The sequence below is a fragment of the Streptomyces thermocarboxydus genome (assembly GCF_024760485.1).
Lineage (GTDB): Bacteria > Actinomycetota > Actinomycetes > Streptomycetales > Streptomycetaceae > Streptomyces > Streptomyces cellulosae.
Window position 1 is genome coordinate 1,740,747 of the sequence record NZ_CP058273.1, and the last position, 56,257, is coordinate 1,797,003.

At 73.0% G+C, this 56,257-nt stretch carries 50 protein-coding genes and 2 pseudogenes (1 of these 52 running past the window's edge); 22 read left to right on the forward strand and 30 right to left on the reverse strand.

The window, feature by feature from the left end:
- Positions 1 to 869 carry the 3' portion of a rhomboid family intramembrane serine protease gene (locus tag AY578_RS08155; RefSeq protein WP_019525481.1) on the forward strand. It extends 58 nt beyond the left edge of the window, so only the last 869 of its 927 coding nucleotides appear in the window; its start codon lies beyond the left edge, outside the window; the stop codon is at positions 867 to 869.
- Positions 866 to 1,780 (forward strand): chitosanase, encoded by a 915-nt coding sequence (locus AY578_RS08160; RefSeq protein WP_215048992.1) that lies wholly within the window; start codon positions 866 to 868, stop codon positions 1,778 to 1,780. The genes AY578_RS08155 and AY578_RS08160 overlap by 4 nt, the downstream gene beginning before the upstream one ends.
- 96 nt (positions 1,781 to 1,876) lie before the next feature.
- Here the strand turns inward: AY578_RS08160 and AY578_RS08165 are convergent, their stop codons facing one another.
- The 3 genes from AY578_RS08165 to AY578_RS08175 form a co-directional block, all read right to left on the reverse strand.
- Positions 1,877 to 3,340: a glutamate synthase subunit beta gene (locus AY578_RS08165; RefSeq protein WP_019525479.1), complete on the reverse strand. Its 1,464-nt coding sequence runs from the start codon at positions 3,338 to 3,340 to the stop codon at positions 1,877 to 1,879.
- Entirely contained in the window at positions 3,333 to 7,931 is a 4,599-nt protein-coding gene (gene gltB / locus AY578_RS08170) for a glutamate synthase large subunit (RefSeq protein WP_078504607.1), read from the reverse strand. The genes AY578_RS08165 and gltB overlap by 8 nt, the downstream gene beginning before the upstream one ends.
- 369 nt (positions 7,932 to 8,300) lie before the next feature.
- A complete protein-coding gene (locus AY578_RS08175) occupies positions 8,301 to 9,032 on the reverse strand; it encodes a VIT1/CCC1 transporter family protein (RefSeq protein WP_019525477.1) in 732 nt (243 codons plus the stop codon).
- A gap of 295 nt (positions 9,033 to 9,327) precedes the next feature.
- On the opposite strand from AY578_RS08175, the gene AY578_RS08180 reads away from it, so the two are divergent.
- Genes AY578_RS08180 through AY578_RS08205 form a run of 6 tightly spaced genes read left to right on the forward strand, consistent with a single transcriptional unit; the run spans position 9,328 to position 16,164 of the window.
- Positions 9,328 to 10,332, forward strand: a complete 1,005-nt coding sequence (locus AY578_RS08180) for an ADP-ribosylglycohydrolase family protein (RefSeq protein WP_019525476.1) — start codon at positions 9,328 to 9,330, stop codon at positions 10,330 to 10,332.
- Positions 10,329 to 11,546, forward strand: coding sequence for an ADP-ribosylglycohydrolase family protein (locus AY578_RS08185; protein WP_028960759.1), 1,218 nt, complete (start codon positions 10,329 to 10,331; stop codon positions 11,544 to 11,546). The genes AY578_RS08180 and AY578_RS08185 overlap by 4 nt, the downstream gene beginning before the upstream one ends.
- 7 nt (positions 11,547 to 11,553) lie before the next feature.
- The gene (locus AY578_RS08190) at positions 11,554 to 12,744 is read left to right on the forward strand and encodes an ADP-ribosylglycohydrolase family protein (protein ID WP_258902215.1); all 1,191 of its coding nucleotides are present in this window, start codon (positions 11,554 to 11,556) and stop codon (positions 12,742 to 12,744) included.
- Positions 12,732 to 14,108 carry an ADP-ribosylglycohydrolase family protein gene (locus AY578_RS08195; protein ID WP_136237749.1) on the forward strand — a complete coding sequence of 459 codons (1,377 nt, stop codon included), beginning with the start codon at positions 12,732 to 12,734 and terminating at the stop codon, positions 14,106 to 14,108. Before AY578_RS08190 ends, AY578_RS08195 begins: the two co-directional genes overlap by 13 nt.
- The gene (locus AY578_RS08200; protein WP_161107328.1) at positions 14,105 to 15,337 is read left to right on the forward strand and encodes a CaiB/BaiF CoA transferase family protein; all 1,233 of its coding nucleotides are present in this window, start codon (positions 14,105 to 14,107) and stop codon (positions 15,335 to 15,337) included. Before AY578_RS08195 ends, AY578_RS08200 begins: the two co-directional genes overlap by 4 nt.
- Positions 15,334 to 16,164 carry an HpcH/HpaI aldolase/citrate lyase family protein gene (locus AY578_RS08205; protein ID WP_136237751.1) on the forward strand — a complete coding sequence of 277 codons (831 nt, stop codon included), beginning with the start codon at positions 15,334 to 15,336 and terminating at the stop codon, positions 16,162 to 16,164. The genes AY578_RS08200 and AY578_RS08205 overlap by 4 nt, the downstream gene beginning before the upstream one ends.
- Before the next feature lie 64 nt (positions 16,165 to 16,228).
- Here the strand turns inward: AY578_RS08205 and lgt are convergent, their stop codons facing one another.
- The 11 genes from lgt to hisI form a co-directional block, all read right to left on the reverse strand.
- Positions 16,229 to 17,284 (reverse strand): prolipoprotein diacylglyceryl transferase, encoded by a 1,056-nt coding sequence (lgt, locus tag AY578_RS08210; RefSeq protein ID WP_136237752.1) that lies wholly within the window; start codon positions 17,282 to 17,284, stop codon positions 16,229 to 16,231.
- Between the two features lie 85 nt (positions 17,285 to 17,369).
- Positions 17,370 to 18,146 (reverse strand): DsbA family protein, encoded by a 777-nt coding sequence (locus AY578_RS08215; protein WP_161232051.1) that lies wholly within the window; start codon positions 18,144 to 18,146, stop codon positions 17,370 to 17,372.
- A gap of 102 nt (positions 18,147 to 18,248) precedes the next feature.
- Positions 18,249 to 19,064, reverse strand: a complete 816-nt coding sequence (gene trpA / locus AY578_RS08220; RefSeq protein ID WP_019525468.1) for a tryptophan synthase subunit alpha — start codon at positions 19,062 to 19,064, stop codon at positions 18,249 to 18,251.
- Positions 19,061 to 20,344 carry a tryptophan synthase subunit beta gene (gene trpB, locus AY578_RS08225; protein WP_136237754.1) on the reverse strand — a complete coding sequence of 428 codons (1,284 nt, stop codon included), beginning with the start codon at positions 20,342 to 20,344 and terminating at the stop codon, positions 19,061 to 19,063. The genes trpA and trpB overlap by 4 nt, the downstream gene beginning before the upstream one ends.
- Before the next feature lie 148 nt (positions 20,345 to 20,492).
- Positions 20,493 to 20,684, reverse strand: coding sequence for a tryptophan biosynthesis modulator TrpM (gene trpM, locus AY578_RS08230; protein ID WP_078504606.1), 192 nt, complete (start codon positions 20,682 to 20,684; stop codon positions 20,493 to 20,495).
- 22 nt (positions 20,685 to 20,706) lie between these two features.
- Positions 20,707 to 21,513: an indole-3-glycerol phosphate synthase TrpC gene (gene trpC, locus AY578_RS08235; RefSeq protein ID WP_019525466.1), complete on the reverse strand. Its 807-nt coding sequence runs from the start codon at positions 21,511 to 21,513 to the stop codon at positions 20,707 to 20,709.
- Positions 21,514 to 21,631: 118 nt separating this feature from the next.
- Complete coding sequence (locus AY578_RS08240) at positions 21,632 to 22,066, reverse strand: DUF2752 domain-containing protein (protein ID WP_026243922.1); 435 nt, start codon at positions 22,064 to 22,066, stop codon at positions 21,632 to 21,634.
- A 75-nt stretch (positions 22,067 to 22,141) separates the two neighbouring features.
- Complete coding sequence (locus tag AY578_RS08245) at positions 22,142 to 22,393, reverse strand: HGxxPAAW family protein (RefSeq protein ID WP_019525464.1); 252 nt, start codon at positions 22,391 to 22,393, stop codon at positions 22,142 to 22,144.
- A gap of 109 nt (positions 22,394 to 22,502) precedes the next feature.
- Positions 22,503 to 23,144 carry a TIGR02234 family membrane protein gene (locus AY578_RS08250; protein WP_026243921.1) on the reverse strand — a complete coding sequence of 214 codons (642 nt, stop codon included), beginning with the start codon at positions 23,142 to 23,144 and terminating at the stop codon, positions 22,503 to 22,505.
- A 42-nt stretch (positions 23,145 to 23,186) separates the two neighbouring features.
- The gene (locus AY578_RS08255; RefSeq protein WP_136237755.1) at positions 23,187 to 24,680 is read right to left on the reverse strand and encodes an anthranilate synthase component I; all 1,494 of its coding nucleotides are present in this window, start codon (positions 24,678 to 24,680) and stop codon (positions 23,187 to 23,189) included.
- Positions 24,681 to 24,691: 11 nt separating this feature from the next.
- Entirely contained in the window at positions 24,692 to 25,093 is a 402-nt protein-coding gene (gene hisI / locus AY578_RS08260) for a phosphoribosyl-AMP cyclohydrolase (protein WP_026243920.1), read from the reverse strand.
- Between the two features lie 75 nt (positions 25,094 to 25,168).
- Between hisI and AY578_RS08265 the strand changes: the two genes are divergently transcribed.
- Positions 25,169 to 25,804 (forward strand): TIGR03085 family metal-binding protein, encoded by a 636-nt coding sequence (locus tag AY578_RS08265; RefSeq protein ID WP_019525460.1) that lies wholly within the window; start codon positions 25,169 to 25,171, stop codon positions 25,802 to 25,804.
- Positions 25,805 to 25,827: 23 nt separating this feature from the next.
- Entirely contained in the window at positions 25,828 to 26,226 is a 399-nt protein-coding gene (locus AY578_RS08270) for a VOC family protein (protein WP_019525459.1), read from the forward strand.
- A gap of 3 nt (positions 26,227 to 26,229) precedes the next feature.
- Here the strand turns inward: AY578_RS08270 and hisF are convergent, their stop codons facing one another.
- The 8 genes from hisF to hisD are packed head-to-tail and all read right to left on the reverse strand — an operon-like array spanning position 26,230 to position 31,945.
- Positions 26,230 to 26,985 carry an imidazole glycerol phosphate synthase subunit HisF gene (hisF, locus tag AY578_RS08275; protein ID WP_136237756.1) on the reverse strand — a complete coding sequence of 252 codons (756 nt, stop codon included), beginning with the start codon at positions 26,983 to 26,985 and terminating at the stop codon, positions 26,230 to 26,232.
- A complete protein-coding gene (locus tag AY578_RS08280) occupies positions 26,982 to 27,386 on the reverse strand; it encodes a Rid family hydrolase (RefSeq protein WP_019525457.1) in 405 nt (134 codons plus the stop codon). Before AY578_RS08280 ends, hisF begins: the two co-directional genes overlap by 4 nt.
- On the reverse strand, positions 27,383 to 28,108 hold the full coding sequence (gene priA / locus AY578_RS08285) for a bifunctional 1-(5-phosphoribosyl)-5-((5-phosphoribosylamino)methylideneamino)imidazole-4-carboxamide isomerase/phosphoribosylanthranilate isomerase PriA (RefSeq protein ID WP_019525456.1): 726 nt from the start codon (positions 28,106 to 28,108) through the stop codon (positions 27,383 to 27,385). The genes AY578_RS08280 and priA overlap by 4 nt, the downstream gene beginning before the upstream one ends.
- Positions 28,109 to 28,112: 4 nt before the next feature.
- Positions 28,113 to 28,754 (reverse strand): imidazole glycerol phosphate synthase subunit HisH, encoded by a 642-nt coding sequence (gene hisH / locus AY578_RS08290; protein WP_258902218.1) that lies wholly within the window; start codon positions 28,752 to 28,754, stop codon positions 28,113 to 28,115.
- 4 nt (positions 28,755 to 28,758) lie between these two features.
- Positions 28,759 to 28,917 (reverse strand): CG2302 family histidine operon protein, encoded by a 159-nt coding sequence (locus AY578_RS08295; RefSeq protein ID WP_019525454.1) that lies wholly within the window; start codon positions 28,915 to 28,917, stop codon positions 28,759 to 28,761.
- 3 nt (positions 28,918 to 28,920) lie between these two features.
- Complete coding sequence (gene hisB / locus AY578_RS08300; protein ID WP_019525453.1) at positions 28,921 to 29,514, reverse strand: imidazoleglycerol-phosphate dehydratase HisB; 594 nt, start codon at positions 29,512 to 29,514, stop codon at positions 28,921 to 28,923.
- Positions 29,511 to 30,623 (reverse strand): histidinol-phosphate transaminase, encoded by a 1,113-nt coding sequence (locus AY578_RS08305; protein WP_215048678.1) that lies wholly within the window; start codon positions 30,621 to 30,623, stop codon positions 29,511 to 29,513. The genes hisB and AY578_RS08305 overlap by 4 nt, the downstream gene beginning before the upstream one ends.
- Positions 30,620 to 31,945, reverse strand: coding sequence for a histidinol dehydrogenase (hisD, locus tag AY578_RS08310; protein WP_019525451.1), 1,326 nt, complete (start codon positions 31,943 to 31,945; stop codon positions 30,620 to 30,622). Before hisD ends, AY578_RS08305 begins: the two co-directional genes overlap by 4 nt.
- Before the next feature lie 192 nt (positions 31,946 to 32,137).
- On the opposite strand from hisD, the gene AY578_RS08315 reads away from it, so the two are divergent.
- The 4 genes from AY578_RS08315 to ybaK all read left to right on the forward strand — a co-directional run bounded on the left by AY578_RS08315 (position 32,138) and on the right by ybaK (position 36,406).
- Complete coding sequence (locus AY578_RS08315) at positions 32,138 to 33,715, forward strand: hypothetical protein (RefSeq protein WP_019525450.1); 1,578 nt, start codon at positions 32,138 to 32,140, stop codon at positions 33,713 to 33,715.
- Positions 33,716 to 34,022: 307 nt separating this feature from the next.
- A complete protein-coding gene (locus AY578_RS08320; protein ID WP_258902219.1) occupies positions 34,023 to 35,111 on the forward strand; it encodes a hypothetical protein in 1,089 nt (362 codons plus the stop codon).
- 11 nt (positions 35,112 to 35,122) lie between these two features.
- Positions 35,123 to 35,863: an LON peptidase substrate-binding domain-containing protein gene (locus tag AY578_RS08325; protein ID WP_019525448.1), complete on the forward strand. Its 741-nt coding sequence runs from the start codon at positions 35,123 to 35,125 to the stop codon at positions 35,861 to 35,863.
- A 42-nt stretch (positions 35,864 to 35,905) separates the two neighbouring features.
- The gene (ybaK, locus tag AY578_RS08330; protein WP_136237758.1) at positions 35,906 to 36,406 is read left to right on the forward strand and encodes a Cys-tRNA(Pro) deacylase; all 501 of its coding nucleotides are present in this window, start codon (positions 35,906 to 35,908) and stop codon (positions 36,404 to 36,406) included.
- Between the two features lie 511 nt (positions 36,407 to 36,917).
- On the opposite strand, the gene AY578_RS08335 is transcribed toward ybaK, so the two are convergent.
- The 3 genes from AY578_RS08335 to AY578_RS08345 all read right to left on the reverse strand — a co-directional run bounded on the left by AY578_RS08335 (position 36,918) and on the right by AY578_RS08345 (position 39,536).
- Positions 36,918 to 37,616 carry a hypothetical protein gene (locus AY578_RS08335; RefSeq protein WP_019521919.1) on the reverse strand — a complete coding sequence of 233 codons (699 nt, stop codon included), beginning with the start codon at positions 37,614 to 37,616 and terminating at the stop codon, positions 36,918 to 36,920.
- Between the two features lie 34 nt (positions 37,617 to 37,650).
- Positions 37,651 to 38,475 (reverse strand): ABC transporter permease, encoded by an 825-nt coding sequence (locus AY578_RS08340; protein WP_019521920.1) that lies wholly within the window; start codon positions 38,473 to 38,475, stop codon positions 37,651 to 37,653.
- 86 nt (positions 38,476 to 38,561) lie between these two features.
- Positions 38,562 to 39,536 carry an ABC transporter ATP-binding protein gene (locus AY578_RS08345; RefSeq protein ID WP_026243379.1) on the reverse strand — a complete coding sequence of 325 codons (975 nt, stop codon included), beginning with the start codon at positions 39,534 to 39,536 and terminating at the stop codon, positions 38,562 to 38,564.
- A gap of 224 nt (positions 39,537 to 39,760) precedes the next feature.
- On the opposite strand from AY578_RS08345, the gene AY578_RS08350 reads away from it, so the two are divergent.
- The gene (locus AY578_RS08350) at positions 39,761 to 40,444 is read left to right on the forward strand and encodes a TetR/AcrR family transcriptional regulator (RefSeq protein ID WP_028960762.1); all 684 of its coding nucleotides are present in this window, start codon (positions 39,761 to 39,763) and stop codon (positions 40,442 to 40,444) included.
- Between the two features lie 29 nt (positions 40,445 to 40,473).
- Positions 40,474 to 41,424: an MBL fold metallo-hydrolase gene (locus tag AY578_RS08355; protein ID WP_019521923.1), complete on the forward strand. Its 951-nt coding sequence runs from the start codon at positions 40,474 to 40,476 to the stop codon at positions 41,422 to 41,424.
- A 295-nt stretch (positions 41,425 to 41,719) separates the two neighbouring features.
- Here the strand turns inward: AY578_RS08355 and AY578_RS08360 are convergent, their stop codons facing one another.
- A complete protein-coding gene (locus AY578_RS08360) occupies positions 41,720 to 42,934 on the reverse strand; it encodes an NYN domain-containing protein (protein WP_020699971.1) in 1,215 nt (404 codons plus the stop codon).
- A 220-nt stretch (positions 42,935 to 43,154) separates the two neighbouring features.
- Here AY578_RS08360 and AY578_RS08365 point away from each other — a divergent pair, with 220 nt between their 5' ends.
- A complete protein-coding gene (locus tag AY578_RS08365; RefSeq protein WP_019521925.1) occupies positions 43,155 to 43,322 on the forward strand; it encodes a hypothetical protein in 168 nt (55 codons plus the stop codon).
- A gap of 92 nt (positions 43,323 to 43,414) precedes the next feature.
- Here AY578_RS08365 and dnaE read toward each other — a convergent pair whose 3' ends face one another.
- Positions 43,415 to 46,954 carry a DNA polymerase III subunit alpha gene (gene dnaE, locus AY578_RS08370; protein ID WP_019521926.1) on the reverse strand — a complete coding sequence of 1,180 codons (3,540 nt, stop codon included), beginning with the start codon at positions 46,952 to 46,954 and terminating at the stop codon, positions 43,415 to 43,417.
- 203 nt (positions 46,955 to 47,157) lie between these two features.
- Here dnaE and AY578_RS08375 point away from each other — a divergent pair, with 203 nt between their 5' ends.
- The 4 genes and pseudogenes from AY578_RS08375 to AY578_RS08390 all read left to right on the forward strand — a co-directional run.
- The gene (locus AY578_RS08375; RefSeq protein WP_028960764.1) at positions 47,158 to 48,504 is read left to right on the forward strand and encodes a DUF2252 domain-containing protein; all 1,347 of its coding nucleotides are present in this window, start codon (positions 47,158 to 47,160) and stop codon (positions 48,502 to 48,504) included.
- 68 nt (positions 48,505 to 48,572) lie between these two features.
- Positions 48,573 to 49,269: pseudogene (locus AY578_RS08380) on the forward strand (hypothetical protein).
- Positions 49,270 to 49,365: 96 nt separating this feature from the next.
- Positions 49,366 to 50,178 (forward strand): thioredoxin domain-containing protein, encoded by an 813-nt coding sequence (locus AY578_RS08385; protein WP_019521929.1) that lies wholly within the window; start codon positions 49,366 to 49,368, stop codon positions 50,176 to 50,178.
- Between the two features lie 220 nt (positions 50,179 to 50,398).
- Positions 50,399 to 51,952: pseudogene (locus AY578_RS08390) on the forward strand (alkaline phosphatase D family protein); the annotation flags it as partial.
- 24 nt (positions 51,953 to 51,976) lie between these two features.
- Here AY578_RS08390 and AY578_RS08395 read toward each other — a convergent pair.
- Positions 51,977 to 52,561 carry a dienelactone hydrolase family protein gene (locus tag AY578_RS08395; RefSeq protein WP_028960765.1) on the reverse strand — a complete coding sequence of 195 codons (585 nt, stop codon included), beginning with the start codon at positions 52,559 to 52,561 and terminating at the stop codon, positions 51,977 to 51,979.
- Between the two features lie 107 nt (positions 52,562 to 52,668).
- Here AY578_RS08395 and AY578_RS08400 point away from each other — a divergent pair, with 107 nt between their 5' ends.
- On the forward strand, positions 52,669 to 53,793 hold the full coding sequence (locus tag AY578_RS08400; protein WP_019521932.1) for a mechanosensitive ion channel family protein: 1,125 nt from the start codon (positions 52,669 to 52,671) through the stop codon (positions 53,791 to 53,793).
- 7 nt (positions 53,794 to 53,800) lie between these two features.
- On the opposite strand, the gene AY578_RS08405 is transcribed toward AY578_RS08400, so the two are convergent.
- Both AY578_RS08405 and AY578_RS08410 read right to left on the reverse strand, forming a co-directional pair.
- The gene (locus tag AY578_RS08405) at positions 53,801 to 54,544 is read right to left on the reverse strand and encodes an SDR family NAD(P)-dependent oxidoreductase (RefSeq protein WP_026243381.1); all 744 of its coding nucleotides are present in this window, start codon (positions 54,542 to 54,544) and stop codon (positions 53,801 to 53,803) included.
- Between the two features lie 51 nt (positions 54,545 to 54,595).
- Positions 54,596 to 56,188: a Na+/H+ antiporter gene (locus AY578_RS08410; protein ID WP_028960766.1), complete on the reverse strand. Its 1,593-nt coding sequence runs from the start codon at positions 56,186 to 56,188 to the stop codon at positions 54,596 to 54,598.
- Positions 56,189 to 56,257 lie beyond the last annotated feature (69 nt).

A 56,257-nucleotide genomic window follows, 5' to 3' on the forward strand; every position in this document is an offset into this window, starting at 1 on the left:
TGCGCTGCGTCCGCTGCGAGCGGTACATCTGCCCCGACTGCATGCGCGAGGCCGCGGTCGGCCACCAGTGCCCCGACTGCGTCCGTGAGGGCGCCCGGTCGGTGCGGCAGGCGCGCACCCTGGTGGGCGGCCGGGTCTCCGTCGTCCCCGTGGTCACGTACGCGCTGATCGCGCTCAACGCGCTGGCGTACCTGGCGGAGGTGGTCCGGCCGGAGGTCGTGGACCGGTTCGCGATGGTGGGCGCGGGGCTGCTCGGCCCGGACGGCGGCCACTACGTGTGGACGCAGCCGTACCCGGCGGACTTCACGCCCGAGGGGGTCGTGGGCGGCGAGTGGTACCGGCTGCTGACCGGCGCGTTCCTGCATCTGCCGCCGACGGAGGGGACGTTCGGTCTCCTCCACGTGGTGATGAACATGGCGATGCTGTGGAACCTGGGCCGGGCGGTCGAGCCGATGCTCGGCCGGGTCCACTACCTCGCCCTGTATCTGCTGTCGGCGCTGGGCGGTTCGGTGCTGGTGCTGCTGCTCGCGCCCTCGGACCCCACGGTCGGCGCCTCCGGCGCGCTGTTCGGGATCGGGGCCGCCTACTACGTCGTGGCCCGGCGGGTCGGCGCCGACATGCGCGGGGTGAACCGCTTCATGACCGGGCTGCTGCTGTGGCTGGTGGTCTCCGCGGTGTTCACCTCGTGGCAGGGCCACCTGGGCGGGCTGCTGACCGGCGGTCTGGTGGCGCTCGCGTTCGCCTGGGCGCCGCGCGACGGACGCCGGGTGCTGGTGCAGGCCGGCGCGTGCGCGCTGCTGCTGGTGCTGCTCGCCGTCCTGGCGGCGGTCAAGGTGTCGGACCTGACAGGTGGAGGGATCCCCCAGTGAAACGTGCCGGTGTGCTCTTCCTCGCGGGCCTTCCCGTGGTCGCCACGGCGGTGTACTTCGTCCTGCCGTCGACAGCCGCCGACGCCCCCGCCGTCCCGACCTCCGTCGGCGCGCAGTCCTCCCGCGACGACGCCAAGGAGCGGGCCGAGCAGGACCACGAGCAGCAGCGGGACGAGGACGACGAGACCGTCGCCTCCCTGCCGCCCGGCCTCGCCGCCCCCGCCAAGAGGGAACTGGCGCACCGGCTGGTGGCGAGCGCCGAGCACTCCACCACCGACTGGCGCTCCACCTACGGGATCATCGAGGACCGCGACGACGACTGCGGCTACACCGCGGGCATCATCGGCTTCTGCACCGGCACCCACGACCTGCTCACCCTGGTCGAGCACTACACGGAGAAGAATCCCGGCAACGGCCTCGCGCGCTATCTGCCCGCCCTGCGGAAGGTCGACGGCACCGACTCGCACGAGGGACTCGACCCGGGCTTCACCGAGGCGTGGAAGGCGGAGGCGGAGGTGCCGGAGTTCCGCGCCGCGCAGGAGGAGGAGCGCGACAGCGTCTACTTCGACCCGGCGGTCCGCCTCGCCAAGCTGGACGGCCTGGGCACCCTGGGCCAGTTCGTGTACTACGACGCGATGGTCTTCCACGGCACCGGCACCGACGAGAACGGCTTCTACGCCCTGCGCGAGCGCGTCCTGGAGCAGGCGAAGACGCCCGCCGCGGGCGGCGCGGAGACGGACTACCTGGACGCCTTCCTCGACGCCCGCCGTGAGGCCATGCTCACCCGCTACCCGGACCGCGACACCTCCCGCGTCGACACCGCGCAGCGCCGGTTCCTCCAGGCCGGGAACCTGGACCTGGACACCCCGCTCACCTGGGAGATGTACGGGGACTCCTACACCCTGTCCTGAACATGTCGCGGCGCCTGCCCAGTCGGTCCGGTCGGGGACTGGCGGGCAGGCGCCGCGGTGTTCCGCACGCCTTTGTGCGGGACGTTCTCCGGGGTGTCAGACCGCGAGGGCGCGGTCCGTCGGGCGGATCGGGGCGGGCAGGGCGCTCGCCCCGGTCAGGTACCGGTCGCAGCCGCGGGCGGCCGAGCGGCCCTCGGCGATCGCCCACACGATGAGCGACTGGCCGCGGCCGGCGTCACCGGCGACGAACACGCCGGGCACGTTGGTCTGGAAGTCGGCGTCGCGGGCGATGTTGCCGCGCGCGTCCAGCTCCAGGCCGAACTGCTCGACCAGGCCGTTCTCCCGGTCGGTGCCGGTGAAGCCCATGGCGAGGGTGACGAGCTGAGCGGGGATCTTGCGCTCGGTGCCCGGCTTCTGCGTCAGCTTGCCGTCGACGAACTCCACCTCGGTCATGTGCAGCCACTGGACGTTGCCGTCCTCGTCGCCCTCGAAGTGGGTGGTGGAGACGGAGTAGATCCGCTCGCCGCCCTCCTCGTGCGCGCTGGTGACCTTGTAGAGCATGGGGAACGTCGGCCACGGCTGGGCGACCGGGTCCCGCTCCTCGTTGGGGCGGGGCATGATCTCCAGCTGCGTCACCGAGGCGGCGCCCTGGCGGTGGGCGGTGCCCACGCAGTCGGCGCCGGTGTCGCCGCCGCCGATCACGACGACGTGCTTGCCCTCGGCGGTGATGGGCGGGGAGACATAGTCGCCCTCCTGCACCTTGTTCGCCAGCGGCAGGTACTCCATGGCCTGGTAGATGCCCTTGAGCTCGCGGCCGGGCACCGGCAGGTCGCGCGGGGTGGTGGCGCCGACGGCGAGGACCACGGCGTCGTACCGCTTGCGCAGCGCGGTGGCGGGCATGTCACGGCCGATCTCGATGCCGGTGCGGAACTTGGTGCCCTCCGCGCGCATCTGCTCGATCCGGCGGTTGATGTGCCGCTTCTCCATCTTGAACTCGGGGATGCCGTACCGGAGGAGGCCTCCGATGCGGTCCGCGCGCTCGTAGACGGCGACGGTGTGGCCGGCCCGGGTCAGCTGCTGGGCCGCGGCCAGGCCCGCGGGGCCGGAGCCGACCACCGCGACGGTCTTGCCGGACAGGCGCTCGGGGATCTGCGGCGCGACGTCACCGGTCTCCCACGCCTTGTCGATGATCGAGACCTCGACGTTCTTGATGGTGACCGGCGGCTGGTTGATACCGAGCACGCACGCCGACTCGCACGGGGCGGGGCACAGCCGCCCGGTGAACTCGGGGAAGTTGTTCGTGGCGTGCAGCCGGTCGCTCGCCGCGCCCCAGTCCTCGCGGTAGGCGTAGTCGTTCCACTCCGGGATGAGGTTCCCGAGCGGACAGCCGTTGTGACAGAACGGGATGCCGCAGTCCATGCAGCGGCTGGCCTGCTTGCTGATGATCGGCAGCAGGGAGCCGGGGACGTAGACCTCGTTCCAGTCCTTCTTGCGCTCCTCGACCGGACGGGACGTGGCGACCTCGCGGCCGTGGTTCAGAAAGCCCTTCGGGTCAGCCATTGATCGCCGCCTCCATCATCTTCTCGGTGATCTCGGTCTCGGACAGACCGGCTCGCTCGGCGGCGTCCTTGGCGGCGAGCACTGCCTTGTACGTGCTGGGGATGATCTTGCTGAAGCGCTGCACACTGGTGTCCCAGTCGGCGAGCAGCTTCTCGGCGACGGTGGAGCCCGTCTCCTCCTGGTGCCGGCGGACCACGTCGTGCAGCCACTGCTTGTCGGCGTCGTCCAGCGCCTCCACGGCCGTGACGTTGCCGGCGTTGACGTTGTCCCGGTCCAGGTCGATGACGTACGCGATGCCGCCGGACATGCCGGCCGCGAAGTTGCGCCCGGTCTCGCCCAGGACGACCGCGTGACCGCCGGTCATGTACTCGCAGCCGTGGTCGCCCACGCCCTCGGAGACGACCAGCGCGCCGGAGTTGCGGACGCAGAACCGCTCGCCGACCTTGCCGCGCAGGAACATCTCGCCGGCGGTGGCGCCGTAGGCGAGGGTGTTGCCGGCGATGACGCTGTACTCGGCGAGGTGGTCGGCGCCGCGGTCCGGGCGGACGACGATACGGCCGCCGGACAGGCCCTTGCCGACGTAGTCGTTCGCGTCGCCCTCCAGGCGCAGCGTCACACCACGCGGGATGAAAGCGCCGAACGACTGGCCGGCGGAGCCGGTGAAGGTGATGTCGATGGTGTCGTCGGGCAGACCCGCGCCGCCGAACTTCTTCGTCACCTCGTGGCCGAGCATGGTGCCGACCGTGCGGTTGATGTTGCGGATGGCGACCTGGGCGCGCACCGGCTGGGCGTCCTCGGCCCCGGAGGCGGACAGCGCGTCGGCGGCGAGCTTGATCAGCTCGTTGTCGAGCGCCTTCTCCAGGCCGTGGTCCTGGCCGACCACCTGGTGGCGGGCGGCGCCCTCGGGCAGCTCGGGCACGTGGAACAGCGGCTCGAGCTCCAGGCCCTGCGCCTTCCAGTGGTTGACCGCGCGGGTCACGTCCAGCACCTCGGCGTGGCCGACGGCCTCGTCGATGGAGCGGAAGCCCAGCTCGGCGAGGAGCTCGCGGACCTCCTGGGCGATGAACCGGAAGAAGTTGACGACGTACTCGGCCTTGCCGGAGAACCGGTCGCGCAGCACCGGGTTCTGGGTGGCGATGCCGACCGGGCAGGTGTCCAGGTGGCAGACGCGCATCATGACGCAGCCGGAGACGACGAGCGGCGCGGTGGCGAAGCCGAACTCCTCGGCTCCGAGCAGCGCGGCGATCACCACGTCACGGCCGGTCTTCAGCTGGCCGTCGGTCTGCACGACGATGCGGTCGCGCAGGCCGTTGAGCAGCAGCGTCTGCTGGGTCTCGGCGAGGCCGAGCTCCCAGGGACCACCGGCGTGCTTCAGCGACGTCAGCGGGGAGGCGCCGGTGCCGCCGTCGTGGCCGGAGATCAGCACCACGTCCGCGTGCGCCTTGGAGACACCCGCGGCGACGGTGCCGACGCCGACCTCGGAGACCAGCTTGACGTGAATGCGCGCCTGGGGGTTGGCGTTCTTCAGGTCGTGGATCAGCTGGGCGAGGTCCTCGATGGAGTAGATGTCGTGGTGCGGCGGCGGGGAGATGAGCCCCACGCCCGGCGTCGAGTGACGCGTCTTCGCGACCCACGGGTAGACCTTGTGGCCGGGCAGCTGGCCGCCCTCGCCGGGCTTGGCGCCCTGGGCCATCTTGATCTGGATGTCGTCGGAGTTGACCAGGTACTCGGAGGTCACGCCGAAGCGGCCGGAGGCGACCTGCTTGATGGACGACCGGCGGGCCGGGTCGTACAGGCGCTCCGGGTCCTCGCCGCCCTCACCGGTGTTGGACTTGCCGCCCAGCTGGTTCATGGCGATGGCGAGGGTCTCGTGCGCCTCCTGCGAGATGGAGCCGTACGACATGGCGCCGGTGGAGAACCGCTTGACGATCTCGGAGACCGGCTCGACCTCCTCGACCGGGATGGGCTGCCGGTCCGACTTGAAGCCGAACAGACCGCGCAGCGTCATCAGCCGCTCGGACTGCTCGTTCACCCGCTCCGTGTACTTCTTGAAGATGTCGTAGCGGCCCGAGCGCGTGGAGTGCTGCAGGCGGAAGACCGTCTCCGGGTCGAACAGGTGCGGCTCGCCCTCGCGGCGCCACTGGTACTCGCCGCCGATGTCCAGCGCGCGGTGCGCCGGGGCGATGCCGGAGGCGGGGTACGCCTTGGCGTGGCGGGCTGCGACTTCCTTGGCGATGACGTCGATGCCGACGCCGCCGATCTTGCTGGTGGTGCCGTTGAAGTACTTCTCGACGAAGGACTCCTCGAGACCGACGGCCTCGAAGACCTGGGCGCCGCGGTAGGAGGCGACGGTGGAGATGCCCATCTTGGACATGACCTTGAGCACGCCCTTGCCGAGGGCGTAGATCAGGTTCCGGATGGCCTGCTCGGCCTCGATGCCGGGCAGGAAGGTTCCGGCGCGGACCAGGTCCTCGACGGACTCCATGGCCAGGTACGGGTTGACCGCGGCGGCGCCGTAGCCGATGAGCAGGGCGACGTGGTGGACCTCGCGGACGTCGCCGGCCTCGACCAGCAGGCCCACCTGGGTGCGCTGCTTGGTGCGGATGAGGTGGTGGTGGACGGCCGCGGTGAGCAGCAGCGACGGGATCGGCGCGTGCTCGGCGTCGGAGTGCCGGTCGGACAGGACGATCAGCCGGGCGCCGTTCTCGATGGCGGCGTCGGCCTCGGCGCAGATGTCCTCGATGCGGGCGGCGAGGGCCTCGCCGCCGCCGGCCACGCGGTACAGGCCGGAGAGGGTCGCGGCCTTGAAACCGGGCATGTCGCCGTCGGCGTTGATGTGGATGAGCTTGGCCAGCTCATCGTTGTCGATCACCGGGAAGGGCAGCGTGACGCTGCGACACGCGGCGGCCGTCGGCTCCAGCAGGTTGCCCTGCGGGCCGAGCGAGGAGCGCAGCGAGGTGACCAGTTCCTCGCGGATCGCGTCCAGCGGCGGGTTGGTGACCTGCGCGAACAACTGGGTGAAGTAGTCGAACAGCAGCCGCGGGCGCTCGCTGAGCGCGGCGATCGGCGAGTCGGTGCCCATCGAGCCGATGGGCTCGGCGCCGGTCTTGGCCATCGGGGCGAGGAGGACGCGCAGCTCCTCCTCGGTGTAGCCGAAGGTCTGCTGGCGGCGGGTGACCGAGGCGTGCGTGTGCACGATGTGCTCGCGCTCGGGCAGGTCGGACAGCTCGATCTCGCCGGCCTCGAGCCACTCCTCGTAGGGGTGCTCGGCGGCGAGCTGCGACTTGATCTCGTCGTCCTCGATGATGCGGTGCTCGGCGGTGTCCACGAGGAACATGCGGCCGGGCTGCAGACGGCCCTTGCGGACCACCTTCGCCGGGTCGATGTCGAGGACGCCGACCTCGGAGCCGAGGACGACAAGGCCGTCGTCGGTGACCCAGTAGCGGCCGGGGCGCAGGCCGTTGCGGTCGAGCACGGCGCCGACCTGGGTGCCGTCGGTGAAGGTGACGCAGGCCGGGCCGTCCCAGGGCTCCATCATCGTGGCGTGGTACTGGTAGAAGGCGCGGCGGGCCGGGTCCATGGAGTCGTGGTTCTCCCACGCCTCCGGGATCATCATCAGCACCGAGTGGGGCAGGCTGCGGCCGCCGAGGTGCAGCAGCTCCAGCACCTCGTCGAAGGACGCGGAGTCCGAGGCGTCGGGCGTGCAGACCGGGAAGATCCGCTCGAGGTCCTTCTCCGTGCCGAACAGGTCGGACATCAGCTGCGACTCGCGGGCGCGCATCCAGTTGCGGTTGCCCTTGACGGTGTTGATCTCACCGTTGTGCGCGACGAAGCGGTACGGGTGCGCGAGCGGCCACGACGGGAAGGTGTTCGTGGAGAACCGGGAGTGGACCAGCGCAATGGCGGAGCCGAAGCGGCGGTCGGAGAGGTCCGGGAAGAAGGGCTCGAGCTGGCCGGTGGTCAGCATGCCCTTGTAGACGATGGTCCGCGCGGACAGCGACGGGAAGTAGACGCCCACCTCGCGCTCGGCGCGCTTGCGCACCACGAACGCCTTGCGGTCCAGTTCGATGCCCGTGCTGACCCCGTCGGTGACGAAGAGCTGGCGGAAGACCGGCATGGTCGAGCGGGCGGTGGCGCCGAGCAGCTGGGGCGCGACCGGCACCTCGCGCCAGCCGAGGACGGTGAGCTCCTCGGCGGCGGCGATCTCCTCGATGCGGGCGACGGCCTCGTCGGCGCCCTCCTCGGGGAGGAAGGCGATGCCGACCGCGTAACCGCCGGCCGCGGGCAGGTCGAATCCGGCCACCTCGCGGAAGAAGGCGTCCGGGATCTGGGAGAGGATGCCCGCGCCGTCGCCGGAGTCGGGCTCGGAGCCGGTGGCGCCGCGGTGCTCGAGGTTCCGCAGGACGGTGAGGGCCTGCTCGACCAGGGTGTGGGACGCCTCGCCGGTGAGGGTGGCGACGAAGCCGACGCCGCAGGCGTCGTGCTCGTTGCGGGGGTCGTACATACCCTGCGCAGCAGGGCGAGCATCCATGAACGACCAGCTCGTGCGGTCGTTCGAGGAATGCTGGGACGGCTGGCGCGGCGTACGCATCGGCTCTCCCGTCGTCGTCAATTGGCATTGGTGCAAGTGCCGAGGGACGACGTTGGCCCTCTGCGTGGCTAAATTTCGTGCAGGTTACATGATGGAACGCCTCTCGGGTACCGGGATAATCCGTTCCAGCATGCGGACATCGTCCGGGTCGCGGCGGGGTTCCGCGCCCGTCGACGGAAGCTGTGGGGAGCCGGTGCGGACAGATCGGTGTCCGCCGGCCCGATGGCGGGAAGAGGCCTCTTCGCCTCTTCCGCTGGGCACGCCGTCGGCCTCATTGCCTGCAGCGCGTACGGCTCATGCCCACTGGTCACACATGCGAAACCAGCAAGTAATGATTGTTTATGCGAAGCACCGCATAGACGCAAGAGCTCATCCTACGGCGGTACCGAAAAACGATCCCAGGGCGTACGTCACACCGGCCGCCGCGCCACCCAGGGCGAGCTGCCGCAGGCCGCTGAACCACCAGGAGCGCGCCGTGACCTTCGCCACCACGGCCCCGCACAGGAAGAGCCCGAGCAGCGCCACCAGCACCGCCGGCCACAGGGTGCTCGCGCCGAGCAGGTACGGCAGGACCGGCAGCAGCGCGCCCAGCGCGAAGGACCCGAAGCTGGAGACGGCGGCGACGGTGGGCGAGGGCAGGTCGCCGGGGTCGATGCCCAGTTCCTCGCGGGCGTGTATCTCCAGGGCCTGCTCGGGGTCGCGGGAGAGCTGCCGGGCGACCTCACGGGCCAGGCCGGGCTCGACGCCGCGCGACTCGTAGAGCGCGGCCAGCTCGGCCTCCTCGTCCTTGGGGTGCTTGCGCAACTCCCCGCGCTCGACGTCCAGCTCGGCCTCGACCAGCTCGCGCTGGGAGGCGACGGAGGTGTACTCGCCGGCCGCCATGGAGAAGGCGCCGGCGGCCAGTCCGGCGAGGCCGCTGAGGACGATCGTCTGCTGGCCGACGGCCCCGCCGGCGACGCCGGTCATGAGGGCGAGGTTGGAGACCAGCCCGTCCATGGCGCCGAACACCGCGGGGCGCAGCCAGCCGCCGTTGACGTCGCGGTGGGTGTGGTTGTCGCGGTGCGCCTCGTGGAGCGTCGCCTCGGTCTCGATGATGGCCATGCCTGGGTCCCCCTGGACTCTGCCGGGCGCCCTCGCTTCCGGACACCCGTGCGGACGTAATTTGGACTCATTCCAATTTTCGACGCTGCCCAGTCTACGCCTCGGCGGAACCCCTCGCCAGCAAGGAAAGGCTGCGCTAACCAGCGCTTTTGCCGTCCGCCCCGGTCCGCTCGGACGCCCCGCGCATCTCGTCCGGGTGACGCTCCGGTACGCGAGGCTGCGGCGGACCCGGCGCCGGGGACAGTTCCGCAAAGGGCCGGCGCCCCACGGGGCGCGCCTGAGAGGAGAGCCGCGTATGGCATCGACCGCCCGCATCCCCTCGGCGCCCGCGCCCGGGGACGCCCTCGGGCTCCGCGAACGGGCCCGCGGCGCGCTGCTCGGCCTGGCCGTCGGCGACGCGCTGGGCGCCCCCGCCGAGAACATGAAGCCCTCCGAGATCCGCGCGAAGTGGGGCCGCATCACCGGCTATGTGAGCGACCCGCCGGCCGGCACGGACGACACCGAGTACGCGATCTTCTCGGGGCTGCTGGCCGCCCGGCACGGCTCCGCGCTCACCCCCGCGCATGTCGAGGCGGCCTGGCACGAGTGGATCGCCGACCGCGCCGAGGGCCCCTTCCGCGGCGCCGGCTTCAGCGAGCGGGGCACGCTGGAGAACCTCCGCCGGGGCCTGGCCGCGCCCATCTCCGCCCAGCACCGGCACGCCTGGAGCGACGGCCTCGCGATGCGGGCGGCGCCGTACGGCGTGTACGCGGCCGGGCTGCCCGACGAGGCGGCCCGGCTCGCGGCGATCGACGGCTCGGTCAGCCACGACGGGGAGGGCATCTACGGCGGGCGGGCGGTCGCGGCGGGCGTCGCGGCGGCCATGGCCGGGGCGCCCGTGGTCACGGTCGTCGCCTCGGCGCTGGCGGTGGTGCCGGAGGACTCCTGGACGGCCCGCTCGCTGCGCCGCGCGGTGACCGCCGCCCACCGCGGCGAACGCGCGGTCCGCGCCGCGGTCGTGATCGGCGGCTACCCCTGGACCGACCTCGCCCCGGAGGCGGTGGCCCTGGCCTTCGGCGCCTACGCGGCGGCCGACGGCGACTTCGAGCAGGCGGTGCTGACCGCCGTGAACATGGGCCGCGACGCCGACACCACGGCGGCCGTGGCCGGAGCGCTGGCCGGGGCGACCCAGGGCGTCACCGCCGTCCCCGGGCACTGGGCCGCGGCCATCACCCCGGCCCGCGGCAGCTGTCTGCCCGCCATGGCCGGCCACCACGTCCTCGACATCGCGGACCTGCTGACCCCGGAGACCCCCACATGACCTCCACCACCCCTGCCCCGACCACCGACGACACCCTCGCCCCCGCACCCACGCGGGGCGACGACGCCCTCGCGCCGCCCGCACCCGCTCCCCGTCCGCCCCGCGCGGCCGTCGAGGGGCTGCTCCTCGGCCTCGCCGCCGGGGACGCCGCGGGATGGCCCGCCGCCCGGCACCGCGCCGCCCGCATGCCCGAGTGGACCCGGCGCCTCACCCGCGAGCTGGACACCTTCGCCGAGCAGAACGCCACCACCACGCTCCCCGTCCCCATCGCCCTGAACCAGCCCCCCGAGCCGCTCCGCCTCGGCCCCTCCGACGACGCCGAGTGGGCCGCGTTCGCCGCCGAGGCGGTGCTGCGCGCGGGCGACGACACCGTCCTCGGCGACCTCAGCCGGGAGCGCCGCACCCGCGCCGCCATCGACCTCACCTGGAACGCGGTCGCCGCCGAGGTCGCCGCCGCCACCGAGAGGGCCCCCGAGACCGAGTCCGCCGTGCTGCCCCTGCGCGCCCGCATCTCCGTGCGCGCCGGACTCGGCAACCTCGCCACCGGGCTGCGCCCGCCCGCCTCCGGCCACGACAACCCGCACTACTTCGACGACGCGGCCTGCGTCCGGGCCTGCGTGCTGGCCGTGGCGCACCCGGGCGACCCCCGGGCCGCCGCCGATCTCGCCGAGTTCGACGCCCGTTACACCCAGGACGGCGACGGCGTGCACGGCGCCCGCGCGATGGCCGCCGCCGTGTCCCTCGCGCTGGCCGGCGCCGGTCCGGACGCCTGCGCGGCCGCCGCCTGCGCCGAGTTGCCCGAGGACACCGAGATCGGCCGCAACGCCCGGCATGCCCTGGCGCTCGCGGCGGACGCCGGCAGCGCCTTCGCCCTGGTGCCGTCGCTGGAGCACCAGATCGTCGACCACGTCTACAGCTACGGCGTCGCCGCCGCCGAGACCGTCCCCGTCGCCCTCGCCCTGACCACCGCCGCCGGCGGCCGGATCGCGGAGGCGGTTCCGGCGGCGGCCTGTCTGTCCCGGGTCGCGGACTCCGCCCCGGCGCTGGCCGGCGCCCTCACCGGGGCGCTGGGCGGGAGCGCCGCGATCCCCGCGTCCTGGCGGGAGAGCTGCCGCACCCTGTCCGGCTGCGTGCTCCCCCGGCTCACCGGGACGGACCTGGTCGAACTCGCCGCGCTGCTGGAAGCCGCCCAACCGACCGCACCCGGAGGATGATCCCGGCATGAATTACGAAGCCACCGAAGATGCCGAAAACACCGCAGACACCCCTTCCCTGGACGAGCGGATCACCGGGGCGCTGGTCGGGGCGGCCGTCGGGGACGCCCTCGGCGGCCCGGTCGAGGGGTACTCCCCCGAGCAGATCGCCGAGCGCCACGGCGGCCGCGTCCACGGTGTCGTCGGCCCGTGGCACGGCGCCGACTGGCGCACCGCCCGGCCGATCGCGCCGTACCACAAGGGCGACGGGCACGTCACCGACGACACCCTGATGACCCACGCCCTGGTCCGGGTGTACGCGACGGTCCGCGACCACCTGGACGCGTACGCGGTCGCCGACCACCTGGTCCCGGACCTGATGACCAACCCGCGCTGGATCCCGGAGCTGGAGGCGGAGACGATCCCGCTGCACCGGATCTTCCTCGCCGAGAAGTGGCTGGTGGCGCGGCTGCACTACGGGCACGTCGACCCGCGCGAGGCGGGCGTGGGCAACATCGTCAACTGCGGCGCCGCGATGTACATGGCCCCGGTCGGCCTGGTCAACGCCGCCCACCCGGCCGCCGCGTACGCCGAGGCCCTGGACGTGGCGGGCGCCCACCAGTCGTCGTACGGCAGGGAGGCGGCCGGGGTGTTCGCGGCGGCCGTGGCGGCGGCCTGCGCGCCGGACGCGACCCCCGACTCGGTCGTCGCCGCGTGTCTGCCGCTGGCGAAGGACGGCACACGGGAGGCGGTCGAGAGGGTCTGCGAGGAGGCGTCGAAGCACACCGACGTCGAGTCCGCGCTGCGTCCGCTGCGCGAGGCGGTCGCCCCGTACGACACCGTCGGGCCCGACTACCGCTCCCCCTCGCTGGGCGCCCGGCGTCCGTCCCGGCTGCACGCGATCGAGGAACTCCCGGTCGCCCTGGGCATGGTGGTGGCGGCCCGCGGCGACTTCCGGCACGCCGTGCTGGGCGCGGTGAACTACGGCCGCGACTGCGACTCCATCGCCACGATGGCCGGGGCGGTGACCGGCGCGCTCGGCTCACCGGTGCCCGAGGAATGGGCCAAGACCGTGGCGGAGGCCAGCCGCCTCGACCTGTGGGAGCCGGCCGCCACGCTCACCGCGGTGGCCCGGGAGGTCTTCGCCCGGGACGTGGAACGCCGCCGCGCCCACGAGCGGGCGTTCGCACGGCTCGGAGGCAACGGATGCTCCGACTGACCTGGGTCCAGCCCGAGGACCTCGTCGGCCACGAACTGCGCCAGGCCGCGCTGGACGGCCGGGAGGCGTCCGCGGTCGCCGCCCGCTGGCACGCGGCGGGCGGTCCCCCTGCCCCGCTCACCGCCGGCGCCTCCCCGCGCCCGGTGTCCCGCTATCTGCGGCTGCTGGCCTGCGACCTGCTGGACGAGCTGGCCGAGCTGCCCGGCACGCTCGCCGACGACGAGCCATCCGACCTCCCCGCCATCCAGGCACTGTGCCCCGAGTGGCCCCTCTCCCCCGGCGCCCCGGCCGCCTGGGACGGACCCGTGTTCGAGGCGCGGCTGGAGGCGGCCTGGCTCGGGCGGGCGGCCGGCTGTCTGCTGGGCAAGCCGGTGGAGAAGCTGCCCCTCCACGCCATCCGCGCCCTGGCCCGCGCCGCCGGCAACTGGCCGCTGAGCGGCTTCTTCACCGCCCGGGGCGTCCCCGACGAGCTGCTGGCCGAGCACCCCTGGAACCGGCGCTCCGCCGCCACCTCCCTCGCCGAGAACATCGACGGCATGCCCGAGGACGACGACCTCAACTACCCGCTGCTCGCCCTGCTGGTGCTGCGCCGCCACGGCCGCCGCTTCACCACCGCCGACGTGGCCCGGGTCTGGCTCGACGAGCTGCCCGCGGGCCGCACCTTCACCGCCGAGCGCATCGCCTGCCGCAACCTGCTCTGCGGGCTCGAACCGCCGCTGACCGCCCGCCACCGCAACCCGTTCCGCGAGTGGATCGGCGCCCTGATCCGCGCCGACGTCCACGGCTGGACCAACCCGGGCGACCCTGGCGGCGCGGCGGAGCAGGCGTACCGGGACGCCGCCCTCACCCACACCGCGAACGGCGTGTACGCGGCCATGTTCACCGCCGCCGTCATCGCCGCGGCGGCGGGCGGCGAGCGGGACGTGCACGCCTGTCTGCGCACCGGCCTCACCGTCGTCCCGCCCCGCTCCCGGCTCGCCCGGGCCGTGCGGGACGCCGTGGGGCTGGCCCGCGAGCACCGTGACTTCGACACCGTCGTCGACCTGCTGCACGAGCGGCACGGCGCCACCCACCACTGGGTGCACGCCGTCCCCAACACCGCCCTGCTGGCCGCCGCCCTCACCCACGCCGACGGGGACTTCACCGCCTCGATCTGCCGCGCGGTGTCCGGCGGCTGGGACACCGACTCGGTCGGCGCCACCACCGGGAGCGTCGCCGGGCTGCTCGCCGGCTCGCCCCGCGCGCTCCCCGAGCGCTGGACGGCCCCGCTGAAGAACCGCCTGGCCACCTCCGTCGGCGACTTCGACGGCACCGGCTTCGACACCCTGGCCCGTCTCACCCATCTGGAGGCGTCCCGCCCATGACTCCCCCCGACCCGGTCTCCGCCGCCCCTGCCGCGCCGCCCGCCGCTCCCCCGCTGGCCGGCCTGCGCGTGCTGGACCTCGCCACCCTCTTCGCCGGTCCCCTCGCGGCCACCCTGCTCGGCGACTTCGGCGCCGACGTCGTCAAGGTCGAACACCCCAGGAAGCCCGACCCCTCACGCGGCCACGGCCCGTCCAAGGACGGCGTCGGCCTGTGGTGGAAGGTGCTCGGCCGCAACAAGCGCACCGTCACCCTGGACCTGTCCACGCCGGGCGGCCGGGACATCCTGCTGCGCCTGGTGCGCACGGCCGACGTGGTCGTGGAGAACTTCCGCCCCGGCACCCTGGAGAAGTGGGACCTGGGCTGGCCCGAGCTGTCCGCGGCCAACCCCCGGCTGGTGCTGGCGCGGGTCACCGGCTTCGGCCAGTTCGGCCCGTACGCGCACCGGCCGGGCTTCGGCACCCTCGCCGAGGCGATGAGCGGCTTCGCCGCGCTCACCGGCGAACCGGACGCGGCGCCGACCCTGCCCCCGTTCGGCCTCGCCGACTCGATCGCGGGCCTGACCACCGCGTACGCGATCATGACGGCGCTCGCGGCCCGCGACCGCACGGGCGAGGGGCAGGTGGTCGACACGGCGCTGATCGAGCCGATCCTCGCCGCCCTCGGCCCCCACCCCACCTGGTACGACCAGCTCGGCCACGTCCAGCCGCGCACCGGCAACCGGTCGCAGAACAACGCCCCGCGCGGCACCTACCTCACCGCCGACGGCACCTGGGTCGCCGTCTCCACCTCGGCCCAGTCGATCGCCGAGCGGGTGATGGTCCTGGTGGGCCGCCCGGACCTGATCGACGCGCCCTGGTTCGCGACCGGCGAGGGCCGGGCCCGGCACGCGGACGTGCTGGACGAGGCGGTCGGCGGCTGGATCGCCCGGCACAGCCGCGCCGACGTGGTGGCCGCGTTCGAGAAGGCGGAGGCGGCCGTCGCCCCGGTGCAGGACGTGCGGGACGTCATGGCGGACCCGCAGTACGAGGCGCTGGACACCATCACCACCGTGGACGACCCGGAGCTGGGCCCGCTGCGCATGCAGAACGTGCTGTTCCGGCTCTCCGCCACTCCGGGCTCGGTCCGCTGGGCGGGCCGCCCGCACGGCGCGGACACCGAGGAGGTGCTGACCGAGCTGGGCCTCACCCCGGCCGACCTGGCGGAGCTGCGGGCGGAGGGCGCCGTATGAAGAGCGTCCCGCTGACCTGGCTGTACGCCCCGGGCGACCGCCCCGACGTGGTGGCGAAAGCCCTGACGGCCGGGGCGGACGTGGTGGTGGTCGACCTGGAGGACGCGGTCGCGCCGGACCGCAAGGCGTACGCCCGCGCGGCCACCGCCGAGCTGCTGCGCGACCCGCAGCCGGTGCCGGTGCACGTCCGCGTCAACGCCCTCGCCGGGCCCTGGGGACCGGCCGACGTGGCGGCGCTGGCCCCCGCTCCGGGCCTGTCGGGGCTGCGCCTGCCGAAGGTGTCCTCCCCGTCCGACGTGGTGCGGGTCGCCCGCCGGGCCGTCTCCGCGCGCGGCGGCTCCCCGCCCCTGTACGCGCTGCTCGAGACCGCGCTGGGCGTCGAGCACGCCCATGCCGTGGCCACCGCGCACCCGGCGCTGCGCGGGATCGCGCTCGGCGAGGCGGACCTGCGGGCCGACCTGGGGGTGCGTGAGGACGCCGGGCTCGACTGGTGCCGGGCGCGGGTGGTGGTGGCGGCGCGCGCTGCGGGGCTGGCGCCCCCGGCCCAGTCGGTGCACCCGGACATCCGCGACCTGGAGGGCCTGGAGGCGTCCTGCGTGCGCGGGCGCGGGCTGGGTTTCCTGGGCAGGGCGGCGATCCATCCGCGCCAGCTCCCGGTCATCGAGCGGGCGTATCTGCCCACGGAGCGGGAGATCGAGCAGGCGGAGACGGTCCTCAAGGCGGCGGCCGCCACGCAGGGCGCGCAGGCGCTGCCGGACGGCACGTTCGTGGACGCGGCGGTGGTGACGGCGGCGCACCGGACGCTGGCGCTGGCGCACAAGCGGTGACCCGGACGCGCGGAGGGCGCCCGGGGATGTTCCCGGGCGCCCTCGGCGTGTGTACGGCGGGCGGTCAGGCCTTCTTGGCCGACCCGGCCCCGTCCTTGGACTCCTCCGGCGCCTCGGCGGCCTCGGACTCCGCGGACGCCTCGGGCCCCTCGGACGTGTCCGGCTTCCCGGGCTTGTCGGGCTTCCCGGCGTCGGTGTCCGTGTCCGTGGCGTCGTCCGTCGCCGCGTCCTCGGCGGAGGCGTCCTTCTCGGTCGCGTCGCCGTCGGTCGTCTTCCCGTCGGCCGCCGGGCCCTCGCCGTCTCCCGCGCCCGGCTCGACCACGGCCTCCCGGCCCGGACGCTTCCGCGCGGACAGCACGATGTAGAACACCGCCAGCAGCAAGACCAGGACCGCCGTCCAGTTGTTCAGCCGCAGGCCGAGGATGTGGTGGGCCTCGTCGACCCGCATGTACTCGATCCAGAAGCGGCCCGCGCAGTACCCGGCGACGTACAGCGCGAAGGCGCGGCCGTGTCCGAGGCTGAAGCGCCGGTCCGCCCAGATCACCAGCAGCGCCACACCGATGCACCACAGCGACTCGTACAGGAAGGTCGGGTGGTAGGTGCCCGGCATCCGGCCGTCGGCGGAGGAGGTGATCTCCACCGCCCACGGCAGGTCGGTGGCCCGTCCGTAGAGCTCCTGGTTGAACCAGTTGCCCCAGCGGCCGATGGCCTGGGCGATCGCGATGCCGGGGGCGATGGCGTCGGCGTACGCGGGCAGCGGGATGCCGCGGCGGCGGCAGCCGATCCACGCGCCGAGCGCGCCCAGGGCGATGGCGCCCCAGATGCCGAGGCCGCCCTCCCAGATCTTGAAGGCGTCCACCGGATCACGGCCCTCGCTGAAGTACAGCTGGTAGTCCGTGATCACGTGGTAGAGCCGGCCGCCGACCAGGCCGAACGGCACGGCCCAGACAGCGATGTCCGCCACCGTGCCGGCCCGCCCGCCCCGGGCGATCCAGCGCTTGTTGCCGAGCCAGACGGCAACGAAGACGCCGATGATGATGCAGAACGCGTAGCCGCGCAGCGGGACGGGGCCGAGGTACAGCACCCCGCTCGACGGGCTGGGAATGTAGGCAAGTTCCATGGCAGGACCGACGCTACCGTGCCGGGCCGCCCGCACGGCAGGCAGCCCGGCTACGGCTCCATAACAGGCCCGGGGACGAAGTCCCTCAGGACTTGTCGGCCTTCTCCACCATCTCCTTGAACTTCTCGGGGGTCATGGAGCGGTCCTGGTAGATGTTCTGCCCCTCGAACAGCACCGTCGGGGTGCCGCTGAAGCCGCCCTTCTGGAAGGCCTCGTTGGACTTGACCACCCAGCTGTCGTGCGTGCCGTCCTCCACACACGTGCGGAACTCGGGGGTGTCGAGGCCGTCGACCTTGCTCGCCAGGTCGAACAGCTTGTTGTCACTGGAGAAGGCGTCGTCGCTCTCCATCGGCTGGTTCTCGAAGAGCACGTCGTGGTACGCGGTGAACTTCCCCGCGTCCTGGGCGCACGCGGCGGCGTTGGCCGCGTTCAGCGAGCCGCTGCCGCCGAGGCCGCCGTCGATCAGCGTGACCAGGTGGTACTCGACCTTCAGCTTCCCGGCCCCGGTCAGCTCGTTCAGCGTCGGGCGGTACATCTGCTCGAAGGACTTGCAGGCGGGGCAGCGGAAGTCCTCCCACACCGTGAGGGTGGCCTTGGCGTCCTCCTTGCCGACCGGGATGGCCAGGCCGTCCTTGCCCTGGGCCCCCGAGGGCGCCACCAGCGGGCCGGACGCCTTGCTCTCGTCGTCCCCGCCGGAGTTGGCGGCGACGACGCCGATCACCGCCGCGAGCCCCAGGACGCAGAGCACGCTCGCGCCCACGATCAGGGTGCGGCGCCGCTTCTCCGCCGTCTTCTGCTTCTCGCGCTCTGCCGCCAGCCGCTCCCGGGCGGTGCGCTTTCCCTCACGGTTCTTGTCGCTCACACCCCGCAGAACGAACCGGGGAGGCGCCCAGCGCCTCCCCGGTCCCAGGTCCACCCGTACGAGGGACCCCGGCGGCCCGCCGCGGACGGCGGGCCGGTCCCGTCACACCTGCCCGCGCACGCCCCTGGCCAGCTCACCGGCGAGGTCACGGACCGCCTCGACGCCCGCGGCGTCGTCGGGCGCGTCCAGCATCCGCTTCACGAAGGCCGAGCCGACGATCACCCCGTCGGCGAACCGGGCGACCTCCGCGGCCTGCGCCGGGTTGGACACCCCGAGTCCGACGCAGACGGGGATGTCGGTGGTGGCGCGGGTGCGCCGCACCAGGTCCTCGGCCTGCGAGCTGACCGACTCACGGGTGCCGGTGACGCCCATGAGGGAGGCGGCGTAGACGAAGCCGCTGCCGGCCGCGGTGATCTCGGCGAGCCGCTCGTCCTTGCTGCTGGGCGCGACCACGAAGACCGTGGCGAGACCGTGCTTCTCGGCGTGCTCGCGCCACAGCGCGGACTCCTGGACCGGCAGGTCGGGCAGGATGCACCCGGCGCCCCCGGCCTCCGCCAGCTCGGCGGTGAACCGCTCCACGCCGTAGCGGTCGATGGGGTTCCAGTAGGTCATGACGAGGATCGGCGCGCCCGTGGCCGCGTGGGCCTCGCGCACCGTGCGCATCACGTCGGCGATGCGCACGCCGCCGCGCAGGGCGATGTCGTCGGCGGTCTGGATGACCGGGCCGTCCAGGACGGGGTCGCTGTGCGGCAGCCCCACCTCGACGACGTCCGCGCCGCCCTCGATCGCCGCCTTGACCGCCTCGATGCCGCCGTCCACGGTCGGGAACCCGGCCGGGAGGTAGGCGATGAGGGCGGAGCGGCCCTCCTCCTTCGCCGCGGCGAGGGTGTCGCTCAGCAGCCGCACGTTCCCGCTCACTTGGCGTCCCCCTCGATCTCGGCGGTGCCGGAGGCGTTCTCCTCGACCTCGGCGTCCGTGTCGTACAGCCCGAAGTAGCGGGCCGCGGTGTCCATGTCCTTGTCGCCGCGCCCGGACAGGTTGACGACGATCAGCCCGTCCCTGCCCAGCTCCTTGCCGACCTCCAGGGCGCCGGCGAGGGCGTGCGCGGACTCGATGGCCGGGATGATGCCCTCGGTGCGCGACAGCAGGCGCAGGGCCTGCATGGCGGCGTCGTCGGTGACCGCGCGGTACTCGCCGCGGCCGCTGTCCTTGAGGTACGCGTGCTCGGGGCCGATGCCGGGATAGTCCAGGCCGGCGGAGATCGAGTACGGCTCGGTGATCTGGCCCTCGTCGTCCTGGAGGACGTAGGAGCGGGAGCCGTGCAGGATGCCGGGCTCGCCGGCGGTGAGGGTGGCGGCGTGCTCGCCGGTCTCGATGCCGTGTCCGGCCGGCTCGCAGCCGATCAGGCGGACGCTCTCGTCGGGGATGAAGGCGTGGAACAGGCCGATGGCGTTGGAGCCGCCGCCGACGCAGGCGACCGCGGCGTCGGGCAGGCGTCCGGCGCTCTCCAGGAGCTGGCGGCGGGCCTCGACGCCGATGACGCGGTGGAAGTCGCGGACCATCGCCGGGAAGGGGTGCGGGCCCGCGACGGTGCCGAACAGGTAGTGGGTGCGGTCGACGTTGGCGACCCAGTCGCGGAACGCCTCGTTGATGGCGTCCTTGAGGGTGCGGCTGCCGGACTTCACGGCCACGACCTCGGCGCCGAGCATGCGCATGCGGGCCACGTTGAGGGCCTGGCGCCGGGTGTCGATCTCGCCCATGTAGATCGTGCACTCCAGGCCGAACAGGGCGCAGGCGGTGGCGGTGGCCACGCCGTGCTGTCCCGCGCCGGTCTCGGCGATGACGCGGGTCTTGCCCATGCGCTTGGTCAGCAGGGCCTGGCCCAGCACGTTGTTGATCTTGTGCGAACCGGTGTGGTTGAGGTCCTCGCGCTTGAGGAAGATCCGGGCGCCGCCGGCGTGCTCCGCGAAGCGAGGGACCTCCGTGAGGGCACTGGGGCGGCCGGTGTAGTGGGCCAGGAGGTCGTCGAGCTCGCGGGCGAACTCGGGGTCGTGCTTGGCCTTGTCGTACTCGACGGCGACCTCGTCCACGGCGGCGACGAGGGCCTCCGGGATGAACTTGCCGCCGAAGGCGCCGAAGTAGCCTGCCGTGGAGGGGGTTCGGCCCTCCGGGTCGGGGATGAAGAAGGTGCTGGGCATGTGGGAGTACCTCACGGTGAGTGTGTGGACGACACGAGCGCCGTGGGGGCGGGGTTTTCGGGCGTGTGCGGGCCCGTTGCGGCGTGTCGCGCCCACGCGGCTGAGCCGCAGATCGGCGGAGCCCCGCGCCCTGGAAGGGCGGGGGTCGTCAGGCCGCTTCGGGGCCGTCGTGGGCGGTCGCGCAGTTCCCCGCGCCCCTGTCGGGGCGCTGCCATCGTCTGCCGTTCACCTGGCCCGGTTCGTCGCCGATGACGTAGCGGACCCTGCGGCCGTGGACCCGGCGGGCCGGGGCTCGGCAGCCGCGGGGCCTGCAGCCTCGGGCGAGTCGGGAGAGCGTCATCGGGGGTCAGCCTAGCGAGGTCTCAGCGGCCGTGCCGGAGGGCCGGGTGCTCGCCTGCGGCGACCAGGTCGGCGACCGCCGTCTTGGGGTCCTTGCCGGTCACCAGGGACTCGCCGACCAGGACGGCGTCCGCGCCCGCGTTGGCGTAGGCGATCAGGTCGTGCGGGCCGCGCACGCCGGACTCGGCGACCCTCACGAGGTGCGCCGGGATCTCGGGGGCGACCCGCTCGAAGGTGCCGCGGTCGACCTCGAGGGTCTTCAGGTTGCGCGCGTTGACGCCGATGACCTTGGCGCCGGCGTCCACCGCCCGCTCGACCTCGTCCTCGTCGTGCACCTCGACCAGCGGGGTGAGGCCGATGGACTCGGCGCGCTCGATGAGCGACTCCAGGGCGGACTGCTCCAGGGCGGCCACGATCAGCAGCGCCAGGTCGGCGCCGTACGCGCGGGCCTCCCAGAGCTGGTACGAGGTGACGATGAAGTCCTTGCGCAGCACCGGGATGTCGACCTTGGCGCGGACGGCCTCCAGGTCGGCCAGCGAACCGCCGAAGCGGCGCTGCTCGGTGAGGACGGAGATGACGGCGGCGCCGCCCGCCTCGTAGTCGGCGGCGAGGCCTGCCGGGTCGGCGATCGCGGCGAGCGCGCCCTTGGACGGGCTGGAGCGCTTGACCTCGCAGATCACCTTGACGCCGTCACCGCGCAGGGCGGCCACGCCGTCCTTGGCGGCGGGGGCCTTGGCCGCGCGCTCCTTGAGCTCGTCGAGGCTGACGCGCGCCTGCCGCTCCGCGAGGTCGGCACGGACTCCGTCGATGATCTCGTCGAGCACACTCACGCGAGCGGCCCCCTTCCTGACGGTCGGGCTTGGCTGGTCCCTGCGATGGTATCCGGAGCAGGGCGAATGCCCCGCATCCGGCTGTCGCGGCGTCCAGTACCTGGACGATCAGCGGTGTTCACGGATGCAGCCAGCCGCCGAACGGCGTGTTCCGCAGCACCGTGAACACCAGCAGCAGTCCGCCCGCCGTCCACAGCACCGCGGGCGGCGGGTCGACGCGCATCGGCCGGCCGCGCGCCGCGCGGATCACCCAGACGGTCCACAGCACGGCGAAGACGGCGTAGCCGAGGACGGCGGGGGCGTTGGCCTGGAGGGCGGTGGCGAGGTCGCCGTGGGCGACGGCGTGGGCGCTGCGCAGCCCGCCGCAGCCCGGGCAGTACAGGCCGGTGAGGCCGAACAGCGGGCAGACCGGGTAGTGCCCGGGTTCGTTGGGGTCGACGGCGGTGACGTAGGCGAAGGCCGCCGCGACGGCGGCGAGCAGGCCGGCGGGGACGGCCAGCCGGGCCGCCCGGCCGGGGACCGCGTGGGGGCTCGGGGCGTTCACGCCAGGCATTGTCCCCCGTACACGCCGCGGGGGCGGCCCCGGCTCACGCCGGACACCGCCCCCGTACGGAGTGGTCCGCGGGGCTCAGCCCTGGGCGCGGGCCGGCTCGCGGTCGCCGGTGGTCTCGTGCACCGGGTGGTCGCGCTTCGGCTGGCCGAGGCCCATCGAGCGCATGACGGCGCCGACCACGCCGCCGAGGAGAACGACGCCCATGCTGGCCCAGAAGCCCACGGGCCGGTCCATCACCATGAACGCGCCCGCGGCGCAGAAACCGATGAAGGCGATGATGACACCGGTCCAGGCGGCCGGGGTGTGACCGTGGCTGCTGCCCGCCATTGCTTGCTCCTCGTTGCCGTGTGCGTGGGTGAGCGGGACGCTCGTCCCCATTGTCCCGCACACGCCGGGCCGCCGTGCGCCGGGGTCGGCCGTGGGCGGGTTGCGCGGTTCAGGCGCCGGTGGGGTCCTCACCTCGGTCGAGGGCCTTCCAGAGCTCCTCGGGGCGGTCCGGGTCGGCGGGAGCGGCCGAGCGGCGCGGGCGCGGGGCGCCGGCCCGCTCGTAACGGCCGGACATCGCGGGCCACAGACGTCCGTAGCGCAGCGCGAGCAGTCCGGCGGCCAGCAGCAGCAGTCCGCCGACGGCGGCGACGTACGGCCAGGCGGTGTGGGAGAGGGCGCCGACGGTCGCGGAGGCGTCCCCGGAGGCTTGCGCGGCCTTCTCGTCGAGCGCGGTGGAGTCGGACGCGCCGAGCAACGCGGCGGCGACCGTGCCGGCCCCGGAGAGGGCCAGTACGGCGGAGACGGCGAGCCGTCCGGCGCGGCGCACGGCGAAGACGGCGACCAGGGCGGCGAGCCCGACGACGGCCAGGGCGGCGGGCACGCCGGTGACGTCACTGCCCTTGGCGGTCAGCGGGAACGCGCCGCCGGCCACCGTCGCGGTGCCCTCCGACCACTCCTGCCGGGTGGCGAGCAGGGCCACGGCCGCGCCGAGGGCGCCGCTCAGCAGGGCGGCGGCGAGGCTCGTACGGCCGGTCCGGGAGGGGCCGGCGGGCTCGGAACGGGGGCTGGGTACGGCAGTCACGCCCTCCACTATGGCCCGGACCCCGGCCCGCGCGGCATCCGGGGGGCTGTGTCAGCCGTCACCCAGCCGGTTCGCGGTGTGCACGGCGCGCAGCACCGCGGCCGCCTTGTTGCGGCACTCGGTGTCCTCGGCGACCGGGTCGGAGTCGGCCACGATCCCCGCCCCGGCCTGCACGTACGCGGTGCCGTCGCGCAGCAGGGCGGTGCGGATGGCGATGGCCGTGTCGGAGTCCCCGGCGAAGTCGAGGTAGCCGACGCAGCCGCCGTACAGGCCGCGCCGGGACGGCTCGAGCTCGTCGATGATCTGCATCGCGCGGGGCTTGGGCGCGCCGGAGAGGGTGCCGGCCGGGAAGCAGGCGGTGAGCACGTCGAAGGCCGTGCGGTCGGCGGCGACCCGTCCGGTGACGGTGGAGACGATGTGCATCACGTGCGAGTAGCGCTCGATCGACATGAAGTCGACGACCTCGACGGAGCCCGGCTCGCAGACCCGGCCGAGGTCGTTGCGGCCGAGGTCGACGAGCATCAGGTGCTCGGCGCGCTCCTTGGGGTCGGCGAGGAGCTCGTCGGCGAGCGCCTGGTCCTCCTGCGGGGTGGCGCCGCGGTGCCGGGTGCCGGCGATGGGGTGCACCATCGCCTGCCCGTCCTCGACCTTCACCAGCGCCTCGGGGGACGAGCCGGCCACGTCGAAGCCGTCGAACCGGAACAGGTACATGTACGGCGACGGGTTGGTGGCGCGCAGCACCCGGTAGACGTCCAGGGCGCTCGCCGTGCAGGGCGTCTCGAACCGCTGCGAGGGCACGACCTGGAAGGCCTCGCCGGCGCGGATGCGCTCCTTGACGTCCTCCACGGCCGCCCGGAAGTCGGGGCCGCCCCACAGCGCGGTGTACTCGGGCAGCTCGGACGGGGGCAGCACGGCCGGGGGCTGGGCGACCGGGCGGGCGAGGTCCGCCTCCATCGCGTCGAGGCGGGCGACGGCGTCCGCGTAGGCCTCGTCGACGCCGGTCTCCAGGTCGTTGTGGTTGATCGCGTTGGCGATCAGCCAGACGGAGCCCTCCCAGTGGTCCATGACGGCGAGGTCGCTGGTGAGCAGCATGGTCAGCTCGGGCAGCTTCAGGTCGTCCCGCTCGCCGGGGCCGATCTTCTCCAGGCGACGCACGACGTCGTAGCCCAGGTAGCCGACCATGCCGCCGGTGAAGGGCGGCAGGCCGAGGTCCTGGGCGAGGTCGCGCGGGGTGTGCAGGGTCTGCAGGGTGGCGCGCAGCGCGGCGAGCGGGTCGCCGTCGAGGGGCACGCCGACCGGCGGGGTGCCCTCCCAGTGGGCCTGTCCGCCGCGCTCGGTGAGGGTGGCGGCGGAGCGGACGCCGACGAAGGAGTAGCGGGACCACGAGCGCCCGTTCTCCGCCGACTCCAGCAGGAAGGTGCCGGGGCGCTCTGCGGCGAGCTTGCGGTAGAGCGCGACCGGGGTGTCGCCGTCGGCGAGGAGCTTGCGGGTGACCGGGACGACCCGGCGGTCGGTGGCGAGCTTGCGGAACGTCTCGAGGTCCATGGCGGCAGACCCTACTGACCGTCGGCGGGCACGCCGGTACCGGCGTCCTTCAGCAGCACGTCGGCGTCGAAGCAGGTGCGGTCGCCGGTGTGGCAGGCGGCGCCCACCTGGTCGACCTTCACCAGCACGGTGTCGGCGTCGCAGTCCAGCGCGACCGACTTCACCCACTGGAAGTGGCCCGAGGTGTCGCCCTTGACCCAGTACTCCTGGCGGCTGCGCGACCAGTAGGTGCAGCGGCCGGTGGTGAGGGTGCGGTGCAGCGCCTCGTCGTCCATCCAGCCCAGCATCAGCACCTCGCCGGTGTCGTACTGCTGGGCGATCGCGGGGAGGAGTCCGTCGGGGGTGCGCTTGAGGCGCGCGGCGAGCTCCGGGTCGAGGCTGCTGGGCCGGGGGGTGCTGGTCATGGAAACCATTGTGCCGCGCGGGGCACGTCCCCCCGCGCCGTCGTCCACTGTCCGGACGTGACGGCCCGCCGTAGGCTGGCCGTCATGTCGACCCATGCCAAGCGTGAACGACTCCTCCTGGCCGACCTGCTGGAGACCGCGGGCCCTGAGGCGCCCACCCTCTGCGAGGGCTGGAAGACCCGGGACCTGGCCGCGCACGTGGTGGTGCGCGAGCGCCGTCCGGACGCGGCGGGCGGCATCCTGGTGAAGCAGCTGGCGCCGCGCCTGGAGCGGGTCACGGCGGAGTTCCTGGCGAAGCCGTACGACGAGCTGATCCGGCTGATCCGCACGGGCCCGCCGCGGTTCTCCCCCTTCTCGCTCAAGCAGGTCGACGAGATGTCGAACGTGATCGAGTTCTACGTCCACGCCGAGGACGTCCGCCGGGCGCAGCCCGACTGGTCGCCGCGCGAGCTGGACCCGGTGTTCCAGGACGCCCTGTGGTCGCGCCTGGAGCGTTCCGCGCGGCTGATGGGCCGCGGGGTGCCGACCGGTCTGGTGCTGCGCCGTCCGGACGGGCAGACGACGGTGGCGCGCCGCGGGACGCCGGTGGTGACGGTGACCGGGGAGCCGTCCGAACTGGTGCTGTTCGCGTACGGCCGGACGGGCGCGGCGAAGGTGGAGATGGACGGCGACGAGAACGCGATCGCCCAGCTGCGCGCCACCAAGCAGCTCGGCATCTGACCGGCTCCGGAAAGGCACGGCTCGTGATCAAGGTCGCCATGACGAGTGTGTACGTGGAGGACGTGGCCAAGGCGCACGCCTTCTACACCGGGGTGCTCGGCTTCGAGACCCGCACCCATGTGGACCCGGGCGGCGGCAAGCCGTTCGTCACGGTGGGGGCGCGTGAGGGCGCCCAGCCGGACCTGGAGCTGCTGCTGGAGCCGGGCGACGGGCCGATCGCGGAGCCCTACCGGCGCGCGGTGCGGGAGGCGGGGCTGCCGGTGATCGTGTTCTCCGTGGACGACCTGCGGGCGGAGTTCGAGCGGCTGCGCGGGGAGGGCGTCCACTTCGTCCGGGAGCCGGAGAAGCAGGGCCCGGTGCTGACCGCGCTGCTGGACGACACGGTCGGCAATCTGGTCCAGCTCACGCAGCCGCTCGGCTGAGGCTCACCGCACCGGGTGGCCGGCGTCCCTGAGGGTCTGCTTGACCTCGCCGATGCGCAGGTCGCCGAAGTGGAACACCGAGGCGGCGAGCACCGCGTCCGCGCCGGCGGCGACCGCGGGCGGGAAGTCGGCGAGCTTGCCGGCGCCGCCGGAGGCGATCACCGGGACCGTGACGTGCTTGCGCACGGCGGCGATCATCTCCAGGTCGTAGCCGTCCTTGGTGCCGTCGGCGTCCATGGAGTTCAGCAGGATCTCGCCGGCGCCCAGCTCGGCGGCGCGGTGCGCCCACTCGACGGCGTCGATGCCGGTGCCGCGGCGGCCGCCGTGGGTGGTGACCTCGAAGGTCCCCGCCTCGGTGCGGCGGGCGTCGACGGAGAGGACGAGCACCTGGCGGCCGAACCGCTCGGCGATCTCCCGGATGAGGTCGGGCCGGGCGATGGCGGCGGTGTTCACGCCGACCTTGTCGGCGCCGGCCCGCAGCAGCTTGTCGACGTCCTCGGCGGTGCGCACGCCGCCGCCCACGGTGAGCGGGATGAACACCTGCTCGGCGGTGCGGCGGACCACGTCGTAGGTGGTCTCGCGGTTGCCGGAGGACGCGGTGATGTCCAGGAACGTCAGCTCGTCGGCGCCCTCGGCGTCGTACACCTTCGCCATCTCGACGGGGTCGCCCGCGTCGCGCAGGTTCTGGAAGTTGACGCCCTTGACGACCCGGCCGCCGTCCACGTCCAGGCAGGGGATGACTCGGACCGCCAGGGTCATGAATCCACGGCTCCTCTGAATGCTTCGAGTTCCACTGAGACCAGTACGCGCGGGTCGACGAAGCCCTCGACCACCAGCAGCGTGGTGACCGGACGGACCGCGTCGAACAGCTCCTTGTGCGCGCGGCAGGCCTCGTCGACGTCCCGCGCGTGGGCGAGATGGATGCGGGTGCGGATCACGGACCCGGCGTCGAGCCCGAACTCCGCGACCGCCTCCAGCGCGCAGGTGAAGGCCACCTTGGCCTGTTCGTACGGGTCGCCCTCCCCGTACAGCACGTCGCCCCGGAACGCGGTGGTGCCCGCGACCAGGACGAGGTCGCCGGCCGCGACGGCGCGCGCCGAGCCGAGGGTCTCCTCCCAGGGATTCCCGCTCTGCACGCGCCGCACGGCTTCCGACGTCATCGGGACACAGCCTCCAGGGCCTCTTCCAGGGTGAAGGCCTTGGCGTACAGGGCCTTGCCGACGATGGCGCCCTCGACGCCCAGCGGCACCAGGCCGGCGATCGCCCGCAGGTCGTCCAGGGAGGACACCCCGCCGGACGCGACGACCGGGCGGTCGGTGACGGCGCAGACGTTCTTCAGCAGCTCCAGGTTGGGGCCCTGGAGGGTGCCGTCCTTGGCGATGTCGGTGACGACGTAGCGGGCGCAGCCCTCCTTGTCGAGACGGTCCAGCGTCTCGTAGAGGTCGCCGCCGTCGCGGGTCCAGCCGCGGCCGCGCAGGGTGGTGCCGCGCACGTCGAGGCCGACGGCGATCTTGTCGCCGTGCTCGGCGATGACCTTGGCGACCCACTCGGGGGTCTCCAGGGCGGCGGTGCCGAGGTTGACGCGGGTGCAGCCGGTGGCCAGGGCGGCGGCGAGGGTGTCGTCGTCGCGGATGCCGCCGGACAGCTCCACCTTGATGTCCATCGCCTTGGCGACCTCCGCGATCAGCTCGCGGTTGTCGCCGGTGCCGAACGCGGCGTCCAGGTCGACCAGGTGCAGCCACTCGGCGCCGGAGCGCTGCCAGGCGAGCGCGGCCTCCAGCGGCGAGCCGTAGGAGGTCTCGGTGCCGGACTCGCCGTGCACGAGGCGGACGGCCTGGCCGTCGCGGACGTCGACGGCGGGGAGGAGTTCGAGCGTGGCCATGTCTCTACAGGGTTCCGATCCAGTTGGTGAGGAGCTGGGCGCCGGCGTCGCCGGACTTCTCGGGGTGGAACTGGGTGGCCCACAGGGAGCCGTTCTCCACGGCGGCCACGAAGGGCTTGCCGTGGGTGGTCCAGGTGACGAGCGGGGGCTCCATGGACGCGTTCGTGACCTCGAACGACCAGTCGTGGACGGCGTAGGAGTGCACGAAGTAGAAGCGCGCGTCCTGGTCCAGGCCGGCGAACAGCTTCGAGCCCTCAGGGGCGTCCACGGTGTTCCAGCCCATGTGGGGGACGACGTCGGCCTGGAGCGGCTCGACGGAGCCGGGCCACTCGTCGAGGCCCTCGGCCTCCACACCGTGCTCGATGCCGCGGGCGAAGAGGATCTGCATGCCGACGCAGATGCCCATGACGGGGCGGCCGCCGGACAGGCGGCGGTCGACGATCCAGTCGCCGCGGGCCTCCTTGAGGCCCTTCATGCAGGCGGCGAAGGCGCCGACGCCGGGGACCAGCAGCCCGTCGGCGTTCATCGCCTTGTCGAAGTCGCGGGTGATCTCGACGTCGGCCCCGGCGCGCGCGAGGGCGCGCTCGGCGGAACGGACGTTGCCGAAGCCGTAGTCGAAGATCACGACCTTCTTGGCGGTGCTCAAGGTGTCACACCTCCATTTGCAGCAGGCCCGTGACGATGCACAGGGCGGCGCCGACGGACATCAGCGTGATCAGGCTCTTGGGCATCTTCTGCTTGACGAAGGAGATGATCCCGCCGACGAAGAACAGACCGACGACGATCAGGACGGTGGACAGTCCGTTCATGGTCTACAGGGCGCCCTTCGTGGAGGGCAGGATGCCGGCGGCGCGCGGGTCGCGCTCGGACGCGTAGCGCAGGGCCCGGGCGAGGGCCTTGAACTGGCACTCCACGATGTGGTGGGCGTTGCGCCCGTAGGGCACGTGCACATGGAGGGCGATCTGCGCCTGGGCGACGAAGGACTCCAGGATGTGCCGGGTCATCGTCACGTCGTACTCGCCGATCATCGGCGCCATGTTCTCGGGCTCGGTGTGCACGAGGTAGGGGCGGCCGGAGAGGTCGACGGTGACCTGGGCGAGGGACTCGTCCAGCGGGACCGTGCAGTTGCCGAAGCGGTAGATGCCCACCTTGTCGCCGAGGGCCTGCTTGAAGGCGGCGCCGAGCGCGAGGGCGGTGTCCTCGATGGTGTGGTGGGAGTCGATGTGCAGGTCGCCCTCGGTCTTCACGGTGAGGTCGAACAGACCGTGCCGGCCGAGCTGGTCGAGCATGTGGTCGTAGAAGCCGACCCCGGTGGAGATCTCGGTCTTCCCGGTGCCGTCGAGGTCGATCTCGACGAGCACGGAGGTTTCCTTGGTGGTGCGTTCCACGCGTCCTACGCGGGTCATGCGCTGTGCTCCTTCTTGATCTCACGTACCGCGTCGAGGAACGCGTCGTTCTCGGCCGGGGTGCCCGCGGTGACCCGCAGCCATCCCGGTACGCCGTTGTCCCGGACCAGGACGCCCCGGTCGAGGATCTGCCGCCATACGGCGTGGGAGTCCTGGAAGCGGCCGAACTGGACGAAGTTGGCGTCGGAGTCGGTCACCTCGTAGCCCAGGGAGCGCAGTTCGGCGACGAGCCGGTCCCGCTCCGCCTTCAGCTGCTCGACGTAGCCGAGCAGGGTGTCGGTGTGCTCGAGGGCGGCCAGCGCGGTCGCCTGGGTGACCGCCGACAGGTGGTACGGCAGCCGCACCAGCTGGACGGCGTCGACGACGGCGGGGTGCGCGGCGAGGTAGCCGAGGCGCAGTCCGGCGGCACCGAACGCCTTGGACATGGTGCGGGAGATCACCAGGTGGGGGCGGCCGTCGAGCAGCGGCAGCAGCGAGTCCCCGTGGCTGAACTCCACGTACGCCTCGTCGACGACCACGATCGACGGCCTCGCGGCCTGCGCGGCGTCGTACAGGGCGCGCACGGCGTCGGCGGGGACCGCGTTGCCCGTGGGGTTGTTGGGGGTGGTGACGAAGACGACGTCGGGCCGGTGCTCCGCGATCGCCTTCTCGGCGGCGGGCAGGTGGAGGGAGAAGTCCTCGTTGCGCGGGCCGGAGATCCAGCCGGTGCCGGTGCCGCGCGCGATCAGCGCGTGCATCGAGTACGACGGCTCGAAGCCGAGCGCGGTGCGGCCGGGGCCGCCGAAGGTCTGCAGCAGTTGCTGGATGACCTCGTTGGAGCCGTTGGCCGCCCAGACGTTCTCCAGGGCGACCGGGTGGCCGGTGGTCTTCGTCAGGTATTCGGCCAGCCTGGTGCGCAGCTCGACCGCGTCCCGGTCGGGGTAGCGGTTGAGGTTCCGGGCGGCCTCGCGGACCCGCTCGGCGATCCGCTCGACGAGCGGCTCGGGCAGCGGGTAGGGGTTCTCGTTGGTGTTGAGCCGTACGGGAACGTCCAGCTGGGGCGCGCCGTAGGGGGACTTGCCGCGCAGCTCGTCCCGTACGGGGAGGTCGTCGATGCTCACGTCGCTCACTTGTTCTCGGGCACCTTCCAGCCGAACCTGGCCTTGATCGCCGCGCCGTGCGCGGGCAGGTCCTCCGCCTCCGCCAGCGTGACCACGTGGTGGGCGACCTCGGCGAGGGCGTCCTCCGTGTAGTCGACGATGTGGATGCCGCGCAGGAACGACTGCACGGACAGGCCCGAGGAGTGGCAGGCGCAGCCGCCGGTGGGCAGCACGTGGTTGGATCCGGCCGCGTAGTCGCCGAGGGAGACCGGGGACCAGGGGCCGATGAAGATCGCGCCCGCGTTGCGCACGCGCTCGGCGACCGCGGCGGCGTCGGCGGTCTGGATCTCCAGGTGCTCGGCGCCGTAGGCGTCGACGACCCGCAGTCCCTCCTCGACGCCGTCGACCAGCACGATCGCGGACTGCTTGCCGCTCAGGGCGGGCGCGATCCGCTCCTCGACGTGCTTGCTGGCCTTGACCTGGGGCTCCAGCTCCTTGGCCACCGCGTCCGCGAGGTCGGTGGAGTCGGTGACCAGGACGGCGGCGGCCAGCGGGTCGTGCTCGGCCTGGCTGATCAGGTCGGAGGCGACGTGCACCGGGTCGGCCGTGGAGTCCGCGAGGATCGCGATCTCCGTCGGTCCTGCCTCGGCGTCGATGCCGATCCTGCCGGTGAAGTACCGCTTGGCGGCGGCGACCCAGATGTTGCCGGGCCCGGTCACCATGTTCGCGGGCGGGCAGGACTCGGTGCCGTACGCGAACATCGCGACGGCGGTGGCGCCCCCGGCCGCGTACACCTCGTCGACGCCGAGCAGCGCGCAGGCGGCGAGGATCGTCGGGTGCGGCAGGCCGCCGAACTCGGCCTGGGCCGGGGAGGCCAGCGCGACCGACGGGACGCCGGCCTCCTGCGCGGGCACCGCGTTCATGATCACGGAGGACGGGTAGACGGACCGGCCGCCGGGCGCGTACAGCCCGACGCGGTCGACCGGCACCCACTTCTCGGTGACCGTGCCGCCGGGCACGACCTGGGTGGTGTGGGTGGTGCGGCGCTGTGCGCGGTGGACGAGGCGGGCCCGGCGGATCGACTCCTCCAGGGCGGCGCGCACGGCCGGGTCGAGCTCCTCCAGCGCGCGCTCCAGCGCGGCGGCGGGCACCCGGACCTGGTCCAGCTTCACGCCGTCGAAGCGCTCGGCGAAGTCGATCAGCGCCGCGTCGCCGCGATGATGCACGTCCTCGCAGATGGGCCGCACCTTCTCCAGGGCGGCCGCGACGTCGAAGTCGGCACGGGGCAGCAGGTCACGCAGGGCGGGGCCCTCGGGGAGGGCGTCGCCGCGCAGGTCGATTCGCGAGATCACGTGCCCAATTCTCTCAGACCCGCCCCGGAGGACGACGGCCCGTTCCAATGGCTGATACATCACGCTTGTCGTGACGGTCCGCACTCAATACCAAGATCTTCTTCACTTTGCGTGTTCAGCAGGTCACCGGACCGGGCATGAACGGCTGTACGACGCGATGAACCGGTGAGTGATGAGGAGGAGGGGAGTTCCGTGGCCGAGGGGGCGGGACCGCGCGACGGCGAGCCGCCGGAGGACCTGACCGCCGCGGAGGCGGGCATGTGGCAGGCCTTCCGCAACGGCAGCGTGTACGACCTGAGCAGCGGTGACACGGTGGTCGACGACCCGCACGGAGGCCATCCCTGGGGACCCGAGCGCACGGTGCGGGCCCGGGTGGTGTGCTGGCTGCTGCTGGACGGCCCGCCCGCGCTGGCCGGCCGCGTCTCCTCGCTGAAGCTGGCCGGGGTGCGGATCAGCGGCACACTGGACCTCGCCGGGGGCACGGTCGTGCCGTACGTGGAGATGCGCGACTGCCGTTTCGAGCGGGACGTGCTGCTGCCGGAGGCGCGGTTCACCACGATGCGGCTGGTGGACTGCTCCATACCCCGGCTGGAGGCCGCCCGGCTGCACACCGAGGGCGATCTGCATCTGCCGCGCTGCCGTTTCCTGGGCGGCATACGGCTCACCGACGCCCGCATCGGCACGGACCTGCTGCTCAACCAGGCGGTCGTGCACCGCGACCGCAGCGGCCGCTCCATCGCCGGGGACGGGATGAGCGTCGGCCAGGACCTCCAGGCGGAGATGCTGGAGTCGTACGGCGAGCTGAGCCTGCGCGGCGCGACCATCGGCGTCTCGCTGAGCCTGCGCGGCGCCCGGCTGGTCAACCCGCGCGCCCGGCTCGCGCTGAACGCGCCGCAGCTGACCGTGGAGCGCTCGCTGTATCTGACCCCGGCCGGGGTGGGGGCGCACGCCCGCAGCGGCATGACGCCCGCGCGGGGCACGCGTATCCAGCGCTTCGAGTGCGAGGGCGGGATCCGGCTGGACGACGGACGGTTCGGGGACGCCGTCGACTTCGAGGGGGCCGAGTTCACCTTCACCGACGAGCAGGAGCTGTCGCTGCGCCGGGTGCAGACGCCGGAGCTGCGGTTCCTCGGGCGGCGGCCGGAGCGGGGGCGGGTGGTGCTGTCAGGGGCGCGGGTGGTGAACCTGATGGACCGCGCGGACAGCTGGCCGGGCCCGGGACGGCTGCACATGGGCGGCTTCGCCTACGAGAACCTGGTGCCGCGCGGCCCGTTCCCGCTGGCGCTGCGGCTGCGCTGGGTGGACGCGGCGAGCGCGGAGTACACCCCGGAGCCGTACGAGCGGCTGGCGGCCGTGCTGCGGGAGAGCGGGGCGGACGAGGACGCCCGCGAGGTGCTGCTCGCCAAGCAGCGCCGGCGCCGCGAGAGCCTGCCGCTCGCCGCGAAGCTGTGGGGGTACGCGCAGGACTGGACGGTCGCCTACGGGTACCGCCCGGGCCGGGCGGCGGTCTGGATGGCCGTGCTGTGGGCGGCCGGCTCGGTGGCCTTCGCCCGCGCGGACCATCCGCCCCTGAAGGCGGGCGAGCACCCGGACTGGAACCCGGCGCTCTTCGCCCTGGACCTGCTGCTCCCGGTGATCGACCTGGGCCAGGCGGGCTTCTGGCAACTGCGCGGCGGCTGGCAGTGGCTGTCGGCGGCGTTCATCCTCCTGGGCTGGATCCTGGCGACAACGGTGGCGGCGGGAGCGACGCGCACGCTGCGACGCACGTGAGTGCGGGCGCCCTCCGGGGCGGCGAGTGCCTCTGCCCGCCCTGAGGTGCCCCCCTCAGGGGCGCGGGGAACTGCGCGAGGCGAGGTAACCACCGGGACCGGTGAACGCACGGGACACGAGTCATCCTCAAGGGGCGCGGGGAACTGCGCGACGTCCGCCCGGACACGGTGCACGTGTGACAGAGGTGGCGCACAACAACCCGCGCGCCCCCAGGAGCCCCCGTTTTTACCCTCCCTTGACCACTCCCCGTACAACTTTCCATGAGTTCCGCGCGGACTATGGCGCCCGCGTGACCTGCGGTCTTTCAATGGTCGACACCATGGCTCCACTGCACGCGTTCACCCGCACGTCCCGCCCCCAGGGGACCCGAGGAAAGCGGACGGGCACCCCAGCGCCCTCCGCCGACACCGCGCTGCCCGCCGACGACCAGGTCCTCCTCGACGTGCCGGACGACTCCCTCGGCCACGCCCTGCTCGGAGCCGCCGCGGGCGACCCCGCCCCCGCGGCCGAACTGCTCGCCGCCACCCGTCGCCGGGCCGCCTGGGAGCACCGCGACCGCTACGTCCGCCGCCTCGCCGCGTTCGCGCGGTCGCGCCCCGAGTGGCTGGACGCCTGGCGGTCCCGCGCCCCGCGCGACCCGGACGCGCTGCTGGTGGACGCCCAGCGCGCGGTGGACCGGGCCTGGGACTCCCCCGCCCGCGCCGAGCTGCTGCGCGAGGTCAGCCCGCTGATCACCGCCGCCGCCCGCGCCGACCACCGCGACCCGGTGCCCTGGCGGCTGGCCCTGGACCACGCGCGCGGCGCTCGGGCCGGCCACACGTACGTCGAGGAACTGTGGGCGGCGGCGGTGCGCCGCGCCCCGCACCACCCCGGCTGCCACGTGGCGGCGCTACGCTACCTGGCGTCCTCCTGGCACGGCTCGCACCGCGAGTGTTTCGACTTCGCCGAGACGGCGGCGCAGGACGCGCCCGAGAGCTCGCTGACCCAGGCGCTGCCGCTGCGGGCGGCGTTCGGCTACCTCACCGACGGCTGCGGCCCGGCGGTCGAGCGGGCACGGCTGGACGCGGCCGCCGACCGGGCGGCCGTCCTGTCCGCGCGGCTGCCGTCGGCCCAGCCGTGGCCGGCCGAGCTGCGCAATCTCCTCGCGTATGTCCTGGTGCGGCTCGGGCGGAGCCGGGACGCGCTGGAGCAGTTCCGGCTGACCGGCCCGTACGCCACCTCGTTCCCCTGGGACCGGGACGCCGACGACCCGCTCGGGCGGTTCCTGGAGGTCCGTCAGGAGGTGCTGCGGGCGGTCGTGTCGGGCGCCGGAACGAGCGGAACGGACGCCTCCGGCATGGTGTCCGGGCGTCCGGGGAGCGAACGTCGCGGACGCCCGGAGCCCGGCGGCCATTAGGCTCTTGCGTCGTGACCACCGTCCGGCTTCCGCTCTTCCCCCTGAACACGGTGCTGTTCCCGGGGCTCGTGCTCCCGCTCAACGTCTTCGAGGAGCGTTATCGCGCCATGATGCGCGAGCTTCTCAAGACCCCGGAGGACGAGCCGCGGCAGTTCGCCGTGGTGGCGATCCGGGACGGCCTCGAGGTGGCGCCGAGCGCCCCCGGGCTGCCCGACGCCACGGCCGTGCCCGAGCGGGGCCCGGCGGCCGGCTTCGGCGCGGACCCGCTGCGCGCCTTCCACAAGGTGGGGTGCGTCGCGGACGCGGCGACGATCCGGGAGCGGCCCGACGGCACCTTCGAAGTGCTGGCGACCGGCACGACCCGGGTGCGGCTGCTGTCGGTGGACGCCTCGGGTCCCTTCCTCACGGCCGAGCTGGAACCGCTGGAGGAGGAACCGGGCGAGGAGGCGGGGCCGCTGGCGGAGGGTGTGCTGCGGGCGTTCCGGCAGTACCAGAAGCGGCTGGCGGGGGCGCGGGAGCGGTCGCTGACCTCGGACGCGGAGCTGCCGGACGAGCCCAGCGTGGTGTCGTACCTGGTCGCCGCCGCGATGATGCTGGACACGCCGACGCGGCAGCGGCTGCTCCAGGCGCCCGACACCGCGTCCCGGCTGCGCGACGAGCTGAAACTGCTGCGCACGGAGACGGCGATCATCCGTAGTCTTCCGTCGTTGCCCGCGTCGGAGCTGACGCGGACGCCGACGAGTCTCAACTGACGCGTACTGACGCGCACTCACGCTTGCGGAGCGGCGACCGGCATGGCCAAGAAGTCCAAGAAGCAGCAGTCCAACGGCACGCCCGCCACGGTGGCGCTCACCGCGGCCGGGGTGCCGTTCGCGGTGCACTCCTACGACCACGACCCCTCCCACCCGAGCTACGGCGAGGAGGCGGCCGAGGCGATGGGCGTCTCCCCCGACCGGGTCTTCAAGACGCTGGTGGTGGACGTCGACGGCGCCCTGACCGTGGCGGTGGTTCCGGTCGCGGGCCAGCTCGACCTGAAGGCGCTGGCCTCGGCGGCCGGCGGCAAGCGGGCGTCGATGGCGGACCCGGCGCTGGCGGAGCGCACCACGGGGTACGTGCGGGGCGGCATCTCGCCGCTGGGCCAGCGCAAGAAGCTGCCGACGGTGCTGGACGAATCGGCCACCCGCCACGAGACGATCTGCGTCTCGGCGGGCCGCCGCGGCCTTGAGGTCGAACTCGCCCCCGCCGACCTGGCGAACCTCACCTCGGCGGTCCTGGCCCCGATCGGCCGGGTGTAGCTCCGGGCCCGCCGGCGCGGAACCCGCGGACCACGCGCCCCGCCGGCCGCGGCGCAGCCTTCCCCGCGCCAGGCCCGCACAACGCCCTCCGCCCCACGGCATCCGCCACGCCCCGGCCCACGGTTCGCGCGGTCCGGGGCGGAGGCCGCCAGTCGGCCCGCGCACGGTACCCGCCCGCCCTGACGGCAGCACCGGCATCCCTTCCGGGGCCCCACGTCCGGTCGGCGAGGCCGTGCTCGCCGACCGTGGACGAGGCGTCCGACTCGGGCGAGGCACTGCTGTCCGTGCCGGAGCAGGCGGCCGGGCGAACAGCGTGCCGGCGGCCAGGGCGGCGGCCAGGACGCAGCCGAGGGCCGGGGACGCCTCCGCGCCCCGGACGGCCTGTTCCGTACCTCGACGGCCCTCGCGCCCTCGGCTATGTACGGAAGGTATGTCGAAGCGGACGCGCAAGCGCAGATGGCGGATCAGGAAGCGGCGGGCCAACCACGGACGGCGCCCGGCCTAGGCACTTTCACCGGGGCGGCTGCTGCTCGCCGGGCGGCAGCCACTCCTCCGGGTCGCGGGGTCCGAACAGCGCCGTCAGGCCCAGGTGGAACACCAGCGCGGAGAACGGCCACGCCAGCAGCGCGCCCTTCGCGTTCAGCTTCAGCGGGGCGTCGAACGTGACGCCCTTCCCCACGCTCTTCGCCTGCGCGATCACGTCCTGGGAGGGGCCGAGCCACACCCCGAGCCGCCAGGCCAGCACGGAGCCGAGCAGTCCGCCGACCGCCAGCGCCACCACCAGGGGGACGCCGCCGCGCCGGCGGAACAGGAAGACCGCCAGGGCGCTCAGCGCGCCGCAGCCCAGCGCGACGAGCGTGAACGTGCCGTCCACGCCGATGCTCTGCTCGCCCTCCGAGTCCTTGAGGTAGACCACCCAGGAGTCGCCCGAGGCGTCGCCCACCAGCGGTACGCGCGGCGCGAGCCACCACCACAGCACCCCGAGCAGCACCCCGCCGAGGGCCACCGCCACGGCCACCACGGCCGCCTCACGGATCTCCTTCGCCATGCCCGGGCCGTCCTCGTCGTGCCACCAGCCGTGCCGCGGGTACGCGGCGTGGCCGGGCTTCCCGTCGTAGCGGTGCGCGCCCGCGGGGGCGCCGGAGGGCGGCTGCCACGGCTCGTGCGCGGAGGGGTCGTGCGGTGGCGGGGGTGTCAGAGGTGCGCTCACCCTGCCATCGTGCCAGGCGTCCCTGTGGGCCGCGTCACCGGACGGCGGCCCTGCGGTACGCCCGGGTCGCCACGGCCAGCGAGATCACCCCGACCATGCCGCACACGGCGAGGTCGCCGAGGACGTGGGCCCAGTCGGGGTGCGGGGCGAAGGTCCGCGCGAAGGCCTCGACGCCGTACGTCGAGGGCAGCAGGTCACGGGCGAGGCGGACCGCCTGCGGCATCCGCTCCGGCGGCAGCACGCCGAGCAGCAGCGCCGCCGACATGCCGAGCTGGCCGAGCAGGGTGGCCAGTTCGGGGCGGGGCGCGAGCAGTCCGAGGGCGGCGCCGAGCCCGGCGAGCGCGGCGCCCGCGAGGGGGATCACCGCGACGAGGATCCACAGGTGCGCGAGCGGCAGCCCGAACAGGGCGCAGCCCACGACGGCGGTGACGACGGTGCCGGGGACGGTGAACGACGCGTAGGCGCCGGCGGCGCCCAGCACCACGGCCGCGGGCGGCACGGGCAGGGTGGCGTAGTGGTCGAGTCCGCCGCTGGCGCGGAGCTGGCCGAAGTACTGGGCGAGCAGGTTGAGCGCGACGAAGGCGACGACCAGCACCGACGATCCGGCCACCACGGCGCGCGCCTCGCCGCCGCCGTCGACGACCCCGCGCATCAGGATCATGATCCCGACGGACTGGAAGGTCGCCACGAACAGCAGCGGGATCCGCGCCACCCGGGCCCGGGACAGCTGCGCCCGGTACACGGCCGCCAGGGACGGCCACAGCCGTGCGCGGGGACCGAGCGCGGCGGGCCGCGCCGGGGCGGCCTCCTCCGCGGTCAGGACGCCGGCCGGCAGGGCGCCGGCGGGTACGACACTCACGTCGTGCTGCTCCCCTTCGCTCGGAGATCCGTCCGGAGCCGCTCCGGAGGTCGCCCCGTTCCGTACGGATGCCACGGCCCGTGTGCTCACGCCTTCACCAGTCCCTGCCGCACGGCGCCGCCCAGCGCCAGGTACACGTCCTCCAGGCTGGGTGTGGCCAGCGTGAAGTCGTCGAGGGCCGCGAAGGCGGCGCCGCCGGTGACAGTGGCGACGACGGTGCGGGCCTCCTCGGGCGCGAGCCGCAGGGTCCAGCGGCGGCCGGACTCGGCGGCCCGGTCGCGCAGCGCGGCCACCTCGGGCACGTGCAGCGGCGCGGCCTCGCGCCACACCAGCTCGACCCGGACCTCCCCGGCGACCTGTTCCTTCAGGCCGTTCGGGGTGTCGCAGGCGATGACGCGGCCGCGGTCGAGCACGGCGACCCGGTCGAGCACGGTCTCGGCCTCGATGACGTTGTGGGTGACCAGCAGCACCGTGGTGCCGTGCTCGGCGCGCCGCCGGTCGACGGCGGACCACACGGCGCGCCGGGCGACGGGGTCCATGCCGGTGGTGGGCTCGTCGAGCACCAGCAGCGGCCGCTGCCCCACCAGCGCGGCGGCGAAGCAGGCCAGCCGGCGCTGGCCGCCGGAGAGCTTGCGCAGCGGGCGGGAGGCGAGGGCGGCGAGGCCCAGCTCGTCGAGCACGTCGTCCCGTTCGGCGCGGGCCTGCCGGGCGTCGAGCCCGCGCAGCCGGCCGGTGGTCTCGGCGGCGAGGGACACGGTCAGGTCGTCGAGCGCGCTGGACTCCTGCCCGAGGTAGGCGAGGATGCGGGAGGCCCGCTCGGGGTGGCGGACGATGTCGTGGCCGAGGATCTCGACGCTGCCGCTGTCGGGCCGCATCAGGCCGGTCATCTGCCGTACGAGGGTGGACTTGCCGGCGCCGTTCGGCCCGAGCAGGCCGAAGATCTCACCACGCCGGACGTCGAGCGCCACGTCGTCGGTGGCCCGCACCTCGGGCGTCGCCGGCACCCCGCGCCGTCCGCGCACCGCCGGATAGGTCTTGGTCAGCCCGCGCACCGCACACACGACGTCGCCACCGTGCCGATGTGCCTGTGCCGCGCGCGTACTCACAAGGGACGAGCCTACGGGGTCGCCCCCGTCCCCCCGCTCCCGGGTCACCCTTCCGCCCGGCCCCGTCCGGGGGGACGCACCGGACACCGGGGGAGGGATCGGCCCCTCCGACGGCGTGCGGACCGCCGGAATTGGACTGTACTGTAAAGTCCAGAGCCACGGCGAGGAAGGGAGCCCGCATGACCGCCCGTACGGAGGACGCCCCGGCCCCGGCCCCGGGCGCCGAGCGCCGCAGGTCGGCCTCGGACCTGAAGATCCTGCGCGCGGCGAAGGAGCTGTTCCTCGCCGACCGGTACGCCGGGGTCTCCCTGGAGCGGGTGGCCGAGCGCGCCGGCGTCTCCCGGCAGACCGTCTACAACCGCTTCGGGTCGAAGGAGGCGGTGTTCCGGGAGATGGTGCGCGACCACTGGGCGGCGTTCGCGGCCTTCGCCGACCAGGACCGGCGGCCGGCCGGGGACGGCGAGGACGCGGGCGCCGAGGAGGTGCTGCGGGCCTTCGCCCGGTCGCTGCGACGCTTCGCCGACGAGACGGACCAGATCCTCTTCGCACGGCTGGTGGTCGCGGAGTCCGCCCGGCTGCCGTGGATCGCGGACGAGTTCCACCGGCTGGGCAAGGGGCCGGTGGTGGCGGCGTTCACCGAACGTCTCGACGCCCTGGTCCGCGCCGGCCGGCTGCACTGCCCGGACACGCGCCTCGCCGCACGGCAGTTCATGGGCCTGGTCCAGGAGTTCCTCGTCTGGCCGCGCGTCATGGCCTTCACCGAGGAGACCGCCGAGGGGCCCGGCCCGGACGTGGTGATCGACGAGGCCGTACGCACGTTCCTGGCCCGGTACGCGGCCCCGGGCGAGGTCGGCCCGGCCTGATGCACGTCCCGTTTCCTGGAGGTCCAGCCATGTCCGCACCCGCACCCGCACCCGGCATAGTGCTCGGCGACGTCGAGATCATCCGTGTGATCGAGTGGTCGGGCCCCGTCCGCACCGCGCGCTTCATCGTCCCGGACAGCGACGAGGAGACCTGGCGGCGCAACGAGGACTGGCTGGCGCCCGACTTCTGGACGCCGGCCGACGACGCGTACCGCTGCCACGTGCAGACGTTCGTGCTGCGCAGCGAGGGGCGGACGATCCTGGTGGACACGGGGATCGGCAACGGGCGGGACCGCCCGCAGGTGCCGCAGTTCGCGCATCTCCGCACGGACTTCCTCGACCGTCTGCGGGCGGCCGGCGTCGAGCCCGAGGACGTCGACGTCGTCGTCAACACCCACATCCACTACGACCACGTCGGGTGGAACACGCGGTGGCTCGACGGGCAGTGGGTGCCGACGTTCCCCCACGCGACGTATCTGGTGCCGCGTGCCGATCACCGGTACTTCGACCCGGCGGGTCCGGGTCCCGGGGGCGGCCGGGCGCCGCGGGACGACCACGAGCGTGTGCGGTGGGAGGGGAGCCGGCTGGTGTTCGAGGACAGCATCGCGCCGGTCGAGCGAGCGGGGCAACTGGTGCTGTGGGAGGACCGGCACCGTATCGACGGCAATCTGCTGCTGGAGGCGGCGCCTGGGCACACGCCGGGGTCGTCCGCGCTGACGCTGCGGTCGGGCGCGGACCGAGCGGTGTTCGTGGGGGACATGCTGCACAGTCCTGTGCAGGTGCTGGAGCCCGAGTGGAACAGCTGCTTCTGCGACGACGTGCGGCTGGCCGCGAAGACGCGGCGGGCTTTTCTTGCCCGCGCCGCGGACCTGGGTGAACTGGTCGTCCCCGCCCACTGGCCCGGCCACAGCGCGGCGGAGATCCGCCCGAGGGGGGATGGCTTCGCCATCAAGGAGTGGGCGGCGTTTCCCCGCGCGTGAGGTGTCCCTGCGGGTGCCTGGTGGCTCTCTGCGCAGTTCCCCGCGCCCCTTCAGTCGCATCTGCGGGTACGTCGTGGCTGGTCGCGCAGTTCCCCGCGCCCCTTTGGGGCGCGATCAACCGCGGTGCTTTCAGGGCCGCGGTCACCTAAGCACCCTCAGGGGCGCGGGGAAGTGCGCGAGCAGCCCGCCACGGCCCCGGCCGTACTCACCGGCCCTCAGCCCCGCCGCCAAAGGGCCGCGGGGAACTGCGCGAGACGGGTGGTGCACCGCCCCCGCCCTCGAAGCCGCCGCGGCTCTACTCCCCCGCGGACGCGCGTTCCGTTCCCGTCCGTGTGTCCAGCTCCCGCCAGAACCCCGCCCGAATGGCGTACCGATCCCGCTCGTCGATCTGGTCGTCCTTGTGCGCGAGCAGCCCGAACCGCGCCGCGTACCGCAACAGCTCCCCGTCGATCCGGTGCGGGATCCGCGGATACATCGCGGACAGCTTCCGCACATGCCCCTGGTCGCCCAGCCGCTCCACCCACCGCCGCGCGAACACCTGCCCCACCTCGAAGGGGTCGCCGCCCACGGTGGTGATGTCCTCCTCGCGGTCCGCCCACCGCTGCTCCGCCGTGGTCAGCTGCGCCAGCGTCGGCATGGACGCGGCCTCCGGAGGCTCGGCGACGGGCCGGTCCACCCAGCCCTTGTCGGAGGACCACCGCAGGGTCGCGGAGGCGGGCTGCTGCGGCTGGTGCAGGCCGGGGTGGCGCAGCGCGGCCAGGTCCTTCGGGGTGGGCACGCCCTTGGCCGCGGGCGCGCGCTCCACGGTGCCGTTGTGCGCGGCGTGCGCGGCTGCCGCATGGCGCGGCTCGGCGGGGGCGCGCTCGGCGGCGGGGGCGAGGGCGGAGTCGGGCAGCGGCGCGGAGAGGATCGCGGCGATCTCGGGCCGGGTCGCGGGCGGCGGCGCGCACACCCCGCCGATCTCCTTGGCGCGCACGGCCTGGGTGATCCACGCCCGGTCCAGGACCCGGCGTTCGTCGGCCTCGGCGACCAGGTCCTCGGACTGGTTGTAGTCGCCGTCGGCGGCCTGCACCGCCCACAGGTGCACGGCGACCCCGTGCTCCTTGGCGGCCATCATGCCCGGCAGCAGGTCGCCGTCGCCGGTGACGAGGACGATGTCGGAGCAGGCGCGGTTGCGGGCGAGCTCGGTCAGCTCGGCGTGCATCGCCGCGTCCACGCCCTTCTGCGCCCAGCGCCCGTCGCTGCGGGTCAGCGCGCCGAGCCGGACGGTGACCCGGGGCATCACGCGCAGCCGGCGGTGCTCGGGCTGCGGGACGCGGTCGGGGGCGCCGTCGAACCAGTAGATGCGCAGCAGCGGCCGGCGCGTGTCGTTCTCGGCGCGGTCACGCAGTCCCTGGATCAGGGCGGCGTGGTCCACGGTGATCCGGGACCGTGAGGGCTCCCCGGCGAGGAGACTCGCGGCGGCCCCCAGCAGATACCCGGCGTCCACCAGGACGATGCAGCGGTCCACGCGATCCACCCTCTTTCCGGGAGGTTTGGCTTCGGGCTTCCTTCGAGTCTGCCCGACCCCGCCTGTCTTAACGGCCCGAACTCGATCTTCGGCGTGGCGTTTCCACACTTCCTCCCCCGACAGCCCCACTACAGACGGTAATTGTCCGACATGCGGGTGTTATCGGCTTATGTGAATCTGAATTCGGCCCTGGCCCCTAGTCCCCACAGGAGGCAACACCATGGCCAAGAACAAGAACCGTGACCGTAAGCAGCCCCAGGCCGAGCGCGCCCCGCGCGCCGCGCAGACGTCCACCCTGGAGACCCCGGACGAGCAGCGCACCACGCACGTGGTGCCCGGCGAGGTCGGCCCCGGCAAGGGCCGGCAGAAGCGCTTCGGCCACAACTGACACACGTGTGAAGGGCCGTTGCGGCCCGGCAGCACAGGAAGAGGGGCGCACCCGTCGCGGGTGCGCCCCTCCGGCGCGTCGGAGGCCGGCGCCTAACCGGCCAGGCAGGACGGGCCGAGCAGCACCTTCAGGTCGCCGAACAGGGCCGGGTCGGGCTTGACCCGGTGCCGGTCGAGCCGCAGCACCGTCGTCTTCGTCGGGCCCTGGAGCTTGATGCGGACCTCGCTGTCGCCCTTGTGGTGGGTGAGGATCTCGCCGAGCCGGCTCACCATCGGCGGGGTCACGCGGGTGGCCGGGATGGTCAGCACCACGGGCGCGTTGGTGCCCGCGTTGGACAGGTCGGGGACCATCAGCTCCATGGCGACCAGCCGGGGCACGTCCTCCCGCTTGTCGAGCCGGCCCTTGACGAACACCACGGCGTCCTCGACCAGTTGCGTCGAGACGAGCTGGTAGGTCGCCGGGAAGAACATGCACTCGATGGAGCCCGCGAGGTCCTCCACGGTGGCGATCGCCCAGGCGTTGCCCTGCTTGGTCATCTTGCGCTGGAGGCCGGAGATGATGCCGCCGATGGTGACCACCGCGCCGTCGCCGAAGTCGCCGCCGGTGAGCTGGGAGATGCCCGCGTCGGCCTTGTCGGACAGCACGTGCTCCAGGCCGAACAGCGGGTGGTCGGAGACGTACAGGCCGAGCATCTCGCGCTCCTGCGCGAGCAGGTAGGTCTTGTCCCACTCCTCGTCGGTGAACTGCACGTCCAGGCCGAAGCCCGGTTCGTCGCTCTGCTCCTCGCCCATGCCGCCGAAGAGGTCGAACTGTCCCTCGGCCTCCTTGCGCTTGACCGCGACCACGTTGTCGATCATCGGCTCGTACTGCGCGGTGAGGCCCTTGCGGGTGTGGCCCAGGGTGTCGAAGGCGCCGGCCTTGATCAGCGACTCGGTGGTGCGCTTGTTGCAGACGACCGCGTCGACCTTGTCGAGGTAGTCCGGGAAGGACGTGTACTTCCCCTTGGCCTTGCGGCACTTGATGATCGACTCCACCACGTTGGTGCCGACGTTGCGCACCGCGGAGAGGCCGAAGAGGATCACGTCGTCGCCCTGGGCGGCGAAGTTGGACTCGGACTCGTTCACGTTCGGCGGGAGCACCCGGATGCCCATGCGGCGGCACTCGTTGAGGTAGACCGCGGACTTGTCCTTGTCGTCCTTCACCGAGGTGAGCAGCGCCGCCATGTACTCGGCGGGGTGGTTCGCCTTGAGGTAGGCGGTCCAGTACGAGACCAGTCCGTACGCGGCGGAGTGCGCCTTGTTGAAGGCGTAGCCGGCGAACGGCACCAGCACGTCCCACAGCGCCTGGATGGCCTCGTCGCTGTAGCCGTTCTTGCGGGCGCCGGCCTGGAAGATGACGAAGTTCTTCTCCAGCTCCTCCGGCTTCTTCTTGCCCATCACACGGCGGAGGATGTCGGCCTCGCCGAGCGAGTAGCCGGCGATGATCTGGGCGGCCTTCTGCACCTGCTCCTGATAGACGATCAGGCCGTAGGTGACGTCCAGGACCTCGCGGAGCGGCTCCTCCAGCTCGGGGTGGATCGGGGTGATCTCCTGCTGGCCGTTCTTGCGCAGGGCGTAGTTCGTATGCGAGTTCATGCCCATCGGGCCCGGCCGGTACAGGGCCGAGACGGCGGAGATGTCCTCGAAGTTGTCCGGCTTCATCAGCCGGAGCAGGGAGCGCATGGGGCCGCCGTCGAACTGGAACACGCCGAGGGTGTCGCCGCGCTGGAGCAGGTCGAAGGTCGTGGGATCGTCCAGGGGCAGCGACAGCAGGTCGATGTCGATGCCCTTGTTGGCCTTCACCATCTTGACGGCGTCGTCCATGATGGTGAGGTTGCGCAGGCCCAGGAAGTCCATCTTCAGCAGGCCGAGCGACTCGCAGCTCGGGTAGTCCCACTGCGTGATGGTCACGCCGTCGGTGTGCCGGACCCAGACCGGGACGTGGTCGGTGATGGTCTCGCTGGACATGATCACGCCGGCCGCGTGCACGCCCATCTGCCGGACCAGGCCCTCGACGCCCTTGGCGGTGTCGATGACCTTCTTCACGTCGGGCTCGTTCTCGTACATCCCGCGGACCTCTCCGGCCTCCGAGTAGCGGGGGTGCGAGGGGTCGGTGATGCCGGACAGCGGGATGCCCTTGCCGAGGACGTCGGCGGGCATGGCCTTGGTGATGCGGTCGCCCATCGCGTACGGGTAGCCGAGGACGCGCGCGGAGTCCTTGATGGCGTTCTTCGCCTTGATGGTGCCGTACGTGCCGATCATGGCGACCTTGTCGGCGCCGTACTTCTCCGTGACGTACCGGATGACCTCGACGCGCCTGCGCTCGTCGAAGTCGATGTCGACGTCGGGCATGGAGATGCGCTCGGGGTTGAGGAACCGCTCGAAGATCAGGCCGTGCGGGATCGGGTCGAGGTCGGTGATGCCGAGGGCGTAGGCGACGATCGAGCCGGCCGCGGAGCCACGGCCGGGGCCGACCGCGATGCCCTGCTTCTTGGCCCACATGATGAAGTCGGCGACGACGAGGAAGTAGCCCGGGAAGCCCATCGAGATGATGGTGTCCATCTCGTACTCGACCTGCTTCATGCGGTCGTCCGGGATGCCGTCGGGGAAGCGGCGGTTCATGCCGCGCATGACTTCCTCGCGGAACCAGCTGACCTCGGTGTACCCCTCGGGGATGTCGAACTTGGGCATCAGGTCGCGCTTGACGAACATGCCCGTGGTGTCGACCATCTCGGCGATCAGCCGCGTGTTGGCGCAGCCCTGCTGCCAGGCGTCCGAGGAGTCGATGGCGTACATCTCGTCCGTGGACTTCAGGTAGTAGCCGGTGCCGTCGAACTTGAAGCGGTCCGGGTCGGAGAGGTTCTTGCCGGTCTGGATGCACAGCAGCGCGTCGTGCGCCGCGGCCTCGTGCGCGTACGTGTAGTGCGAGTCGTTGGTGACCAGGGGCGGGATGCCGAGCTTCCTGCCGATCTCCAGCAGGCCGTCGCGGACCCGGTGCTCGATGTCGATGCCGTGGTCCATCAGCTCCAGGAAGTACCGGTCCTTGCCGAAGATGTCCTGGTAGTCGGCGGCGGCCTTGAGGGCCTCGTCGAAGTGGCCGAGGCGGAGCCGGGTCTGGACCTCGCCGGAGGGGCAGCCGGTGGAGGCGACGATGCCCTCCGACCACTTGGCGATGGTCTCCTTGTCCATGCGGGGCCACTTCTGCAGCCAGCCCTCGGCGTAGGCGTCGGAGGAGAGCCGGAAGAGGTTGTGCAGTCCGGTGCTGTTCACCGCCCACATCGTCTTGTGGGTGTAGCCGCCGGAGCCGGAGACGTCGTCCCGCTTCTGGTGCGGCTGGCCCCACTGGATCTTGCGCTTGTTGCGCCGGGACTCGGGGGCGACGTACGCCTCGATGCCGATGATCGGGGTGACGCCGGCCTTCTGGGCGGTGTGGAAGAAGTCGTACGCCCCGTGCAGGTTGCCGTGGTCGGACATGGCGATGTGCGTCATGCCCATCTCGTTGCAGGCGTTGAACATGTCCTTCAGCCGCGCGGCACCGTCCAGCAGCGAGTACTGGGTGTGGACGTGCAGGTGCGTGAACGGCGGCTTCGACACGGTGCGGCCTCCAGGGAGATCTCATCGGCAGCGGGTGGACGGGTCCCGGGGGACAGCTCGGAAGTCTATGCCCCGGCACTGACACCCGGAGCCCTTCCCCGCGTACCTTCGGGGCGGGGCGCCGGGCACTCCCGCGCGCCTTCGCACGTTAGGCAGGCGACGGCACGGCCGTCCCCCGATCCCGCACCAGGAGGCACCCAGCGATGCCGGTCCCGCAGCTCAGCGACGAGCACCGCGGCGAGGAGATCCTCGCCGTCCTCGACACCGCCTTCGGCGAGCTCCTGGCCGCCGACCCGGCCGCGTTCCGGGTGAAGTTCCGGAAGATGGCGGCGTCGGCGTTCGCCTTCTACCGCGGGACCGCGAGCCTCTTCTACCACGACCTGTCCGCCGAGCACTCCGGGCGCGGCGGCGCCGCGTACAGCGGGCCGTACCTGGACGAGCGCACCTCACGCGTGTGGATCCACGGCGATCTGCACGCGGAGAACTTCGGCACGTACATGGATTCCAACGGCCGCCTGGTGTTCAACGTCAACGACTTCGACGAGGCGTACGTCGGCCCGTTCCTGTGGGACCTGAAGCGGTTCGCGGCGTCGATGGCGCTCATCGGCTACGCGAAGGCGCTCAGCGACGCGCAGATCACCGACCTGGTGTCGGTGTACGCGGCGGCCTACCGGGAGCGGATCCACGCCCTGGCGACGGGCGCGAAGGACGACGAGGTGCCGCCGTTCACGCTGGACACCGCGCAGGGGCCGCTGCTGGACGTGCTGCGGGACGCCCGGTCGCTGACCCGGTTCTCGCTGCTGGACTCGATGACGGAGATCCGCGACTTCGAGCGCCGCTTCACGGCCGGCGGCGGCGCGATCGAGCTGGACGCCGCCACGCGCTACAAGGTGCTGGCCGCGTTCGACGGCTATCTGGAGACGCTGCCGGACTCCTCGCTGGCCCGCCCGGACTCCTACCGCGTGAAGGACGTGGTGGGCCGCCGGGGCATCGGCATCGGCTCGGCCGGGCTGCCGTCGTACAACATCCTGCTGGAGGGGCACAGCGACGCCCTGGAGAACGACGTCGTGATCTACGTCAAGCAGGCGCAGACGCCCGCCGTCTCCCGGCACATCGCGGACCCGGCGGTGCGCGAGTACTTCCTGCACGAGGGGCACCGCACGGTGATCTCCCAGCGCGCCCTGCAGGCGCACGCCGACCCGTGGCTGGGCTGGACCGAGCTGGACGGCGCCGGGCAGCTGGTCGCCGAGGTCTCGCCGTACGCGGTGGACCTGGACTGGAGCGACCTGGACGACCCGGAGGAGATGGCGCTGGTGGTCGCCGACCTGGGCCGGGCGACGGCGGCGATGCACGCGGCGGCGGACGACACCTCCGGAGAGTCGCTGGTGCCGTTCTCCACGGAGCGGGCCATCGACGCGGCGATCGCGGCCGACGAGAACGCGCTGGTGCCGCTCCTGGTGGACTTCGCCCACGACTACGGGGCGCGGGCCCGCCGGGACCACCAGATCTTCCTCGACCTGTTCCGCAACGGCCGGATTCCGGGGCTGTAACCTTCCGCACATTCACAGGCCCCCTTTAGGGATCCCTTAACGGAGCACGTGCCACACTCGTAGCCGCCATGGACATATCCGGACCCCAGCTCAGAGCCGTTCGCGCGGCGCTGTTCACGGCTGTCGTCGTGACGCTCAGCACCGCGTCGCACGTGCTGCTGTCCGGGGCCCCGCTGCCGCTGAACACGGTGGCCGTGATCGGCGCCGCCGTCTTCGGCCTGGCCTACGCGCTCGCGGGGCGGGAGCGTTCCTTCGGGCGGATCGCCGCCCTGCTGATCCCGCTGGAGCTGGCCGCCGACACGGTCTTCACCACGGGCCAGCACGTCTGCTACGGCCGTATGGGCGGCCCGGTCGCCGGTCCGTTGCGCTCCGTCGGGTTCGACGTGCTGTGCGGCGACGGCACCGGTGTGGGCGCGCCGCTGGCCCGGGTCACCGGGCACGCCGCCCAGGGCGGCGACCGGGTGGCGGCGGTGCTGGCCGAGGCCGGCCCGGCGACCGCCTGGCTGCTGCTGGCGCGCACATCGGGTGGGCCTCTCGCCGCCGCCTGGCTGCGCGCGGGCGCTGGCCCAGCTGCTGGGCGCGGTGGCGGCGACGGCGTCGACGGCGGTGCGTCCGCTGCTGCTGGCCGTCGCGGTGGTCACCGTGCGCCGGGCCCCGAAGGCGGGCCGGCCGCTCCGCACGCCGCACCGCGCGACCGTGGCGCGCACCCTGCTTCTCGCGCACTCCCTGGGACGGCGCGGGCCGCCGTGCTCCCTCGCCGCCTGAGGCGATCACGCCCCGGGCGGCCGGCCGAGCATCTGCAGTCCCCCCGTACGTACCTCCGCACACGACCCCGTGTGCGTCCCCTGTGGAGACATCACCATGAGCAAGCGGAACAGCCAGTCGGCGAAGACGGCGGCGCGCGAGCGTCTGCGTCAGGAGCGCGAGCGCCAGGCGAAGAAGGCGAAGGTCAGGCGGCAGCTGATCGTCGCCGCGTCGGTGGTCGGCGTGCTCGCCGCGGCCGGCGGCATCGGCTACGCGGTGGTCCAGGCGAACAAGCCGGACCACTGGGAGGCCGCGAAGAGCGCGAAGCTGGTCAAGCCGGCGAACACCAGCGGCAAGGACGGCACGACCGTCGTCATCGGCAAGGCCGACGCGAAGAAGACCCTGGAGCTGTACGAGGACCCGCGCTGCCCGATCTGCTCCTCGTTCGAGCAGGCCGTGGGCGGGACGATCGAGAAGGACGTCGCGGACGGCAAGTACAAGGTGCAGTTCATAGGCGCCTCGTTCCTGGACCGCAACCTCACCGGCGAGGGCTCGAAGAACGCGCTGAGCGCCCTGGGCGCCGCGCTGAACGTCAGCCCGGAGGCGTTCCTGGAGTACAAGTCGGCGCTCTACTCGGCGGAGTTCCACCCCGAGGAGACGGACGACAAGTTCAAGGACGACGCCTACCTGATCAAGGTCGCCGACACGGTGGACGCCCTGAAGAACAACAAGGAGTTCCAGGCGGCCGTGAAGGACGGCACCTACGACCGCTGGGCGCTGGAGATGTCGGACAAGTTCGACAGCAGCGACGTCCAGGGCACGCCGACCGTGAAGATGGACGGCGAGAAGCTGACCGGCTCCGACGGCAAGAACGCGCCCATGACGGCGGCCGAGTTCACCGCGGCGGTCGACAAGGCGCTGAAGGGCTGACGCACCCGACGACGCCCCGCCGACGGGTGGTTGAAGAGCGGGCGAACTTTCCCGGGTTCGCCCGCTCCGGCGTCTACACGCGGCATGTACGCGTCAGTAACCTGATCGGCTGTGACCAGTCGACACGGAAGAACCGAGAGCGCCGTCTCCGCCACCGCGGACACCGCCTCCCTCACCCCGTGAGTCGTGGGAGGCAAGGCACACAGGGGATAGGCGGACCGCCGCGCTGCCCGCCCGCGCCGCCCAGCCGGCCCCCGCCTTCCTGCACGGCGTCGCCTCCGGCGACCCGCTGCCGGACGGCGTGCTGCTGTGGACCCGAGTGACGCCCACCCCCGACGCCCTCCCCGGCTCCGGCGCCGGGCCCGACACCGAGGTGCGCTGGACCGTCGCCCGCGACCGGGCGTTCACCGACGTCGTCGCCCAGGGCACGGTCCTCGCCACCGCCGCCTCCGACCACACCGTCAAGGCGGACGTCCGCGGCCTCAGGCCCGCCACCGACTACTGGTACCGCTTCTCCGCCGGCGACGCCGACTCCCCCGCGGCCCGCACCCGCACGGCGCCCGCCGCCGACGCCTCCGTGGCGGGGCTGCGCCTCGGGGTGGTCTCCTGCGCCAACTGGGAGGCCGGGCACTTCGCGGCGTACCGCCATCTCGCGGCCCGCGGCGACCTGGACGCCTGGCTGCACCTGGGCGACTACATCTACGAGTACGCGTCCGGCGACTACGGCACCCGGGGCAGGGTCGTCCGCCCGCACTCCCCCGCCCACGAGATCGTCACCCTCGCCGACTACCGCGTCCGGCACGCCCGTCACAAGACCGACCCGGATCTCCAGTCGCTGCACGCCGCCGCCCCGGTCGTCGCCATGTGGGACGACCACGAGTTCGCCAACGACACCTGGTCCTCAGGCGCGGAGAACCACACCGAGGGCGCGGAGGGCGCCTGGGCCGACCGGCAGGCCGCCGCCAAGCAGGCGTACTTCGAGTGGATGCCGGTCCGCCCGGCGGTCGAGGGCACCACCTACCGCCGGCTGCGCTTCGGCAAGCTGGCCGACCTGTCGCTGCTCGACCTGCGCTCCTTCCGCTCGCAGCAGGTCTCGCCCGGCGACGGCGACGTGGACGACCCCGGCCGCACCCTCACCGGCCGCGCCCAGCTCGACTGGCTGAAGGCGGGCCTCTCGGCGTCCGACACCACCTGGCGCCTGGTCGGCACCTCGGTGATGATCTCGCCGTTCGCGCTGGGCTCCCTGCCCGCGACCCTCCTGAAGCCGCTCGCGAAGCTGCTGGGCCTGCCGCAGGAGGGGCTCGCCCTCAACACCGACCAGTGGGACGGCTACACCGCGGACCGCCGCGAACTGCTCGCCCATCTGCGCGGCAACGCCATCCGCAACACGGTGTTCCTCACCGGGGACATCCACATGGCGTGGGCGAACGACGTGCCGGTGAACGCCGGCACCTACCCGCTGTCGGCGTCCGCCGCCACGGAGTTCGTGGTCACGTCGGTCACCTCCGACAACCTCGACGACATCCTCAAGGTCGGCGAGGGCACGGTCTCCGCGGTCGCCGCCCCGCTGATCCGGGCCGCCAACCGGCACGTGCACTGGGTGGACACCGACCGGCACGGCTTCGGGGTGCTGGACCTCACGGCCGAGCGCGCGCAGATGGACTACTACGTGCTGTCCGACCGCACCAGGCCGGACGCCGCCGCGGCCTGGTCCCGCTCCTACCGCACGCGCAGCGGCACGCAGAAGATCGAGCGGGCCGACGCCCCCGTCTGATCGTCCGACCGGCCGGGACGCGGATCAGCCCGCGTCCTCCTCCAGCGAGTCGAGGAAGCCGAGCGCCGTCCGCCAGGTGGCCTCGGCGGCCTCCTCGTCGTGGTCGGGCAGGTCGGGGTCGGTGTAGAGGTGTCCGGCGCCCGCGTACCGGTAGACCTCCACGTCGGCCCCGGCCCGGCCCATGCCCAGGTACCAGGCGGTGAGCCAGTCGTCGGTCTCGAACGGGTCCGGCTCCGCGACGTGCAGCTGCACCGGCAGCCCGTCGGCCTCGGCGTTCTCCGCGATGTCGGAGGTGCCGTGCAGGAGCAGCAGCCCCTTGGCCTTCTCGTCGCCGAGGGCCAGCGTCTGCGCCACCGAGGCGCCGAAGGAGAACCCCGCGTACACCAGGCCGCGCTCCGAGTACGGCGCCGCCGCCAGGACTGCCCGCTTCAGCAGCTCGTCCTTGCCCACCTCGTCCTTGAACTCCATGCCCTCCTCGACGGTGTCGAACGTGCGGCCCTCGAAGAGGTCCGGCGTCCACACCTCGTGTCCGGCCGCGCGCAGCCGGTCCGCGGCCCGGTGCACCGCGGGGCGCAGTCCGTAGGTCGAGTGAAAGAGCATGATGTTCATGGAGCCCATGGTGCCAGCCGGGTGTGACGGACCTCGCCGGCGGCACTACCCGGAACCGGACGGAAGTCACATGTTCATGCCGGAGCGGGCCGGTTAGGTTCGGGAGCATGGATGACGTGCTGCGCCCGCTGATCGTGGTCGGCGGCTCGGTGGTGCTGACGCTGCTGCTGGGCTGGGCCACCGACCGTCTGCTGCGGAAGGCCGACGAACGCCACCACGAGACACCGCTGTGGGGCCTGCTGCGCCGGGCCCGGGTCCCGTACCAGCTGCTGCTCTGCGCGGTCCTGCTCAGAGCCTCCTACGACGAGACACGGCTGCTTACCTCCCACGACGTCGCCGTCGGCCGGATCCTCACCCTGGTGCTGATCGGGTCGGCCGCCTGGCTGACCATCCGCATCGCCGCCGCCGTCGTGGAGACCTCCTACACCCGGTACGCCACCAACCACCGCGAGCGCGACCCGGCCCGGGTGCGCCGGGTGCGCACCCAGGTGACGCTGATCCGCCGTGTGGTGTCGGCGGCGGTGGGCGTGGTCGCGGTGGCCGCGATGCTGCTGACGTTCCCCGCGATGCGCGCGGCCGGCGCCTCGCTGCTGGCCTCGGCGGGCATCCTCGGCATCGTCGCCGGTGTCGCCGCCCAGTCGACGCTGGGCAACATGTTCGCCGGACTGCAGATCGCGTTCGGCGACATGGTGCGCATCGGCGACACCGTGGTGGTGGACGGCGAGTGGGGCACCGTCGAGGAGATCACCCTCACCTTCCTGACCGTGCGCACCTGGGACGAGCGCCGGATCACCATGCCGGTGTCGTACTTCACCTCCAAGCCGTTCGAGAACTGGTCGCGCGGCACCCCGCAGATGACCGGCACCGTGTTCTGGCACGTGGACCACAGCGCGCCCCTGGACGCCATGCGCGAGAAGCTGCGCGACATCCTGCGGGAGTGCCCGGCGTGGGACGGCCGCGCCTGCAACCTGACCGTCACGGACAGCACCCCGAGCACCCTGGAGGTGCGGGCGCTGGTGACGGCCAAGGACGCCGACGACATCTGGACGGTCCGGGTCACGGTGCGCGAGCGGATGATGCGCTTCCTGGCCGACGAGCACCCCTACGCGCTGCCCCGGGTCAACACCGCCGACGCGGTGCCGCCGCCGCGGGACGTCCCGGACAGCACGCCCGCCGACGCCCTGCCGGCGGCGCGCCGGATTCACACCCACCCGTCCCGGCAGCCGCGCTGAGCGGACCTCAGCAGCCGCGCTCGGCACCGCCGTTCACCTGGACGATCTGCGAGGTGATGTGGCCGGCGCCGTGCGAGGCGAGCCAGTGCAGGGTCGCGGCGACGTCACCGGGCCGGCCGGCGCGCTTGTCCGACGTCTCCGCGATCAGCCGGGCCCGCCGCTCCTCGTCCAGGCCGTCGCCGCCGAAGAACGCCGTGTCCTCGATGTAGCCGGGCGCGACCACGTTCACGGTGATCCCGTGCGGCCCCAGTTCGCGTGCCAGGGCGTGGGCGTACGGGTGCAGTCCTGCCTTGGCCGCCGCGTACGACACCCGGCCCGAGCCGCGCTTGGCGGCGATGGAGCTGAGGAACAGCACCCGGCCGCCGGGCACGGCGAGCCGTTCCCGCAGCGCCTCGGTGAGCAGCACGGCGGTCAGCACGTTGAGCCGGAAGTTGACCGTCCAGTCGCGGGCGACGGCGTCGAGCGGGTCGTCGCCGCCCACCGGCGGCTCCAGCAGGCCGTTGCCGCCCGCGCAGTGGACGAGCACGTCCACGGCCCCGAACTCGCGCCCCACGAACCCGGACACGCCCCGCACGGCCTCGGGGTCGGCCAGATCGGCGGCGTAGGTCAGCGCGCCCGGCACCTCGGCCCGCTCCAGGACGTCGCCGCGCCGCCCGATGAGCAGGACGCGGTCGCCGTCGGCGGCGAACGTCTGCGCGGTGGCGAGCCCGATCCCGGTGCCGCCGCCGCTGATCACAACATTGCGTGTCATGCCCCGACCCTACGGAGCGGGCGACGGCGGACGGCGGCAACGCGGCGGCGCTCAGCGCAGACTGCGCACGTCCAGATGACGCAGCACCCGGTCCACCACCTCGGGGTCGGCGCCCGGCTCGCTGCGCGCGGTGAGCACCTCGTGCCGGGCGGCGCTCAGCATCTCCTGCTCGATGCGCCGGATCCGCTTCAGCCGTTTGCTGCGCTGGCGGACCGCCTCGCGGCGTTCGTCGTCCGCGATGTCCGGGCTGATCCGCACGCCCATGTCGAAGGCCCGGCGCATCATCTGCTCGGACAGGTCCTCCGGCAGTTCCTCGACGTCCTCGATCTCCCGCAGTCTGCGTTTGGCGGCCCTCGCGGCCCGCACGGCGAGCCGGCGCTCCAGCTCCTTCTCCCGTCCGGTGTCGCCGCGCACCCCGAGCTTCCCCACCAGCCACGGCAGGGTGAGCCCCTGCACGAGCAGCGTGCCCAGGACCACGCCGAACGCCATGAAGACGATCTCGCCGCGGGCGGGGAAGTCCGCGCCCGACTCGGTCTCCAGCGGGATGGCGAGGGCCAGCGCCACGGACGCCACCCCGCGCATCCCGGACCACCACATCACCACGGTCTCGCGCCAGCTCACCGGGATCTCCTCGCCGACGTCCCGCTCGCTGTGCAGCCGTTTGGTCAGCCAGGTCGCCGGCAGCAGCCACGCCAGCCGCACGAACACGACCACCCCGACGACCGCCGCCGACCAGCTCAGCAGCTCGCCCCAGTGGCCGGCCGCCGTGTCGACGGCGTTGTGCAGTTCCAGGCCGACCAGGCCGAACGCCACCCCGGTGACCAGGGTGTCCACGATGTCCCAGAAGGTGTGCCCGGCCAGCCGCGCCATCACGTCGTCGGCGTCGGTGGCGTACTCCACCAGGTACAGCGCGGTGACCAGCACCCCGAGGACGCCCGAGCCGTGCAGCTCCTCGGCGAGGACGTATGCGGCGAACGGCACCAGCAGGGTCAGCGCGACCTGGAGGGTGGGGTCGCCGAGCAGGTCCATCGTCTTGTTGGTGGCCCAGCCGAGCGCCAGTCCCACGGCGACCGCCACCACCGCCGACAGCACGAGGTCGAGCCCGGCCGCCCAGGGTGAGAAGGTGCCGCTCACGGCGGCGGCCACGGCCACGTGGTACAGCACGATGGCCGTGACGTCGTTGAAGAGGCCCTCGCCCTCCAGGATCGACACCAGCCGGCGGGGCAGCCCCAGCTTGCCGGCGACGGCGGTCGCCGCGACCGGGTCGGGCGGGGCGACCAGCGCGCCGAGGGCGACGGCGGCGGCCAGCGGCAGTCCCGGCACGATCGCGTGGGCGACGACGGCGACGCAGAAGGTGGTGACGAACACCAGCGCCACGGCCAGCAGCAGGATCGGCCGGACGTTGGCCGCGAACTGCCGCCAGGAGGTGCGGCGCACGGCCGCGTAGAGCAGGGGCGGCAGCAGCAGCGGCAGGATCAGGTCCGGCGGGACGTCGACGTTCGGCACGAAGTCCAGCAGTGCCAGGACGATCCCGAAGACCGTCATCAGCACCGGCGCCGGCAGCCTCAGCCGCTCCCCCACGGGGACGCTCACGAGCGCCCCGAGCAACAGGGCGAACAGCAGGGCCAGCTGATCCACGGTCACCGCTCCCGGTGGTCGGACGGGTCGGGCGCTCTCCAGCCTGCCATGCGCGCCGCTCCCGGCGCGGGCACG

What these genes read in the sequence shown, in the direction of transcription:
- AY578_RS08165 (WP_019525479.1), bottom strand. Translation starts at nt 3,340, where the DNA reads ATGGCTGACCCGAAGGGCTTTCTGAACCACGGCCGCGAGGTCGCCACG.
- gltB (WP_078504607.1), bottom strand. Translation starts at nt 7,931, where the DNA reads ATGCGTACGCCGCGCCAGCCGTCCCAGCATTCCTCGAACGACCGCACG.
- AY578_RS08175 (WP_019525477.1), bottom strand. Translation starts at nt 9,032, where the DNA reads ATGGCCATCATCGAGACCGAGGCGACGCTCCACGAGGCGCACCGCGAC.
- AY578_RS08180 (WP_019525476.1), top strand. Translation starts at nt 9,328, where the DNA reads ATGGCATCGACCGCCCGCATCCCCTCGGCGCCCGCGCCCGGGGACGCC.
- AY578_RS08185 (WP_028960759.1), top strand. Translation starts at nt 10,329, where the DNA reads ATGACCTCCACCACCCCTGCCCCGACCACCGACGACACCCTCGCCCCC.
- AY578_RS08190 (WP_258902215.1), top strand. Translation starts at nt 11,554, where the DNA reads ATGAATTACGAAGCCACCGAAGATGCCGAAAACACCGCAGACACCCCT.
- AY578_RS08195 (WP_136237749.1), top strand. Translation starts at nt 12,732, where the DNA reads ATGCTCCGACTGACCTGGGTCCAGCCCGAGGACCTCGTCGGCCACGAA.
- AY578_RS08200 (WP_161107328.1), top strand. Translation starts at nt 14,105, where the DNA reads ATGACTCCCCCCGACCCGGTCTCCGCCGCCCCTGCCGCGCCGCCCGCC.
- AY578_RS08205 (WP_136237751.1), top strand. Translation starts at nt 15,334, where the DNA reads ATGAAGAGCGTCCCGCTGACCTGGCTGTACGCCCCGGGCGACCGCCCC.
- lgt (WP_136237752.1), bottom strand. Translation starts at nt 17,284, where the DNA reads ATGGAACTTGCCTACATTCCCAGCCCGTCGAGCGGGGTGCTGTACCTC.
- trpB (WP_136237754.1), bottom strand. Translation starts at nt 20,344, where the DNA reads ATGCCCAGCACCTTCTTCATCCCCGACCCGGAGGGCCGAACCCCCTCC.
- trpM (WP_078504606.1), bottom strand. Translation starts at nt 20,684, where the DNA reads ATGACGCTCTCCCGACTCGCCCGAGGCTGCAGGCCCCGCGGCTGCCGA.
- AY578_RS08240 (WP_026243922.1), bottom strand. Translation starts at nt 22,066, where the DNA reads ATGCCTGGCGTGAACGCCCCGAGCCCCCACGCGGTCCCCGGCCGGGCG.
- AY578_RS08245 (WP_019525464.1), bottom strand. Translation starts at nt 22,393, where the DNA reads ATGGCGGGCAGCAGCCACGGTCACACCCCGGCCGCCTGGACCGGTGTC.
- AY578_RS08255 (WP_136237755.1), bottom strand. Translation starts at nt 24,680, where the DNA reads ATGGACCTCGAGACGTTCCGCAAGCTCGCCACCGACCGCCGGGTCGTC.
- hisI (WP_026243920.1), bottom strand. Translation starts at nt 25,093, where the DNA reads ATGGTTTCCATGACCAGCACCCCCCGGCCCAGCAGCCTCGACCCGGAG.
- AY578_RS08265 (WP_019525460.1), top strand. Translation starts at nt 25,169, where the DNA reads ATGTCGACCCATGCCAAGCGTGAACGACTCCTCCTGGCCGACCTGCTG.
- hisF (WP_136237756.1), bottom strand. Translation starts at nt 26,985, where the DNA reads ATGACCCTGGCGGTCCGAGTCATCCCCTGCCTGGACGTGGACGGCGGC.
- AY578_RS08280 (WP_019525457.1), bottom strand. Translation starts at nt 27,386, where the DNA reads ATGACGTCGGAAGCCGTGCGGCGCGTGCAGAGCGGGAATCCCTGGGAG.
- priA (WP_019525456.1), bottom strand. Translation starts at nt 28,108, where the DNA reads ATGGCCACGCTCGAACTCCTCCCCGCCGTCGACGTCCGCGACGGCCAG.
- AY578_RS08295 (WP_019525454.1), bottom strand. Translation starts at nt 28,917, where the DNA reads ATGAACGGACTGTCCACCGTCCTGATCGTCGTCGGTCTGTTCTTCGTC.
- hisB (WP_019525453.1), bottom strand. Translation starts at nt 29,514, where the DNA reads ATGACCCGCGTAGGACGCGTGGAACGCACCACCAAGGAAACCTCCGTG.
- AY578_RS08320 (WP_258902219.1), top strand. Translation starts at nt 34,023, where the DNA reads ATGGTCGACACCATGGCTCCACTGCACGCGTTCACCCGCACGTCCCGC.
- ybaK (WP_136237758.1), top strand. Translation starts at nt 35,906, where the DNA reads ATGGCCAAGAAGTCCAAGAAGCAGCAGTCCAACGGCACGCCCGCCACG.
- AY578_RS08350 (WP_028960762.1), top strand. Translation starts at nt 39,761, where the DNA reads ATGACCGCCCGTACGGAGGACGCCCCGGCCCCGGCCCCGGGCGCCGAG.
- AY578_RS08355 (WP_019521923.1), top strand. Translation starts at nt 40,474, where the DNA reads ATGTCCGCACCCGCACCCGCACCCGGCATAGTGCTCGGCGACGTCGAG.
- AY578_RS08365 (WP_019521925.1), top strand. Translation starts at nt 43,155, where the DNA reads ATGGCCAAGAACAAGAACCGTGACCGTAAGCAGCCCCAGGCCGAGCGC.
- AY578_RS08375 (WP_028960764.1), top strand. Translation starts at nt 47,158, where the DNA reads ATGCCGGTCCCGCAGCTCAGCGACGAGCACCGCGGCGAGGAGATCCTC.
- AY578_RS08385 (WP_019521929.1), top strand. Translation starts at nt 49,366, where the DNA reads ATGAGCAAGCGGAACAGCCAGTCGGCGAAGACGGCGGCGCGCGAGCGT.
- AY578_RS08395 (WP_028960765.1), bottom strand. Translation starts at nt 52,561, where the DNA reads ATGAACATCATGCTCTTTCACTCGACCTACGGACTGCGCCCCGCGGTG.
- AY578_RS08400 (WP_019521932.1), top strand. Translation starts at nt 52,669, where the DNA reads ATGGATGACGTGCTGCGCCCGCTGATCGTGGTCGGCGGCTCGGTGGTG.
- AY578_RS08405 (WP_026243381.1), bottom strand. Translation starts at nt 54,544, where the DNA reads ATGACACGCAATGTTGTGATCAGCGGCGGCGGCACCGGGATCGGGCTC.